General features: G+C 40.1%; 45 protein-coding genes and 4 pseudogenes (1 of these 49 running past the window's edge). 22 read left to right on the top strand and 27 right to left on the bottom strand.

The annotated features are described in order from the left end of the window. Positions 1-182 precede the first annotated feature (182 nt). Positions 183-908 carry a hypothetical protein gene (locus L655_RS0116720; RefSeq protein ID WP_024605638.1) on the top strand — a complete coding sequence of 242 codons (726 nt, stop codon included), beginning with the start codon at positions 183-185 and terminating at the stop codon, positions 906-908. Between the two features lie 69 nt (positions 909-977). Here L655_RS0116720 and L655_RS1000000128085 read toward each other — a convergent pair. From L655_RS1000000128085 to L655_RS0116760, 9 genes and pseudogenes are all read right to left on the bottom strand, one after another. Continuing rightward, a pseudogene (locus L655_RS1000000128085) lies at positions 978-1,226 on the bottom strand (IS110 family transposase); the annotation flags it as partial. A 137-nt stretch (positions 1,227-1,363) separates the two neighbouring features. Then, on the bottom strand, positions 1,364-2,155 hold the full coding sequence (locus L655_RS0116725) for a sterol desaturase family protein (RefSeq protein WP_024605639.1): 792 nt from the start codon (positions 2,153-2,155) through the stop codon (positions 1,364-1,366). Beyond that, the gene (locus L655_RS0116730; RefSeq protein ID WP_024605640.1) at positions 2,148-2,792 is read right to left on the bottom strand and encodes a CDP-alcohol phosphatidyltransferase family protein; all 645 of its coding nucleotides are present in this window, start codon (positions 2,790-2,792) and stop codon (positions 2,148-2,150) included. Before L655_RS0116730 ends, L655_RS0116725 begins: the two co-directional genes overlap by 8 nt. 32 nt (positions 2,793-2,824) lie before the next feature. Beyond that, the gene (locus L655_RS0116735) at positions 2,825-3,463 is read right to left on the bottom strand and encodes an ATP-binding cassette domain-containing protein (RefSeq protein ID WP_024605641.1); all 639 of its coding nucleotides are present in this window, start codon (positions 3,461-3,463) and stop codon (positions 2,825-2,827) included. Positions 3,464-3,518: 55 nt separating this feature from the next. Next, positions 3,519-5,254 (bottom strand): annotated as a pseudogene (locus tag L655_RS01000000125780) (ABC transporter permease subunit). Continuing rightward, complete coding sequence (locus tag L655_RS0116745) at positions 5,251-6,549, bottom strand: ABC transporter substrate-binding protein (RefSeq protein ID WP_024605642.1); 1,299 nt, start codon at positions 6,547-6,549, stop codon at positions 5,251-5,253. The pseudogene L655_RS01000000125780 and the gene L655_RS0116745 overlap by 4 nt, the downstream one beginning before the upstream one ends. Further along, positions 6,536-7,381 (bottom strand): DUF547 domain-containing protein, encoded by an 846-nt coding sequence (locus L655_RS0116750; RefSeq protein WP_024605643.1) that lies wholly within the window; start codon positions 7,379-7,381, stop codon positions 6,536-6,538. The genes L655_RS0116745 and L655_RS0116750 overlap by 14 nt, the downstream gene beginning before the upstream one ends. 1 nt (position 7,382) lies before the next feature. After that, positions 7,383-9,548: a bifunctional TVP38/TMEM64 family protein/FAD-dependent oxidoreductase gene (locus L655_RS0116755; RefSeq protein WP_024605644.1), complete on the bottom strand. Its 2,166-nt coding sequence runs from the start codon at positions 9,546-9,548 to the stop codon at positions 7,383-7,385. Positions 9,549-9,572: 24 nt separating this feature from the next. Next, the gene (locus L655_RS0116760; protein ID WP_024605645.1) at positions 9,573-11,933 is read right to left on the bottom strand and encodes a TonB-dependent receptor; all 2,361 of its coding nucleotides are present in this window, start codon (positions 11,931-11,933) and stop codon (positions 9,573-9,575) included. Positions 11,934-12,351: 418 nt separating this feature from the next. Here L655_RS0116760 and L655_RS0116770 point away from each other — a divergent pair, with 418 nt between their 5' ends. Next, entirely contained in the window at positions 12,352-12,765 is a 414-nt protein-coding gene (locus tag L655_RS0116770) for a hypothetical protein (RefSeq protein WP_002960120.1), read from the top strand. A 94-nt stretch (positions 12,766-12,859) separates the two neighbouring features. Here L655_RS0116770 and L655_RS0116775 read toward each other — a convergent pair whose 3' ends face one another. Further along, entirely contained in the window at positions 12,860-13,285 is a 426-nt protein-coding gene (locus L655_RS0116775; protein ID WP_008134499.1) for a hemerythrin domain-containing protein, read from the bottom strand. 363 nt (positions 13,286-13,648) lie between these two features. On the opposite strand from L655_RS0116775, the gene L655_RS0116780 reads away from it, so the two are divergent. Further along, the gene (locus L655_RS0116780; RefSeq protein ID WP_024597227.1) at positions 13,649-13,867 is read left to right on the top strand and encodes a DUF6500 family protein; all 219 of its coding nucleotides are present in this window, start codon (positions 13,649-13,651) and stop codon (positions 13,865-13,867) included. Between the two features lies 1 nt (position 13,868). Here the strand turns inward: L655_RS0116780 and L655_RS0116785 are convergent, their stop codons facing one another. Further along, positions 13,869-15,524 carry an RluA family pseudouridine synthase gene (locus tag L655_RS0116785; protein ID WP_024605646.1) on the bottom strand — a complete coding sequence of 552 codons (1,656 nt, stop codon included), beginning with the start codon at positions 15,522-15,524 and terminating at the stop codon, positions 13,869-13,871. Positions 15,525-15,840: 316 nt separating this feature from the next. Here L655_RS0116785 and poxB point away from each other — a divergent pair, with 316 nt between their 5' ends. After that, a complete protein-coding gene (gene poxB, locus L655_RS0116790; protein ID WP_024597229.1) occupies positions 15,841-17,565 on the top strand; it encodes a ubiquinone-dependent pyruvate dehydrogenase in 1,725 nt (574 codons plus the stop codon). A gap of 549 nt (positions 17,566-18,114) precedes the next feature. Here poxB and L655_RS0116805 read toward each other — a convergent pair. From L655_RS0116805 to L655_RS0116815, 3 genes are all read right to left on the bottom strand, one after another. After that, positions 18,115-19,341, bottom strand: a complete 1,227-nt coding sequence (locus L655_RS0116805; protein ID WP_002960134.1) for a threonine/serine exporter family protein — start codon at positions 19,339-19,341, stop codon at positions 18,115-18,117. Between the two features lie 116 nt (positions 19,342-19,457). Continuing rightward, positions 19,458-20,687: a glycosyltransferase family 4 protein gene (locus L655_RS0116810; protein WP_024605647.1), complete on the bottom strand. Its 1,230-nt coding sequence runs from the start codon at positions 20,685-20,687 to the stop codon at positions 19,458-19,460. Next, entirely contained in the window at positions 20,596-21,636 is a 1,041-nt protein-coding gene (locus L655_RS0116815; RefSeq protein ID WP_024605648.1) for a LacI family DNA-binding transcriptional regulator, read from the bottom strand. The genes L655_RS0116810 and L655_RS0116815 overlap by 92 nt, the downstream gene beginning before the upstream one ends. 166 nt (positions 21,637-21,802) lie before the next feature. Between L655_RS0116815 and L655_RS0116820 the strand changes: the two genes are divergently transcribed. The 4 genes from L655_RS0116820 (at position 21,803) to L655_RS0116835 (ending at position 25,799) form a co-directional block, all read left to right on the top strand. After that, positions 21,803-24,265: a prolyl oligopeptidase family serine peptidase gene (locus L655_RS0116820; protein ID WP_024605649.1), complete on the top strand. Its 2,463-nt coding sequence runs from the start codon at positions 21,803-21,805 to the stop codon at positions 24,263-24,265. Further along, a complete protein-coding gene (locus tag L655_RS0116825) occupies positions 24,266-24,538 on the top strand; it encodes a hypothetical protein (protein ID WP_125825559.1) in 273 nt (90 codons plus the stop codon). It abuts the gene before it with no gap. A gap of 71 nt (positions 24,539-24,609) precedes the next feature. After that, entirely contained in the window at positions 24,610-25,227 is a 618-nt protein-coding gene (locus L655_RS0116830) for a LysE family translocator (protein WP_024605651.1), read from the top strand. Between the two features lie 80 nt (positions 25,228-25,307). Beyond that, positions 25,308-25,799 (top strand): DUF2798 domain-containing protein, encoded by a 492-nt coding sequence (locus L655_RS0116835; protein WP_024605652.1) that lies wholly within the window; start codon positions 25,308-25,310, stop codon positions 25,797-25,799. Positions 25,800-25,871: 72 nt separating this feature from the next. Here the strand turns inward: L655_RS0116835 and L655_RS0116840 are convergent, their stop codons facing one another. Continuing rightward, the gene (locus L655_RS0116840) at positions 25,872-26,384 is read right to left on the bottom strand and encodes a MarR family transcriptional regulator (RefSeq protein WP_024605653.1); all 513 of its coding nucleotides are present in this window, start codon (positions 26,382-26,384) and stop codon (positions 25,872-25,874) included. Positions 26,385-26,564: 180 nt separating this feature from the next. Here L655_RS0116840 and L655_RS0116845 point away from each other — a divergent pair, with 180 nt between their 5' ends. Beyond that, a complete protein-coding gene (locus L655_RS0116845) occupies positions 26,565-27,452 on the top strand; it encodes a haloalkane dehalogenase (RefSeq protein WP_024605654.1) in 888 nt (295 codons plus the stop codon). A gap of 120 nt (positions 27,453-27,572) precedes the next feature. On the opposite strand, the gene uvrA is transcribed toward L655_RS0116845, so the two are convergent. Next, positions 27,573-30,125, bottom strand: a complete 2,553-nt coding sequence (gene uvrA / locus L655_RS0116850) for an excinuclease ABC subunit UvrA (RefSeq protein WP_024605655.1) — start codon at positions 30,123-30,125, stop codon at positions 27,573-27,575. Positions 30,126-30,393: 268 nt separating this feature from the next. On the opposite strand from uvrA, the gene L655_RS0116855 reads away from it, so the two are divergent. From L655_RS0116855 to L655_RS0116875, 5 genes are all read left to right on the top strand, one after another. After that, positions 30,394-30,798: a hypothetical protein gene (locus L655_RS0116855; RefSeq protein ID WP_007375644.1), complete on the top strand. Its 405-nt coding sequence runs from the start codon at positions 30,394-30,396 to the stop codon at positions 30,796-30,798. Between the two features lie 184 nt (positions 30,799-30,982). Beyond that, positions 30,983-31,399: a hypothetical protein gene (locus tag L655_RS01000000125785; protein ID WP_241764505.1), complete on the top strand. Its 417-nt coding sequence runs from the start codon at positions 30,983-30,985 to the stop codon at positions 31,397-31,399. A 382-nt stretch (positions 31,400-31,781) separates the two neighbouring features. Then, entirely contained in the window at positions 31,782-32,621 is an 840-nt protein-coding gene (locus L655_RS0116865; RefSeq protein ID WP_024605656.1) for an alpha/beta hydrolase-fold protein, read from the top strand. A gap of 218 nt (positions 32,622-32,839) precedes the next feature. After that, on the top strand, positions 32,840-33,244 hold the full coding sequence (locus L655_RS0116870; RefSeq protein ID WP_024605657.1) for a DUF1801 domain-containing protein: 405 nt from the start codon (positions 32,840-32,842) through the stop codon (positions 33,242-33,244). A 107-nt stretch (positions 33,245-33,351) separates the two neighbouring features. Continuing rightward, positions 33,352-34,806, top strand: a complete 1,455-nt coding sequence (locus tag L655_RS0116875) for a hypothetical protein (RefSeq protein WP_024605658.1) — start codon at positions 33,352-33,354, stop codon at positions 34,804-34,806. A 148-nt stretch (positions 34,807-34,954) separates the two neighbouring features. Here the strand turns inward: L655_RS0116875 and L655_RS0116880 are convergent, their stop codons facing one another. Next, the gene (locus L655_RS0116880) at positions 34,955-36,538 is read right to left on the bottom strand and encodes a sulfotransferase (RefSeq protein ID WP_024605659.1); all 1,584 of its coding nucleotides are present in this window, start codon (positions 36,536-36,538) and stop codon (positions 34,955-34,957) included. Positions 36,539-36,641: 103 nt separating this feature from the next. Further along, positions 36,642-39,059 (bottom strand): annotated as a pseudogene (locus L655_RS01000000125790) (TonB-dependent receptor). Positions 39,060-39,537: 478 nt separating this feature from the next. On the opposite strand from L655_RS01000000125790, the gene L655_RS0116895 reads away from it, so the two are divergent. Together L655_RS0116895 and L655_RS0116900 are read left to right on the top strand one after the other, a co-directional pair. Beyond that, positions 39,538-40,632 (top strand): NADH:flavin oxidoreductase/NADH oxidase, encoded by a 1,095-nt coding sequence (locus tag L655_RS0116895; RefSeq protein ID WP_024605661.1) that lies wholly within the window; start codon positions 39,538-39,540, stop codon positions 40,630-40,632. A gap of 73 nt (positions 40,633-40,705) precedes the next feature. After that, on the top strand, positions 40,706-41,902 hold the full coding sequence (locus L655_RS0116900) for an MFS transporter (RefSeq protein ID WP_024605662.1): 1,197 nt from the start codon (positions 40,706-40,708) through the stop codon (positions 41,900-41,902). A gap of 80 nt (positions 41,903-41,982) precedes the next feature. Here L655_RS0116900 and L655_RS01000000125795 read toward each other — a convergent pair. The 3 genes and pseudogenes from L655_RS01000000125795 to L655_RS0116915 all read right to left on the bottom strand — a co-directional run bounded on the left by L655_RS01000000125795 (position 41,983) and on the right by L655_RS0116915 (position 45,261). Continuing rightward, positions 41,983-42,850 (bottom strand): annotated as a pseudogene (locus tag L655_RS01000000125795) (DMT family transporter). 233 nt (positions 42,851-43,083) lie between these two features. Beyond that, the gene (locus L655_RS0116910; RefSeq protein WP_002960591.1) at positions 43,084-43,827 is read right to left on the bottom strand and encodes a FadR/GntR family transcriptional regulator; all 744 of its coding nucleotides are present in this window, start codon (positions 43,825-43,827) and stop codon (positions 43,084-43,086) included. A 447-nt stretch (positions 43,828-44,274) separates the two neighbouring features. Then, entirely contained in the window at positions 44,275-45,261 is a 987-nt protein-coding gene (locus L655_RS0116915; protein ID WP_024605663.1) for a Gfo/Idh/MocA family oxidoreductase, read from the bottom strand. Positions 45,262-45,458: 197 nt separating this feature from the next. On the opposite strand from L655_RS0116915, the gene L655_RS0116920 reads away from it, so the two are divergent. Next, positions 45,459-47,060, top strand: coding sequence for a GMC family oxidoreductase N-terminal domain-containing protein (locus L655_RS0116920; RefSeq protein ID WP_024605664.1), 1,602 nt, complete (start codon positions 45,459-45,461; stop codon positions 47,058-47,060). Positions 47,061-47,087: 27 nt separating this feature from the next. Here the strand turns inward: L655_RS0116920 and L655_RS0116925 are convergent, their stop codons facing one another. From L655_RS0116925 to L655_RS0116935, 3 genes are all read right to left on the bottom strand, one after another. Next, a complete protein-coding gene (locus L655_RS0116925; protein ID WP_024605665.1) occupies positions 47,088-47,903 on the bottom strand; it encodes a class I SAM-dependent methyltransferase in 816 nt (271 codons plus the stop codon). A gap of 3 nt (positions 47,904-47,906) precedes the next feature. Then, positions 47,907-48,308 (bottom strand): hypothetical protein, encoded by a 402-nt coding sequence (locus tag L655_RS0116930; protein ID WP_002960599.1) that lies wholly within the window; start codon positions 48,306-48,308, stop codon positions 47,907-47,909. 67 nt (positions 48,309-48,375) lie between these two features. Next, a complete protein-coding gene (locus tag L655_RS0116935; protein ID WP_024605666.1) occupies positions 48,376-48,795 on the bottom strand; it encodes a DUF3429 domain-containing protein in 420 nt (139 codons plus the stop codon). Positions 48,796-49,077: 282 nt separating this feature from the next. On the opposite strand from L655_RS0116935, the gene ahpC reads away from it, so the two are divergent. Both ahpC and ahpF read left to right on the top strand, forming a co-directional pair. Continuing rightward, entirely contained in the window at positions 49,078-49,647 is a 570-nt protein-coding gene (gene ahpC, locus L655_RS0116940) for an alkyl hydroperoxide reductase subunit C (protein WP_007581822.1), read from the top strand. Positions 49,648-49,801: 154 nt separating this feature from the next. Beyond that, on the top strand, positions 49,802-51,376 hold the full coding sequence (ahpF, locus tag L655_RS0116945) for an alkyl hydroperoxide reductase subunit F (protein WP_024605667.1): 1,575 nt from the start codon (positions 49,802-49,804) through the stop codon (positions 51,374-51,376). Between the two features lie 431 nt (positions 51,377-51,807). Here the strand turns inward: ahpF and L655_RS0116950 are convergent, their stop codons facing one another. The 3 genes from L655_RS0116950 to L655_RS0116960 form a co-directional block, all read right to left on the bottom strand. Beyond that, positions 51,808-53,829, bottom strand: coding sequence for an ATP-binding protein (locus tag L655_RS0116950; RefSeq protein ID WP_024605668.1), 2,022 nt, complete (start codon positions 53,827-53,829; stop codon positions 51,808-51,810). Between the two features lie 484 nt (positions 53,830-54,313). Further along, complete coding sequence (locus tag L655_RS0116955) at positions 54,314-54,535, bottom strand: hypothetical protein (RefSeq protein ID WP_007581825.1); 222 nt, start codon at positions 54,533-54,535, stop codon at positions 54,314-54,316. A 9-nt stretch (positions 54,536-54,544) separates the two neighbouring features. Then, positions 54,545-55,315 carry an undecaprenyl-diphosphate phosphatase gene (locus L655_RS0116960; protein ID WP_024605669.1) on the bottom strand — a complete coding sequence of 257 codons (771 nt, stop codon included), beginning with the start codon at positions 55,313-55,315 and terminating at the stop codon, positions 54,545-54,547. Positions 55,316-55,551: 236 nt separating this feature from the next. Here L655_RS0116960 and L655_RS0116965 point away from each other — a divergent pair, with 236 nt between their 5' ends. The 3 genes in view from L655_RS0116965 to L655_RS0116975 are tightly spaced (each overlapping or abutting the next) and all read left to right on the top strand, a layout consistent with a single transcriptional unit that may run on beyond the window. Then, positions 55,552-55,839 carry a hypothetical protein gene (locus L655_RS0116965; protein WP_024600574.1) on the top strand — a complete coding sequence of 96 codons (288 nt, stop codon included), beginning with the start codon at positions 55,552-55,554 and terminating at the stop codon, positions 55,837-55,839. After that, a complete protein-coding gene (locus tag L655_RS0116970) occupies positions 55,836-57,431 on the top strand; it encodes a PepSY-associated TM helix domain-containing protein (protein WP_024605670.1) in 1,596 nt (531 codons plus the stop codon). The genes L655_RS0116965 and L655_RS0116970 overlap by 4 nt, the downstream gene beginning before the upstream one ends. Then, positions 57,428-57,671 carry the 5' portion of a hypothetical protein gene (locus L655_RS0116975; protein WP_007581829.1) on the top strand. It continues 2 nt past the right edge of the window, so 244 of the gene's 246 nt are visible here — the first part of the coding sequence; its start codon is at positions 57,428-57,430; its stop codon straddles the right edge of the window (only 1 of its three bases is visible, at position 57,671). The genes L655_RS0116970 and L655_RS0116975 overlap by 4 nt, the downstream gene beginning before the upstream one ends.

Here is a 57,671-nt window from a genome sequence, read left to right on the forward strand (position 1 = left end):
TAGGTTCGGTGTAAAGTTTTCTGGCGAATTCAATTATACCTTATCTTCATGCTGTTTGTTTTTCATACCACAAAGATCAACACGCCCTAAAAAGTGTGTTGATAAAATCAATTAAGTTTTAATGTTATAGGCCGATAAAGATCTTATTAATAATATATCTTTCATAGGAAAGGGAATTTAATATGAAAATAACTCATGATATTTTAACAGATACCGCAACAACACAGCTTAAAAATAAATCAGCTCCTGTTGATTCGGGTAAATTAACTGATATCCACTCAAATGAAACAATGAATAAGCAGCAAGCACAAACATTTGCTGATGATATTTATCATAAAGATGAGCATATCCCACAAAACCAAAGCACTTATGATAGACCGCTAAGTATCACAGCACATAAATCTGAATCAGAGCTTTTGGATAAAATGACTAATACAATATCATTTGGTGAATTACCACATAAGTTAAATCAACTTCGACCTAAATATGAAGATTTCATGAATGAGTTAGAAATATCTTCTCCATCGTTAGCTAAAAAAGAATGGGAATTTTCTGTTGATAGTAACGATAAATTAGTTGTTTCAGGTAATATTACTGAAGATGAAAAAAACTACCTTGAAGGTAAATTGAATGCTAACGAAGATATCGCTAATTTAGCTAAAGAATTACCTGACATTCTAATAAAAGGTCAAGAATATGACCGTGGTTATGATGGGAAAGGAAAATATTGGGGGAAATATGATTTTACTCAAGAAAACTTTAAAGGCATTGTTGATATAAAGGGACTTTTAGATAGTTCGTATGGGCCAAATGCCAAAGCATTTGATGATGGTTTTGATGCTTTTTCATATCAAGATAATTTGCGTAGTCAATTAGCGAGTAAGGCTGAAGCTAAATATGCTTATTAACGAACTGTTATTTAGCATTGGAGAACAAAAAATATAACAACACGCCCTGAGGTGGACGACTAGTAAAATTTAGCTATTAATTGCAAATTTTAAAAGTGGTGAGCCTCTGCGTTTTAATGCTGCTAAATACGTCGATTCATCGTAGAGTGTATTCGTTTTCCAACACCTAAATACAATTCTTATCCATTTAAATGCCAGTGATCTAATAATACTGTTGTGCGGCTTACCCTTGGCTATTTGTTGCTCATAATACGCTTTAGCCCAAAATGAATAACGAATAGAAAATCCCGCCCATTCTACAAATGTTTGTCTTAAAAATGTAAAAATTAAACAGACCCCCTTAAAGTTTTCACCTGGCGTATCCGTAGAGTATTTTATTTATACCAATCTACATCAAAGGGCTTTTAAGTAGATTGGTATTGTGTGATGTACAATATAGTTGTTTTTACTTGTTTTTACTTGTTTTTAAACGGCATGATGAGTAACCCCCACAGCGAGGCATTTTGCTTTGCAGTTGGGTATTCAACCAAACCTATATCTATTTCTGCGTCGACTTTTTTGGCCTCACTTTTATAGCTGCCAAAAAGTTTGTCCCACCAAATTACACTAAAGCCATAGTTTGAATTTGTTTCACTCACTACTTTACTGTGGTGAATGCGGTGCAGTATTTGCGTCATTAATATAAGGCGTAGTGGCTTTTCAATGGCGTTTGGTAGGCGTATGTTTGCATGGTTAAACAAGGCGAGTGCATTTAACGCGATTTCAAATATAAGTACGGCAATGGCGGGTACGCCAAGTGCAGTAACTGCAATAAGTTTTATAAGTATACTAAGCACAATTTCGATAGGGTGAAAGCGCAGGCCGGTACTGGTATCTACATGCGCATCGGCATGGTGTACGCGGTGCAAACGCCATAATAGTGGCACTTTATGAAACAATCTGTGCTGCCAATAAATGAGTATATCGAGCAATATAAGGCTTAGCACTATGGCTATTATGCTAGGTATGGCTAGTTGGTTAAATAAGCCAATGCTGTGCTCTTGATTGTAAAGTGCTACTGCGGTTAAACCAAGTGGTACAACTAAGCGCGCAATGATAGATGAGGCAAACACTAAGCCAAAATTTGCAAACCAGCGAGTGCTGCTTTTAATGGGCGATTGCCTTGCGGGTTGTCGCCATTCAAGCAGCATCATTATGACTAAAATGCTAAAAAAGCAACCGAGTCGCCACCAAACTTCGTTAGTCATTATTATTTATAACCTCATTGGCTTCTTGCTGTTTAAGTGTGTGGTAGCCGCCATGTATACGGGTAAATATGGTAATGGCGCAGGCAAAAGCAAATATACCAGCGAGGAGGGCAAAGTGCTGCGGCCAAATACAAAAGGCTATAAATAGCGCTATTGTTTCTGTGCCTTCGGTTAAGCCATTTAGGTAGTAAAAGCTTTTGTATTTAAATTGCGGTTTTTCGAGCTTAAACTTTTCAGCGGCTATGGCAAAGGCTAAAAAGCTTGAACCCGTGCCAATAAATGCAGCGAGTAATATAGCGCCTGCAATGGCGTTTTGTTCGGGGTTTGCCAAAATAAAGCCAAGCGGAATGGCCGCGTAAAACAAAAAGTCGAGTGTAATATCTAAAAAGCCGCCGGCGCTTGAGCTTAAATTAGCATGGCGTGCTAGTGCGCCGTCAAGCCCATCTAAAATGCGATTTAAAGCAATGGCCACTAATGCGCCGTACCACATTTCAAACGCCAGTAATGGCACGGCTAATAAGCCAACTAAAAAGCCTACAACAGTGAGCTGATCGGCGGTTATGCCGCGTTTATGCATAAGCATAACCACAGGTGTTAAAAGCGGCTTAATGACAGGGGTGATAAATTTGTCTAGCATGTTTATTGCCTTATGCGTTTAAAGCTATGTATTTAAAGTGCGCTATTTAAAGTAATGAGTTTGCCATTTGCAGCGTCGGCATCGCTATGGTCATGAGTTACCATAATTGCAGGTAGCTTATGATCGCGTATTTGGCTGAACACGAGTTCGCGTGTATCAACACGCAGTTGGGTGTCGAGTTTGCTAAAGGGTTCGTCAAGTAAAATGGCTTTAGGTTCGCTCAGCAGCATACGTAATAATGCAACACGGGCTTGTTGCCCGCCCGACAAGTTATCGGGATGACGATTGCCCATGTCTTTAAGACCGACTTGCTCAAGTGTGTGTTCTATTTTTTCAAGGCGTTGTTTTTTATTACCTTTTGGCATTGCAAAGGCAATGTTACCAGCAACAGTTAAATGCGAAAACAATAAAGCGTCTTGATAAAGCACTCCAATATGGCGCAAGTGTGGAGGGGTGTTATCGATATTTTGACCATTAAGCCACACCTCTCCATTGGCCTTAAAGCTACTTGGTAAAGTACCCGTAAGCCAATTTAATAAGCTTGATTTACCACTGCCTGATGGGCCCATAATAGTCAGAATTTCACCGCCATTAACTTGCTCGTTTAAGCTAAGTAGCAGCTCATTTTGGCGATAAAGCTGACAATTTTTAATTTGTAACGATGACTGCATTAAAAAACCTTAACCCTGATAGTGTTAAACATGGGTGCTTTAAATAAGTGCACTTTTAAGCACGTGCACTTTTGAAAAAATATTTAGGTAAAACCCATGCCAGTATAAATCCAATAAGTGGCAACGCCATTTGCATAATAGCGTACACGGCACTGGTGCGTCTGCTTGCGCCATTGGCAAGCGTAACGGCTTNCGCCCGCCGCCAGCTAAAAGCGTGGGGAGGTATTGTCCAAAACTAATTGCTAAGCCCAGTGCGGCTGCAATTAAAATAGGGGCAAACAACTGAGGTAGTTTTACTTTAAAAAACACCTTGCATGGCGCTGCGCCTAGGCTTGCTGCAACATTCGCAAAACGAGGATCTAAGCGCCTATAACTGCTCGCGAGTGACAAAAATACGTAAGGCAAAACAAACAGTAAATGTGTAAACACCACATTAAAAAATGCGGCTTGGTTATTTACCAATTGTTGTATCCATACTAGCCCAAACAAAAAGGCAATACTGGGTACTAATAACGGTAAGTAAATAATTAAACTGGTAAAACGAGAAATCGGTTTGTCACTCAATTGCTCTGATTCTAAACACAATAGAGTAAGAATAATGGCAAATAATGTGGTTACTAAACCGATTGCTAGGGTATTAAAAAGCGGGCTGCTCATTTGCATTAGCGCACTTTTAAAATGCAGTAGTGTAAATTGCTCAGGCATTGCATCTGGAAAGCGCCAAAAGCCTGCAACCGACCACATAACTAAACCAATAAGTGACAACATTATAAAGCTAATTACTAATATGGTGAGTACGATCGTTATTTTTTGCCAATAAAATCCGCCGTATTCGCGCACTCCATTAGTGAGGGAGTCGCTAAATAGCACTTTTACGACCTTTTCTGCGCCAAGCCAAAGGGCTAATAACCCACCTGTAACAGCCAGTTGTAATAAAGCGCCCGCTGAGGCTTTAATGCGCAGGTTTAAATCAACATCGTTAAACCAATGCATTATTGCAACGGCTAACGTGGGTGGTGTATTTGGGCCTAAAATGAGTGGCATTTCTACACTGGCACTTGCATAGGCAAGCACGGCTAAAAGGGGCAAACGCAGCAGCGGATAAAGGCTTGGCAGTATTACTTTAAAAAAGGCGGTCATTGGGCAATAACCCAAGTTAAGCGCAACCTTATGTTGCTGGCGTAATTTTTTGCCAAGCTCAGGTTGAGCAAGTACGCCCAGTGCCATTAATAATAAAAAGGGAAGCTCTTTTAGTGTTAAGCCTAAAATAATACTAATACCGAACGAATCATGCGGAAACATGCCGTTTGGCGCAAGTTCCCAGCCGCTTAACCAAGGCGACGCTAAGCGTGAAATCATACCTGAAGGGGCAATTAAAAACCCTACTGCAATAGCCGCGGCGGCATGAGGTATCACTAATATAGGGCTCAATAAACGCTGAATTCGGTTAAGCCACGGGCTATTAAAAAACGCAGCTAAAATCATTAAGGTAATGATAAATGCAAGCAGAGTACTTATTAAGCCCGTTGCAACGCTTAAGGTAACCATTTGAGTAAGGCCGGATGTTTGCCAAAGGGCATTAAAACCTTGCAAGCTAAACGTTGTTTGCTCAAGTACGGGCGCATAACCAAAGGCAGGCAGCAATACGCTAATTAAGCCACCAAGTACGGGTAGTATAAGTAAAGCGAGTAAAAATCGCGGGCTAAATTTTACAATGCGCGTAAACATATCGGTGCTGCACTGCGTTGTTGCTTTGGTATTAATCGGTACACTTTTTGAAATAACACTCATTGGCTTACTCCATAACGAGTTTGCCAACCTTGCATAATGGCGTTTACCCAGCTTGGATGAGGTTCGCTCAATGTGCGTTTAATACTGTTTAAAGGCAGTGCACTTGGATGTGGTTTAGCTGTTTTAAATAAGGCTTGCTGATCAGGCGTTAACGTTGATTGAATAAGTACGCTTTTATCGCCCCATATATGCGCTTTTTGTTTTTGAGCTTGCGCCTCAGGGCTGAGTAAAAAATTAGCCACTAATTGCGCACTTTGCTGGTGGCTTGCATTGTAAGGGATTGCCACAAAATGGGTATTACTTAAACTGCCATCACTCATTGCGTAACTGCGAATGCTGTTTGGTAAATCATAGCGTTTTACAGCTGCGGGTACTTCAGGTGCTGAAAAAGTAAAGGCTAAACTCAGCTCTGTATCGTCTACTAAGCGGCGCATTTGAGCACCACTTTGCATAAAATGAGTGCCACCACGCCAAAGCGTTGGGTGTAGTTTATCTAAAAAGTCCCATAACGGATTTAGCACTTGTGCAGTATTTAAAGCGGTAGCTGGTTGGTTTAACTGCGCTTTAATGTTTTCGCTGCTGTGCTTATGCAGCACAACTAAGGCGTACTTTAAAAAGCTCATACCTAAAAAGTCAGGCGGCTTTGGGTAACTAAAGCGACCAGGGTTTTGTGTGCTCCAGTTTAATAATTCGTTTAATGTAGTAGGGCGTTTATTGTTTGTTTGTTCATTTATTGCAAGGCTGTCGTAATAAAAGGTGAGCGATGCTTGCCCCCACGGTGCTTCCATACCGTTTGTGGGTATGCCAAAGTCAAAATTAACAGCAGGGTTATTAGCGGGATCTGTGTATGCAAAGTGTGGCAGTTTATTTGCCCACTGTTTTAACAACAATGCGTGCTCGCTCATAGTGGCAAAGTTAGCGCCGTTTATCCATACCAGATCAACACTGCCTTGGTCATTATTATGTGCTGATTTTTCGGCCAACACACGGCTTACTGCTTCGCTGGTGTCGCTGAGCTTTACATGGACTAAGTTAATATTATATTGAGTTTTAACTTGCTGGGCAGCCCATTGAATATAGGCATTTATTTGCGCGTCGCCGCCCCAGGCATAAAAGTACACGCTTTGGTTATTACCAAGCGTTTCAATATTTTCCCAGCGAGTGAGTCGTTCTTTACTCATATTATGAGCGCTGTTATTAGCAAAAGTACTTAAGCTTGTTATTAAGCAAACGCAAAACGCGACACAGTAAACACTGTATCGCGTAGTTGTTTGCCAAAACTTACTGGCGTGCATTTAAATCCCAGCTGTAGTCTAAAAATTTTACTTTCATGTCATTATTTTTAAGCGCTTTTTGCTGAGCGGGTACTAGTTTAAGTGCATCGCTATATTGCAGTAAAAACTGCTGTAGCGTGTCTGCACCTCTAAAACCTTTTTCAAAGTCATCGCCGTACCATTTAAATATAGAGGAGATATTTAGCGTATTTTCCTGCGCAAAATTACGTGTTGTATCAGATAAAAAACGCACCGTTTGCTGTTGCAATTGGCTCTCTAGTTCAGTAGCTGTGAATGCCTCCCCGCGCAGCGCAGGGCAACCAATACTTGCACAATTTACAGCAAAATGAATACGTGGGTCGTTATATTTACCGCTGCCACGAATTAAACCGTGCTCTATGTCATCAAGGCTGCGAGTTTTACCAAGTAGTGGCACAAACGCTTTACTCCACGGTGAGCTAAAAAAGCTGCCTAAATCTTTTATTGATTTAAGGTTTTGGGGCTCTTTACTGCCAAGGTTTGAAACGATGAGCTCTACGGTAAATGCATTATACGCATTAATTAAAAACGCCAGTTGCTTAGGCTTTTCCCACGCGTCAAACTCGTTTTGTGTTACAGCACTTAACGAATCTAAATACGTTTTTAGCTGAGTATGATCACCTTGTATTGCAGCGTAATCAACCTCTGTGCTGTGATTATGGTTAATAGCGACAACATGTTTATTTAGCAATGCATTCCAGCTATCGTGCAGGTTATTAGTCGTACTTTGCGCTTGGCTTGAAAGCGACGTTATAAGCGCCGTCGCAAGTAATGTCGCACTTAATAATAAAGGTTTTAATGTTGTGTTAAACATATTAGCCTCGACGCCACGTATGATATTTTTCGAGCAGGTTAAGTACTTTTTCAGGTGCATGGGCGCGTTTCCACTCGCCTGCAGCGTATTTGTTGCCTTCAGCCCAAGTAGGGTAGCTGTGTATAGTGCCCAGTATTTTATTAAGGCCTAAACCGTGTTTCATGGCCAGTACAAATTCAGCAATTAAATCACCCGCGTGTTCAGAGACCACAGTTACACCGAGTATTTTGTCTTTGCCTTTAGGGGTAATTACTTTAATAAAGCCTTTTGTGGCGCTGTCGGTAATTGCGCGGTCTAGCTCTTCAAACTCAAAACGAGTGATTTCAAAATCGATACCTTTATCAATTGCATCTTGCTCGTTTAAACCCACACGTGCCACTTCTGGGTCAATAAAGGTGGTCCATGGAATAACGCGGTAATCTACTTTAAACTTTTTAAGGTTACCAAATAAGCCGTTTACTGCTGCGTACCAACCCTGATGAGCGGCTACGTGCGTAAACTGGTACGGGCCAACAATATCGCCAGCGGCAAAAATATTAGGGTATAGCGTTTCTAGGTATTCGTTAGTGACTATTGTACGGTTTGTTTCTATGCCTAGCTCTTCAAGGCCGTAACCTTTAAGGCGGGCACTGCGGCCAACAGCGCATAGCAGTTCGTCGTATTCAATAGCAATTTCTTCATCATTGCCTTCGTTAAGGCGTTTAACAATAATGTACTTTTTACCGTCGCGCGCTTCACAACGTAATGCCTGATGTGAGGTTAAAATGTTAACGCCGCTTTCGCTCAATGCTTCATGAGCAAAGGTAGACACTTCAAGATCTTCTTTGATCATGATGCGCTCCGCCATTTCAATTTGCGTAACGCTTGAACCTAAACGGGCAAAGCTTTGGGCTAATTCGCTGCCAATAGGGCCGCCGCCAAGTACTACAAGCTTTTTAGGTGCTTCGTCAAGCGCTGCAAATTTATCCCACAAGGTATCGCTTGTTACATAACCAGTTTCTTCTATACCGGGTAGTGGCGGTACAAATGGGCGTGCGCCAGTGGCAATTACAATAGTACGTGCCGTTAATGTTTGTGTGCCGCCATCGTTGAGTTTAATTTCTACCGTCCACGGGTCAATTAATTTACCGTAACCTTTTACTACGTCTACGCCTAAATTAGTGTAGCGCTCTACGCTGTCGTGTGGTGCTATATCGGCAATTACTTTATGAACACGGGCCATTACTTTTTTAAACGAAAACTGCGGTGTCATGTTTTCTAGGCCGTAGTGTTCACCGTGGCGAATTTGCTCTGCAATTTTAGCGCTTTTAATTATCGCTTTACTGGGAACACAGCCGTAGTTTAAACAGTCGCCGCCCATTTCGCCCGCTTCAATAAGGGTTACTTTTGCTTTAACAGCAGCGGCAATATAGCTTGTTACCAAACCACCTGCACCCGCGCCAATAACAATCATGTTACGGTCGAAACTTTTAGGTTTAGTATAGTTTTTGTATACACGACGTTTTTTAAACACGTTTAAGATCCCTTTAGCAATAAATGGGAATACGCCCAATAAAGCGAATGATAAAATTAAGTCCAACGATAAAATGCCCGATAAACTCTCTATTTGAGCAAGCTGCGTACCGGCATTAACAAATACAAATGTACCGGCTAGCATACCCACTTGGCTTACCCAGTAAAAAGTCCATGACTTGATGGCTGTTACGCCCATTAACAAGTTGATTAAAAAGAACGGAAACACCGGCACTAAACGCAACGTAAATAAGTAAAAGCCGCCTTCTTTTTCAACGCCTGCATCAATGGCTGCTAAACGCTCAGGAAAGCGCTTTTTAATGGTATCGCGCAATAAGTAACGTGATACTAAAAAGGCCAGTGTGGCACCTATGGTTGATGCAAACGATGCAACCAATAAGCCTTCAACTAAGCCAAATAAAGCACCCGCTGCCAGTGTTAAAATAGCCGCGCCCGGTAAAGACAATGCAGTAACCACCACATACAATAAAAAGAATCCGCCAATGATTAATAGCGGAGATTGCGCTTTATATTGGCTAAACTGATCCATCGACCCTTTTAAGCCCTCAAGCGTAAGTAGTTGGTGCAAATCAAAATGAAAGAACAGGCCGATGGCGACCGCTGCAATCAATAACAAAAGTATTTTTTTAATCATGTTCTCTCTCTTTCAAACTTGCCTTTAAAAATTATGCGTAAGCGTCAGCTTGGCGTTTATTGGTAATTCAGGAAAAGCCAAGGTTGCACCAAAATAACCGCCTTCAAATACTGGGCGCCAGTTTTTTTGATTCGTTACGTTGTTCACATCTAATCGTAACTTGGTACTAGGCGTAAAAGCATAGCTAGTATTTACGTTTAGTGTGTACTGATCACGAATTTTTACTGTCGCCAAAAAGTCTAATGGGTAACTCTTTGTATATAGACCTGAAAAACCCGTTTGCCATTTCGAATTAATTGAATAATTTCCGTTAAAGCTGAACGATTGCTCAGGGATACCCTGTACACGGGTGTTTGAAGGTGCAAAAGCGGTAAAGCTAGGTGCGCCAACACTGGTACCTTCAATAATATCTGGACGTGAGTTGTCAAATGCATCAGCTACTTGAGCCGAATCTTGACTACTTGCAGAATTATCGTAGCGAGCGTCAATATAGCTGTAGCCAACACTTAGCCAATAAGGGTAGGCGTCATAAAATACTTGGCTTTCAAAGCCGGTAGTACGAATGCCAGTGTTACTACCATCACGATTACGTAAACTACGACGTTGGCTAAATACGGCTCCATCGGCGTACCAATCGCTGTTAGTTGGTGCGTATTTTAAACCAAATTCAACCAAGGTATTTTCGGTTGAAAAGTTTTGTGCGCTAATTGTGTTGTCGCCACCAAGAGACGTGCCGCCAGCCATGCTATTTGATGTGGCTTCGTTGTAACTTGCTGCACCATAAGTGGTGTAATCACCGTTCAATCGGTAGTTAAAGCTTATTTGCCCCGAATGTAGCTTATCGTTAATGCTATCACGAGCTGCAATTTCACCCTCTGGTGCTATTGGGTCGTGCGCGTCTACGTCATAAAAATCAATGCGGTATCCAACACTTGTATGAAACTTATCAGTCCAATCTGAGTCTTGTTGAATCGCAAAACCTGTTTGCCATGAACGCGAATCGGTCGTGTCTGATAGGTTAAAGTCGCCGCTACCATCGTTATTAATATCGTACTGACCACCTGGAGATACAAATACACCTGGGCTAATTTCAATTAAACGCGCTTGTTGTTCACTTGTTAGAGGAATGCGACGATTTGAAAGTGGGCCAGTTAAATCAATAGGTAAATCGGCTTCTGTTGTAAATTGGCTGTAGCCTAATACGCGGTTATAACGTACATCAAATGCAAAAATGGTTTGCTGATCGCTATTCCAAAGGTAGGTAAGCTCGGTACGGTTTTGCGCCGTGTCTGCACCATCTATAATTTCAACAAAGCTATTCTGTACAATTTCTTCGCGTTGTAAGTGCTGAAAATACGTAATGTTTTTTATTGATGCATTGCTAGAAAGTTCACGCTTATAAATACTGTGTAGTAAATAGGTAGTAGCTTCGTTTTGATTATCAGGGTCGGTAAGTACTGTACTGCGATTAATTTTAACTTGTCCAGTAGGTGAGATTATCGCACCTGCTGCTGGTACGGTACTGCCATTTGCTTGCACGCCTTGACCGGTAATATAAAGGCCATTATCTATTAGCGCTTGAGTAGGGCGGTTAATACCTGCGTTATCGGTAAATTCAACTTGGTATAATTCAAAGTTAATATCCCAGCTGCTTTTGTCATCGGGTAATACACGTAATGATGCAAATAAGCTGTCGCTTTTAGTTCCCGAGAAATCGTAGTAACTGCCGTTATCAATATGTTCAGCGCTTACTCTAAAACCTACTTTATCTTTTACAATGGGTGCACTGTAATCAACTAAAACACTGTATTGATCCCATCTACCTGCAGATACAGCTGCTTTGCCTTTGCTTTCATCCGTAGATGCTTTTTTAGAATGTAAGTTTACAAAACCACCGTTGCGTTGGCTTGAACCAAATAATACCGGTGGCGCGCCTTTTACTACATCTATTTGTTCTATAGAGTTGAACGATAACGGCACGCCAAAGCCATTATTACCTGCTTGGCGGCGTGTACCATCTTGGAAAAGCTCACCTAGTTGCCCACGAATAGTAGGTAAACTTGGTGCCCCAAAACCACTGGCTGAATAGGTATTAGGGCTTACTGCAAGTACGTCTTGTAAAGTCGTAATATTGAGTTGTTCTATTAACTCGCTTGAAATTGGTGTTACTGATCGGGCTATATCTCGTAGAGCTAAGTTGTCGCCAAAAGGGCCGTCTACAGTGGCATTTTTAACCGAAAGACCTTGAGATCTAATAACTTGGCCTGCCACCTCAATACGCTCAATTGCGCCTTCTTTTGCTGTTTTTGATTCTTCGGCTGCAAAAGCATTAAGTGGTGTATTTAATATGGTGGCTAGGGAAAGTGCTAAATATGCGTGTTTCAAACGTTTTCTCTCTACGGTTAAAATGTTGTTGGCGATAAAGACCGAAAGGATTAAAAATAACTTTCAGTAAAATTTTGATTCTTTTTGTTTTTTAGAACATAACAAAACAGATGCATTATAAAGATGGTAATTAAGTAGTATTGTTTTATTAGTTGATAAAATATTAATACAGCGATTGTACTAGAGTGAATGTAAATATATGCTTTTAATAGAATTTTTAATTATAGACTACTTTCAACCTGCTAACATTTTAAAAGAGTTAACTTTTATGCAGCATTTTTTAAATTACTTAAATAAGCTTCACTTTTAGTACTGCATGGCTTAACTAATGAATTTAATTAAAAATTTTTGAAATAAAAAACAACTTATACGGTCTAGGTTACTTCTACGTTTATTAATATTCATTTAAGGAAATTTTATGACAGGTTCAATGAATTCTGATGTGCAAAACCGTTTGCAGTGGTCACTTTTATCTTTGCGTTTAGGCGTGTTTATTGTAATGGTTATGTGGACATTCGATAAGTTTGTTAATCCTGGGCATAGCGCACGTATTTTTGAACATTTTTACGGTATTAGTGGCTCTACAGATATAGTGGCTTACATTATTGGTGCGGTGCAGTTAGTGCTTGTTTTAGCATTTTTAGCAGGTATTAAAAAGCGTATAACGTACGGTATCATTTTTGTAATGCATGGCTTATCTACGCTTTCTTCTTACAACCAGTACATAGATGGCTTTAATAACTTATTATTCTTTACTGCATGGCCAATGTGGGCTGCGTGTTTTGCACTTTACTTATTACGCGACCAAGACGTGAAATTTACTGTAAAGTAATAAAGTACATGCAAAAAAATTGGTTATAAGCCATAAGGCTTATAACCAATAAGTACACAGGGAGTGTGTGGAAGTCGGTTTGCATGTTATGCAACTAATGCATTGCGTCGTTGTATTGCTCAGCAAGGCTCTCTTTTTGCCCTTCGGTAAGTGCTTTACCCGCTAATTGAAACACTTCGTGTTCTTCTTCACTTAAATGATGATGTACCAAATGGTGTAGCTTTTTAGCTGCAACTAACCATGCAGACGAGCTCATTTCGGTATCTTCAAGTTGTTCAATTAATTCATCAATTTCGTGATGTTCAGCTACGCTGTGGCGCGCTTTTTCGTGAGTTAAGTCATCAAACATAAGTGGGTTATAAAAGTAACGTTCTTCAAATTTTGCGTGATTTTCTAATTCTGTTTTTAGCTCATCCATTAGCGTGTGGCGCTGCTCTGTGTCGCCGTGTGTTTGAATAAGCGCATCTACCAATTCTCGTTGTTTGTCATGGTCATGACGTAGTGCTTCAAAAATATTCATAACTAGTCCTTTACTTGCTCTTTAATTGCTTACAAATATTGAAGCAAGCTAAATGCCATGCTTTAACTTGTTGAATTAAATTAGTTTATATTTGTTCGTTTGCTCGTGGGAGTATGCGGCCTGTAAGTTTTACAAGCACGCTCATGCAATATTTTCAGGCTTTAGTTTTACTGATGTGTTGGAGGAGTTAAGGTAGTTAATAAAATAGCGCGCAAATAAAAAAGATGAAAAAATGATACTTTCTTTGATACTATCAGTACGTTCTTTTTTAATTTTTTGTAACGGTGGCTAAAAGTAAATATGCCCATAAAGATCTTGAGATAGATTTATAATCCAGAGCATAGTTTGTTTAATAAGGTACATATGAAAGAAGAACTAAGAGCAAAAATAATTACCGTATGCGATAAAAAAATAGCAGTTAAAGGAGAAAATGTAGGGCTTTCTTTTTATGCATTTTTTGCCAATAAAAACGACGATCCAGAGCTACTTATGGATGCTGCTACTTGGTGGATACACACCCATAAATTAGATCATTTTGTAAAAGCAAAGACCATCAAACAAATGATCTTAGATGGGCTTTAGCTTAAAAATCTGCGGCTACTTCAAACTCTAATCGTTTAAGCGTAATAGGGTGAGTAAATGCTAAGTATTCTGCATGTAAATGTAATCGTTCGGCTTTTTGCCCGTAATGTGTGTCGCCTATAATTGGCATGTTTAAACCTAAGCTGTGCGCACAATGCACTCTTAATTGATGAGTTCGCCCTGTTTTAGGGTATAACTGTAATCGGGTAATATTGTTGTTACGCTCTAAAACCTGCCAGGTAGTAAGTGATTGCTTACCGTGTGTGTAACACACCATTTGGCGCGGTTTATCATCAAAGTCTAGCACTAAGGGCAAATCAATTACTCCGCTATCCTCAGCTACGTTACCATTAACTAATGCGACATAACGTTTATCTATGGTGCGTTCAATAAACTGCTTTTGCAGTGCTTTGTGCACGCGTTTATTAAGTGCAATCATCAATAACCCAGAAGTCGACATATCTAATCTGTGTACAATTAGTGGCCCTGATGCCTCTGGAAACTGCGTTTTTATGCGCATATAAACTGAGTCATCAATATTAACGCCAGGCACTGATAAAAACTCAGCGGGCTTATTTACCACAAGTAAGTCGTCATCTTTATAAACAATACTTAAATCTTTACCCTGAGCTGGGTTGATAAGTAGCGGGTTATCTTCAACATCTAAACCCTTTAGCATATGCCCAAGTATTGGTTGGCATTTACTGTAACAAGAAGGGTAGTAATTCTTATGCTGCCTAATTGCTGATTTAGGTGCTGCTCCCCACCAAAACTCTGCCATAGCAAGTGGCTTTAAGTCATGTTTATAGGCGTATTGTAATAATTTAGGCGCTGCACAATCGCCAGCACCCGAAGGAGGAGTGTGCTCAGGTAATGCTGCAAAAATAGCATTTAAATCTGTAGTTTCACCATTTGCATTTAAAAATTGGTACTGTGCAAATAGCTTTTTTTGTAAGCTTTTAGAAAGTGTTTTACGGCGCTTTTTTAAATGAGCAATTTCATTAGAAATATTGATGTGTGTTTGCTGCAGTGACTCGATTATATTTTGCCAATAGGATTTAAGTGCCAGCAGTTGCTTTTTTTCTACGATGCTTTGCCCTGCAAGCTTATTTTTTAACTGCTCAAAATCACTTTCGCTAAGTTCTAATTTGCCTTCGGTACGTTGTATTTTTCGCTGCTGACGACCGGCTTGCATTACTGCCTGTTGAGCTAATAGCGCTTGCTGGTAGCTCTGTGTTGCATCATCAAGTTTGCTATTAACTTCAAGCAGTTGTTCACTATTTTCTAATTGCTCAATTTGAGCATTAATATCGTTAATTATTTTACTTTGAGCCAAATAGCTATCGTCTTGAAGTTGCATGCTAGAAACAGGCGGCACAAAGCTAATATTACCTTTATCACCTTCAATTTGTCCCGAATAAGCACTTAAAAAGCCTAATTGTTGCTTAGCATTTTGCACCACTAAAACCCCAAACATTTTACCTGCATTTTCTGCTTTTAAATGCGCTAACGTTTCAAGCTGTTGCTGTAATTGTTTAGTGGCTGCTACAGCTAATGGTTGCGGCTCGTAATAAAAAGGGAAAGTAAACTTTTCAGGAAGCGCGAGAGCATCAATATTTTGAGAAAATAATGTAAAGCAAGAAGCAGAATTTGACATAGAAGTAAGAGAAAAGCATTCAGTAAAATAATTGAGCGCATAATAACATATTCATAGTTAAGCCACTAAAAATCTCGCACCCGCATATTCATAAACACTTTAAAGCGGACATTCATGTTTTATGTATCAGTATGGGGTCGCAGCAAGCATAGGCGTTTGTTAGTAAAGTCTCAGTAGTAATATATTTATCATTATCAAAATATTTAAGCTTATCGATTCTCAATAATTGAGCGCATTTCGAAACGATGACTTACCTGATAGATCAGAGACGAAAAATCAATTTACAGAATAACTGAATATTTAGGAGTTCTATATTATGAGTCAAAATATCGCAAGTTTTATCACTAAAACCCTCGAACAAGCAGGCGTAAAACGTATTTGGGGAGTAACTGGCGATTCACTTAACGGCATTAGTGAAAGTCTGCGAAAAATGGGAACAATTGAATGGCTAGGTACGCGACATGAAGAAGTTGCCGCATTTGCAGCTGGTGGCGAAGCACATTTATCAGGCGAGCTTGCGGTGTGTGCGGGTTCTTGCGGGCCAGGTAACCTTCATTTAATTAATGGCTTATTTGATTGTCAGCGCAATAATGTACCAGTATTAGCAATTGCCGCACATATTCCTTCATCTGAAATTGGCAGTAGTTATTTTCAAGAAACCCATCCGCAAGAATTATTTAAAGAATGCAGTGTGTATTGTGAAATGGTGTCGAGCCCTGAGCAAATGCCGTACCTGCTAGAAACAGCAATGCGACAAGCAATACTAAACAAAGGCGTGAGTGTACTTGTGCTACCTGGCGATATTGCATTAAAAGATATGCCTAAAGCTATTAAGCCGAAATGGAACGTGCCAAAGCCAGCAACTTATACCCCCGCTTTATCTGATATTGAAGCAATGGCGACTCATCTTAATAAAAGTAAAAAAGTAACCTTATTGTGTGGTGCTGGTTGTAAGGATGCCCACGACGAAATTGTTGCGCTAGCCGAAAAATTACAAGCACCGATAGTGCATGCCATGCGCGGTAAAGAATTTATTGAATACGATAATCCTTACGATGTTGGTATGACCGGATTTATTGGCTTTGCATCGGGCTATCATGCAATGCAAGAAGCCGATACGTTATTAATGATTGGTACTAGTTTTCCTTATCGTGCTTTTTATCCCGAAAATACCACCATATTGCAAATTGATAATCAGGCTGCGTCACTCGGGCGACACGTGCAAATTGACTGTGGCGTGTTAGGGGATACTAAAAACTCAGTGGCCACACTGCTTGATTATATTAAAGGTGAACGGACAAGTTCGCACTTACAAAAATGTGTTAAAAATTACAAAGAGTCTCGACAAGATCTTGATGAACTTGCCAGTGGCAAAACCTCGCAAAACTTAATTCACCCGCAATACCTAACGCGTTTACTCAACGAGCAAGCAGCTGACGATGCTGTTTTTACTTGTGATGTAGGTACGCCAACAGTGTGGGCTGCGCGTTATTTATCAATGAATGGTAAGCGTCGCTTAATTGGCTCGTTTAATCATGGCTCTATGGCAAATGCGATGTCGCAGGCAATGGGGGTTCAATCTGTTGATAGAGACCGCCAAGTCATTGCAATGTGTGGTGATGGTGGCTTTTCGATGTTAATGGGGGATTTAATCTCACTTAAGCAGCTTAATTTACCAATAAAGATTGTTGTTTATAATAATCGCTCACTTAGTTTTGTGGCTATGGAAATGAAAGCCAGTGGGTTTTTATCAAGCGATACCGATTTAGAAAACCCAAGTTTTGCTAACATTGCACAGGCCTGCGGCTTAAAAGGGATTCATGTGGATGACCCTGAAAAATTACCATCGGCAATGAACGAGATGATGAACCACTCAGGACCTGTTGTTTTAGAAGTCGATACTGCAAAACAAGAGCTTTCAATGCCACCGCAAATCAAATTAGAGCAAGCAAAAGGCTTTAGTGTTTACATGATGAAGGCGCTGATAAACGGCAAAGGAAACGAGATTGTAGAGCTTGCCAAAACTAACTGGTCACGCTAGTTACTTCCCTATTGAGTATTTTAGCTCAATAGGGAAGTGCCAAGTAATAATCCTCACTATCATCTTTTATTATTAATAAGCTAAGGCTGCTGTTTGTAAGTGATTGAACCGAAATAGAAAACCATATATGGTTTATCATTAAATTAATAAAAGCACGCATAAAATACCTCTACTCATAGAGGGAACAGAGCAATAATGAAATGGAAATCGGTTTTACTGTCGCTGGCTGTTTTATGGCTTATTCAAGCTCAGCAAAGCAGTTTACGCACCAGTGAATACGCAAATATCTAGCCTATTGCAAGTAAATTCAACGCAGTTAGCGCTGAAAATAGCTGCTTGAGATAGATTTATTATCCAGAGTTTAGGTTATTTAGAAAGCGCTGAACTGTTTTTACGTTGGAATCACTATGAGGTTTTTGAGTTTGACTCAAGTGCAATGTAATGAGCTAAAACATTTAGCATTGGCCTCAATTGCTACTTGGTAGTTGTTTTTAGTTTAATGTTTTACTCGCTTTACTCAATTAAAGTAAAGCGAGCGCTCAGTATCACTTACAAACTCTTTTTAGGCGGTAGGGCTACGTTTGCAAATATTAGTCCTGCAACGAGCGACATAAATATTAAAAACGTTTGCTGGCCTATATGCTCTGCGTATATAAAGTCTTGGCCTTCAATGAGTGAGTTTAAGCCAATATAGGTTTTGCTACCTGGTACTAATACAATCAAGCCTTGCATGGCCACAATAGAGGCCGGCGCATTAGCAACGCGGTTAAACAAGTTACTAAAAATACCCACCGACAAAGCACCCACAAACGTACCTAATGTGTAATCAAGGTACATAGCCGAGCCAATACTGGTGCCGTACGCTATAAAGCCTGATGCTATAGACCACACAGCGTGCTTAAGTTTGGTTCTAAAAATAACGATTAAGCTGCTACAAAGTAAAAATATAGCCAGCCATGCGGTCCACTTTGGTAATGGCTCAGGTTGTACAAAGTCAGCTTGCCCAAAGAGTGCAAAGCCAATGCCTATGCCAATAAAACCGCCAAAATAGAGTTTAAATAACAGCATAAACGAGTCCATGACTCTTGCTGTACCCGACACTAAATGCCGCGCTGCAAGCTCTGCTAAGCCAAGCGCAAGTGCTAAACCGGGTATAAATACAATAATGGCTGAAAGTACCACCAAGCGTATGTTTATTTCAGGTGTTATATACACACTTACTGCACACGCAAGTATTGCCGATATTATGGCTACCAATGGCTCAAGCATATGGGCTACGCGTTTTGAGCGCCCAGACCAAAGCACAAACAAATAAACAACTAAAGTAAGAAGCGATGACCAAATAACATCAGTCCAGCTAGTACCCATTAACATTGCAAACGCACCACCAGAAGTTGCAAAGGCAACGCCCGTAACAAGTTTATTGTATGGGTTTGGCATGTCGTAGATAGCATCTAGCTGGGCGTCAACTTCTTGTAAAGTTAGCTTGTCGTCAAGCATTTGGTTTACAAGGTCGTCGGTGTCGGCAAGTGAGCCTAAATCGTGATCGCCAGGGTCTACACGCGCAACGTGGGTGTACTCGTCTTCGTGGCCATCAGTCCAAATAACAAACGTTACCGAAGTTGGCGACATAACAAACGACGATTTAAGTCCTAAATATGTAGCCACTTCCATTAGGTGGGCTTCTAGGCGGTAAGCAGGCGTACCATACTTGTGAAGCATTTTACCCAATTTAACGATAAATTTGCGTTTTTCTGTAAAGGTTGCAGTTTTCAAATCTTTTTGGACCAAATATTGCGATAACTAAGCTAAAAATATAGACAATACAGCTAAAACTGCCCACGTTTGATGGGCGCGATTTTAAACACTAATTGGTGTGTGTCTAGTCATTTTTAATCTAATTTTTTATTTTTTTCAGCTATCCATTGCGACATGTATTGAGTGCTGCGCATTGTATGATGTTTGAGCATTTGGCCTGTAAAGTTTTTTTCGCGATGAGCCTCTAAATCGCTACTTATTGAATCAATTTTTTTAATTAACACCGTGCTCAATTGTGCTTTATCGTAAAGCGTATTAAGGAGCGTGTTGCCATTTTGCTGCGCTTGTTCAAAGTCACTTTGATTGGTGTACATTTCAACAACAGCATTGGCAAAATCGTCGGCAGTGTTGGCTATTTTACCAGGCCATGGTAAATCGTTATGCATGCCCTCTGCACCAATATTAGTGGTAACGCTGGGTGTTTGCATAATCATGGCTTCAAGCAATTTACCTTTTATGCCTGCACCAAAACGCAGTGGTGCTAAACATACGCGTGCGCTTTGCATTACATCAAACGCATTATCGGCCCAGCCTTTTATTAAAAACCCTGTTTTAGGGTTATTTAGTGCCGTGGCTTTTGGTGGTGGGTAAGAGCCATAAATATGTAGTTCTGCTTTTGGGAGTTGCTTGCGAATAAGTGGCCATATTTTTTGTAAGTAAAGTACAGCATCCCAGTTTGGCGCGTGTCTAAAGTTACCTATGGTCATAAAGTGCTGGCGCTGCTCAAACGTTTTTGTACTTGTAGGTAATGAGCTTAAATCGACCATAAATGGTAAATGGTGTAATAAGCTTGGCTCTATTTTAAATACGCTGTTTAGCAGGCTCATTTCATAACTTGAAATAATTAAGCTTAGGTCGCAGCGTAAAATAGCGGCAATTTCTCGTTTTGCTATGTCTGAGTGTAAATCGCTGGTTGTAAACTCGCGCTCACCTTTAAACGCTTCGTGACGAGCGTTACGCAAACATTGTAAATCTTCGGTATCGAGAATTTTAATCGCATTTGGGCAATGTTTATCGACGCGCCAGCCAAATTGTTCTTCCATCATAAAGCGGTCAAACATGACTATATCTGGGTTATAGGCTTTAACGTATTCGTCAAAGCTGTCGCAGTTTAGTGCAATGCTTTGGCTGGTTATACCAAAGTCGTCAAGGTTTACCATATGATCGGTGCGCTGCGCGGGCGTTGCAAATTCAACGTCCCAGTTTTGCGCTCTAAATGCATTTAATAACGACATCATGTGCGTTCCCGCAGCAGACGAATTTGGCTCTGGCCATACGTAGCCAATTACCAGCACTTTTTTCATTGNCTGGCGGGGCTGTATTTTGTAGTAGCTCTTGCAGTATTAAAAGGCACCGCTTAGCTATATCAGTTGTACTAATAGCTACGGTGGTTAAGTGATTATTTATAACCGCGCTATTAGGAATGTGGTGGCAACTCACTACTTTAATAGAGTGATGAGTTAATGAGTTAATAGCGGCAATAACACCTTGAGCAATAATATCGTTTGCACACACCACTGCGTTTAATGTGGGGTTGTGTTTATATGCTTCTATAAATGCATTTTTAGCGCTAAGGACTGTGTTTACTGCGCAGTCAATGGGTGCTAATGGTGTAATGCTGTGCTGCGCGCATGCGGTATTAAAGCCACTTTGCAGTGCTTGTGAATCACTTAAAGTAAGTTCATTGCCTATAAATGCTATGTTTGTCACGCCTTGTGCGAGTAAATGCATACTGGCTACGTGGCTGGCTTTTTTATAGTCGGGTAATACACACGGAGCTGCGCTAAAGGGCACTTCACTCATTAAGGTAATTACTTTGTGTTGCGCGCTGAGCGCATCAAGCCATTTGGGGCAAGTATTAGCAACGGGGCAAATAATAAATGCAGCTGCGTTGTATTCTTTTAAGTTTTTAACTGCGTTTGCTTGTAGCTCAAGACTATTATTACAGCTTACAATCATGGCTTGTAAGCCATTGTCGTTTAACAAAAGTTGTAAGCTGGTAGCAAGGTGTGCCATAGCTGGGTTAGTTAAATCATTTATTACTATGGCCACTAAGTTAGAGCGTTTTGAGCGCATAGCAGCGGCATCACGATTATAAACGTACCCTAGCTCATCTATCGCTTTGAGTATTTTTTGTTTACTTTTATTGCCCACTTTATCGCTTTGGGTAAGCACCAACGATACGGTTGATTTTGATACACCAGCACGCTCTGCAACATCAAAAATGGTGACTGATTTGGCTTTGTTATGCATTGTATTTTAAGTACCGCAGTGGTGAATAAATAGCGCTGTAGTTTAGCTTAATCAGCACTATTAAGTCATCTTTTAGAGGTGTTTAACTTACCTTAATACTTTATGAACAAAGCAAAACGTGTTTATATACGCCTATAAGAGTAAAAAATAACAAAAGGATAAAAACATGAGCGCTTTTAGGCTGTTAGTTGCCTTTATTTGTTGTGTGGCATTAGTCCCAACAAGTTACGCCGAGCAGGGCTATCAAACCCCATCACCCGAACTTACAGCATTGGTTGACGCTAAGTTAGCACCCACTAGTTACTTATCGAGCGATGGCCAGTGGCTAGCGCTTTTTGAAAGCAAACGTGTAGTTACCCTTGATGAACTTGCAAAAGAAGAGCTTAAGCTTGCTGGTATTAAGCTAAACCCCGCTAATTTTTCGCGCTCTCGTGTGAGTGCCAAATTTAGTGCTGTGGAGCTAAAGCATGTTCAAAGCGGGTCGGTTATTAGTATTAATAACTTACCTAATGGCATTATCCGCTCACCTAAATGGTCATCTAATAGTAAATATTTAGCCTTTGTTGTTGAGCAACCAACCCAAGCCAACTTATGGCTTTACAGCGTTGAAACCAAACAAGCAAAAGAGTTAACTAGTGCTGCGTTAAATTCGGTACTAACTGCATCGCCATATAAATGGCTGCCAGATAGCAGCGCCATTGTTGCAAATCTTGCTGTTAATTTTGGTAAACCAAGGCTTGAAAATAACAGCCAAAATGTAGTGCCTGTTATTCAACAAAGTACTGGCGAAAAAGCGCCAGCACGTACTTACCAAAATTTATTATCCAGCCCGTTTGATGAATCACAGTTTAAGTTTTACGGCCAAGGGCAATTGGCTTACATAACGCTTGATGGCAACACTCAAGCAATAGGTAGCCCTTCTTTATTTAAATCGTTTTCGGTATCACCTGATTCTACCAATATTTTAGTTGCCGGTATTAATGAGCCGTTTTCGTATCAAGTGCCTTACAGCCGCTTTGCAAGCACGTGGCAAATATGGGGCATGCGCGGCTATGCATTAGCAGAGCTGGCAAAACAGCCACTTGCCGATAATATTCCACAAGGTTACGACAGTGTACGCACTGGCCGCCGTGATTTTGAATGGCGAGCTGATCAAGGCGCTGAAGTTATTTGGGCCGAGGCGCAAGATGGCGGCGACATGAAAACCGACGTTGAGCATCATGATTATGTTTACAGCTTACGTGCACCATTTAAACGCGAGCCTAAATTATTTGCCAAAGTAGAACGCCGTTATGCGGGAATGGAGTGGGGCAACGAAAACGTAGCAATGCTTAGTGATTGGCGCTTTAGCGATCGTCAAGTACGTACTTATATAGTACAACCACGAAATGCCGACAGAAATCGCGTTTTATTTTCAGAGCGTAGTTACAACGACGCGTACAAAGACCCTGGTAATGCAATTTACGAGCGCAATGATTTAGGCGCAAACGTAATTAAAATTGTAGGCGGGCGTTATATTTACCTTCGCGGTAATGGAGCTTCAGAGCAAGGTAATATCCCGTTTTTAGATAGGTACGATGTTAAAACAAATAGCAGCAAGCGTTTATGGGAATCAAAAGCGCCATACTACGAGCGTGTACGCGCACTGCTTGACGACGAAGGTGAGCGATTTATTACTATTCGTGAATCTAAAACTGAGCAACCTAACTTTTTTATACGCGATTTAGGCAACGACACGCTAACGCAGTTAACGACATTTGAGCACCCGTATCCTGCCTTTAAAGGGGTAACTAAAGAGCAATTACGTTATAAACGCGACGACGGTGTTGAGCTTTCGGGCACGCTTTATTTACCACCAGGGTACGATAAAACACAAGGCCCGTTACCTGTGCTTATGTGGGCTTACCCACTTGAATACAAAAATAAAGCCGTAGCATCACAAGTACGCGAATCGCCTTATGCATTTACCTACATTGGCTATTGGGGTCCTATGCCTTATCTTGCTAAAGGTATTGCCGTGTTTGACGATCCTAAAATGCCAATAGTGGGTATTGATGGCAGCGAGCCAAACGATAACTTTAGAAAGCAGCTAGTATCAAGCGCGCAAGCAGCTGTTGATGTATTAGTTAAAAAAGGTATTGCCGATAAAGACAAAATTGCCATAGCAGGGCACTCGTATGGTGCATTTATGGTTGCTAACTTATTGGCTCATAGCGATTTATTTAAAACAGGTATTGCCCGCAGTGGCGCGTATAACCGCACATTAACACCGTTTGGTTTTCAAGGAGAAGAGCGTGATTTTTGGCAAGCACAAAGCGTGTACGCTAATATGTCGCCGTTTTTCCATGCTGAAAAAATTAACGAACCAATGCTAATGATCCACGGTCAAGAAGATCCTAATTCTGGCACTTTCCCAATGCAAAGTGAGCGCATGTACGCAGCCCTAAAAGGTTTAGGTAAAGATGCCCGCTTAGTAATGCTCCCTTATGAAGCACATGGTTACCGTGCGCGTAAAAGCTTATTACATGTGTTGTGGGAACAAGAACAGTGGTTAGATAAGTATTTGCTTAGTGATACGGTTGAGCCAGTAGAGGTCATTACTGAGCCCGTGATAAGTACTGGGCAATAGATGTTTACACATACAGTGGAGTGCAAGAAGACCCACCCTCAATCTTGCGGAACATTCCCAATGCAAAGTGAGCGCATGTACGCAGCGCTAAAAGGTTTAGGTAAAGATGCTCGCTTAGTAATGCTCCCTTATGAAGCACATGGTTACCGTGCGCGTAAAAGCTTATTACATGTATTGTGGGAACAAGAACAGTGGTTAGATAAGTATTTGTTAAATGGTACAGCAGAGCCAGTAGAGGTTATTACTGAACCCGTGGTAAGTACTGGGCAATAGTAATAAACATGAGTAAGCAACAGCGCGGCTACTTATAGCCGCGTTTTTGCTTTTAATATGAGAGTAAATTAATGATTGATGTAGCAGCACTTGCGGTTTTTATTCCTACCTTCTTTTTTGTGTCGATAACGCCAGGTATGTGTATGACCCTTGCCATGACACTCGGTATGAGCATTGGCGTGCGCCGCACATTATGGATGATGATAGGTGAGTTGTTAGGTGTCGCAAGTGTTGCCATAGCTGCGGTATTAGGCGTTGCAAGCGTAATGCTAAATTACCCAGATGCATTTGCCATTTTAAAGTGGGTAGGCGGTGCGTACTTAATTTACATTGGCGTTAACATGTGGCGAGCCAAAGGCAAAATGTCGGTTGATACCTCAAAACCAAATGACGTAAGTCGGAAGTCGTTATTTATTCAGGGTTTTGTAACCGCAATTGCTAACCCTAAAGGGTGGGCGTTTATGATCTCACTATTACCGCCCTTTATAAATGTTGAGCATGCAGTAGCCCCTCAGCTTTTAGTATTGCTTGGCGTTATAATGACCACCGAGCTTTTAAGTATGTTAGCTTATGCAACAGGTGGTAAAAGCCTACGTTTATTTTTAGCCCGTGGCGATAATATTAAGTGGATGAACCGTATTGCTGGTAGCTTAATGGGATTAGTTGGAATTTGGCTTATTTTTGGTTAGCTTAAAAAGTAGTTGATATTATCAATTAATTTGCTGTAGTTGATTTTGTCATCTATTTAACGCTTAAGGCATGCCCAATAATGAGTACACCCGTATCAGCAAACCCAGTAATGGTTGAGCCTAAAAAAACGCCTGTAATTTATAAAATACTGGTTATGGTAAGTATTATTACCTTAATTGGCGGTACTCTAACTGGCATTATGACTTATGTGAATGTGGGTGTTACAGAGCATTTTTATGCCGACTGGTTTACCTCATTTATAAGTGCAGTATTGGTTATGGCGCCTGTTGGTTTTGTAATGATGACCTTAATGCATAAGCTAGTTGCCCAGTTATTACCTAATAGCAGTGAGCTAAAACGTAATTTAGTTATTAGTGTTTTTATGGCGCTGATCATGGAGTCGGTGATGGCGTTTGTTACCGCTACTAATAATATTGGCTATGCAGATATGCGTGTATTTGTAACTGGATGGACTGAAGGGTTATTAGCCGCATTACCAATAGGTTTAACTATAATGCTGATAATGTCGGTTACGGTAAAACCTAAAATAGAACGCTTTTTAAAGAGCTAACACTTTGAGCGCTAACGTATTAAAGCAAATAATTTAATACGTTTATAGTGGGCAGATGCATGAAGTAATTAGTTACTTAATTGAGTTTTCTACCGGGCAGCCTTGTTTACGGCATACACCTTCGTTACATAATTTGCATATTTTACGTGCTTCTACCTGCTCGGTTGTTAGGCTGCCAAGTGCTATTTCTATCAAACTTAAAAAGCTTTGTTTTTGTTCATCATTAAAGTTGTTTAGTATTTTAGAGGTGGCTGTTTCTCTGCTGCCTAGTACTAGTTCAACTCTTTGGCTACCTTTATCCGTTACGCATAAAACAACAGAGCGGGCATCTTTTACTGACTTTCGCCTTTCTACAAGTTCTTCTTTTTCAAGTGTATTTATTAATCTAACTGCACCAGAATGCGTTAAGCCTAAAACCTTGCTTAGTACATCAATGGTTTCATTAGGATGATTGTAAATAGTGACCAGTGCCGCTTCGTGGCTTAGGCTTCGCCCGCCTAATTCGGCAATCTGTTTTTCAATGTCATTAGAAACAGAAGTAGCAAACGTGCCGATTAAATTTGATATATATTTTTCATTTTTCATAAATTTAATTATATGTGATTCGATCATATAAATATAGTGACAAATTAAGCGCTTTCATTTGTTGTGTGACTCAGTCATGTATATTAACTCGAAATTAGTTAATCTACTTCGAATATTACACAAATTAGATGAGCGAGGATTTACCGCCAGCTCATCAGTTAAATAAAGCGATATAATTAAATGAAGAATGATTCAGAAACATTACGTTATGCAAAAAAGTTTAAAACTGTATTAGATAAAAAAATGGCTTATATAGATGAAGGCGAAGGTGATCCTATTGTATTTTTACATGGTAACCCTACATCTAGCTTCCTTTGGCGAAACGTTATGCCCTATTTGCAAGGAAAAGGGCGTTTAATTGCTATCGATATGATTGGATTAGGAGATTCACAAAAGTTAGATAACACCCATGAAGGCAGCTACTCACTTGCTGAAAACAGCAAATACACATTTGCACTTTTAGAAGCGTTGGGTGTAAATAATAACGTTACCTTGGTGCTGCACGATTGGGGTTCAGGCGTTGGTTTTAACTGGGCTAATACACATCGTGATGCTGTAAAAGCAATTGCGTTTATGGAAGCAATTGTTACTGACTTTCCAACATGGGACGATTTTCCTAAAGATTTGCACGGCCCTATTGGCACTATGCGCTCAGCTGAGGGTGAAAAAATGGTGCTTGATGACAACTTTTTTATTGAAACAATATTACCAGCGACCATTGCACGCAAATTAACGCAAGCAGAGCATGATGAGTATCGCAGACCCTTTATAAATGCAGGAGAAGATCGCCGTGCAATTTTAGCAGGGCCTCGCCAACTGCCCATTGCTGGAGAGCCTGCCGATACCGTGGCTTTAGTTAAAAGCTATGCGAGCTATTTAGCTAACTCTCACGATATTCCAAAGCTATTTATTAATGCTGAACCGGGTGCTTTTTTAGTTGGTTACGCAAGAGATTTTGTGCGCACATGGCCAAACCTAACTGAGGTAACCGTAAGCGGTATTCACTATATTCAAGAGGATTCACCGCACGAAATAGGTAAAGCTATTTCAGATTGGTTACCAAGATAAAAACAGGATGTATTAGTAAACCTGAACTTTGGATAATTAATCTATCTCAAGCTGTTATTTTCAGCGTTAACTACCATATATAGATGACGCTTTTATACAACTAAAAGCGTCATCTATTAACTATTTAAGTAAAAATGGTGCGGTTTTACTCGCCTTTACGCTTGCCACTTTTTCGGGTGAACCTTGCGCTACAATTAAGCCGCCTTCTTCACCAGCACCAGGGCCTACATCAATTACCCAGTCACTATTACGGGCTACTTGCATATCGTGTTCAACCATAATAACGGTATTGCCAGCATCAACTAATTTATTTAACTGCGACATTAACATTGATACATCCGATGGATGCAGCCCTGTGGTTGGTTCATCAAGAACATAAAGCGTGTTGCCGCGCTGCGCACGTTGCAGCTCGGTGGCTAATTTAATACGTTGCGCTTCACCGCCAGAAAGCTCGGTAGCAGGTTGCCCTAAACGCAAATACCCAAGACCTACTTGCATAAGTGCATCGAGTGCTCGAAGTATTGCAGGCTCATTTTCAAAAAAGGTATGCGCCGATTCAACCGTTAAATTGAGAATATCGCTTATGTTTTTATCACGATATGTAACCTCAAGTGTTTGCTCGTTATAACGTTTGCCATGACACACTTGGCAAGGTGAGTAAACGCTTGGTAAAAACAGCAGTTCTATACTTACAAAGCCAACGCCTTCACAGTTTTTACAACGGCCTTTAGCTACATTAAACGAAAAACGACCGGCATCGTAACGGCGCTCTTTTGCTTTTTGGGTTGAAGCAAATAGTTTACGCACATGATCAAATAAACCCGTATAGGTAGCTAAGTTTGAACGAGGGGTACGGCCAATCGCTTTTTGATTTACGGTAATCAGGCGGCTTATATTATTTATACCTTCAATGATTTTTCCGCTGGTGTGTGTTTGCAGCTCTTGTTCGAGTAAGTCGGCTTCGTCGGTTGGCGCTTGTGTTACTACTTTTTGCCCGATCGCTTCGTAAACAAGCTCTACTAACGCTTGGCTTACTAGGCTTGATTTACCAGATCCCGAAACCCCAGTAACGGTTGTCATAACACCCAGTGGAAATTCTGCATTGAGTTTTTTAAGATTGTTACGCTCAACATCAGCCAATTTTAACCACGCTTTTGGCTGCCTTTGCTCCTTTTTTTGCGCGCTGTTTTGAGTAGACTCTTGACTGGCGTTTTTAGCAAAAAGGTGGCGACCGGTGTGCGAATTTTTTATTTTTCTTAACCCTTCAACAGGGCCGCTGTAAATAATGTCGCCACCATGCACTCCTGCATCAGGGCCTACATCAACAATCCAATCGGCATGTTTAACAACGCTGACATCGTGCTCAACAACAAATACAGAATTGCCAGCCGCTATTAACTCATCAAGCGCTTTTAAAAGTGCTTGTGTGTCGGCAGGGTGTAAACCCGCTGAAGGTTCATCTAGCACGTAAACCACCCCAAATAATTTAGAGCGGATTTGTGTGGCAAGTCGCAACCGTTGTAGCTCTCCGGGTGAGAGCGTTGGCGTTGTACGCTCAAGCGACAAGTACCCTAAACCAAGCATGGTTAGTGCTTCAATACGAGTGAGAATGTCACTGGCAATGCGCTGCGTAACAATGGCTTGCTCTGGATTTTTTGTATTCTTATTTACTTTGGTGCTGGCGGCGTTACTTAGTTTTTTAGCAAGTTCGTTTAATGTAAGTTGAGATAGCTCGCCAATATCGAGCCCTGCAAATTTAACACTTAACGATGCTTGTTTTAATTTTTTACCTTGGCAAGTAGGGCACTGCGATATTTGCATAAACTGCGATACGCGCTTTTTAGTACGCGGGCTTTGGGTAGTAGCAAAAGACTGTAAAACAAAGCGTTTAGCGCTTGAAAAAGTTCCCATGTAGCTTGGATCTTCGCTATTTTTTATCGCATTCTGTGTTTGCTCATAGGTGTAATCTGGGTATACCGGCACAGTAGGTGTTTCGTCGGTAAATAAAATCCAATCGCGTGCTTTTTTAGAAAGTTTGTTCCAAGGTGTGTCTATATCATAACCAAGGGAAGTAAGAATACGGCTTAGGTTTTTACCTTGCCATGCTGGTGGCCACGCTTCAATGGCGCGCTGGCGAATAGTTTTTGTATCATCTGGCACAAGTAGCTTTTCGGTTACTTCAAATACTCGGCCTATTCCTGAACATTCTGGGCACGCACCTTGTGGCGTATTAGGGGAAAACGCATCGGCATATAAAATACTCTGCCCAGCTGGGTAATCGCCAGCACGAGAGTAAAGCATGCGTAGCGCGTTAGAAATAGTTGTTATGCTGCCAACGGATGAGCGAACCGAGGGCGCGCCGCGTTGCTGCTGCAAAGCAACGGCAGGCGGTAGTCCTTCAATAGAATCAACATCGGGCTCATCAACTTGATCTATCAACCTACGGGCGTAAGGCGATACTGAATCAAGATAACGGTGCTGCGACTCAGCAAACAGCGTTCCAAAAGCAAGCGACGATTTTCCAGAGCCCGATATCCCTGTAAAAACAACCAATGCGTTACGAGGTAAATCAACGTCTATATTTTTTAAGTTGTGAACGCGCGCCCCTCTTACTTGAATGCTGTTACTGGGATCAGATAAATCCATTGTTGAGTTTTTATGTGTGCTTGCCATACGTTTATACTCCTGTTTAATCGCGCTTTTTACTTTAAGTTAGCTTTGAATTATTTACTCTTATCACTCGGTATTACCCTAAAGTAGCGCAAGCACACTGAATGAGCGCTTAGTCTGTAGTGGCGCAGCCAAAGCGCTGGATAAAATTGCGATGATTGTTTGTTTACATAATAGGTATGGAATGCGAATATAATTTAAACAGTTATTGTTATGTAATTTGTTACGTAATTTACTAGGTATTTTACTAGGTAATGAAAAGGAACTAACAGTGAATAAAGCCTTAGTGATCATTTTATTGGTGCTTTCGTGGGCAACCCAAGCCGACTCTATTAAAGCGCTAAATGTTGACCGTGCAGTACCAAATAGCATGCACTTATCTTTTGCAAACGATAGCAACATAACCCCTAAAAAAGGGGATTTTAAAATCGTTAATTATGTATTAATGAGCAATGAAGAGGGCGAACGCTGGGCTGTTATAACGCTAACTAACTTATCGTCGGGCAATCGCGAATTAGGCGAGGAGCACTTACTTGCACTTTTTGCTGACGGCAGCCGATTCATGCCAATGGAATTTAAACTCGGTTTTAAAGGCAACGAAACACAATCGGTAACTGTATCGTTTGCCGATTATAAGTTCCCTATTTTAAGTGTGTATTCGAGTAACGATTTGTAACTAATAAAGATGCGATAATATTAAATTAGGGATATTTCTAAAATTAAGGATTTTTATGAAGTTTGAAGATGCGCAACAAAATATGAACCTCGCATACTTCGGTGGTGGAACCGGTGTATTAGTGTCTGGCTTGGTTTGGTGTATAGCTGGCTTTGTCGCATTACTGCATTAAAATCAATCGAGTATGCTTACTTTGTTTTTTGGTGGTATGTTTATACATCCTTTAGCCATGCTACTTTCAAAAGCTCTTAAACGCTCTGGCAATCATGACCCTAAAAACCCATTAGGTAAATTGGCCTTAGAAAGCACTATTATTTTATTTGTTGGTTTGTTTTTAGCGTTTTACGTAGCAAAACTTCAAGCTGAATGGTTTTATTCAATAATGCTGATGATAATTGGTGTTCGCTATTTAGTTTTCAACACATTATATGGCATGAAAGTGTACTGGATTTTAGGTGCTTCGCTTATGTTTTTTGGCATGTTGTGTATTGTATTAAATGCCAATTTTGTAATCGGCGCCTTTATTGGCGGGATAACCGAAATAGTATTTGCGCTAGTAATATTTGCCCAATCGAAAGGTATGGTTTTAAAAACAGAATAACAAGCTCTTATAATCGCAAAAATAGTGTGCAGTTGGAGTTACCCTTCAGCTTGGTATATAGCAAAGGCTTTTTAAAGTATTGAGTATCTGCAAATTGCATGTATCCATTAGTCGGCTTAGAGCGATAAGCGGTCATTGAAAGAGGCTAAATATTGTTGTTAATTGATTGGTTAAACTGCTCTTTGCGCATATATTCATGAAAATGAGCGCTGAGCGCATATTATTCTATTTAATTTTTCTTTAAAGTTTTAGAAAACTTAGTGGTAGTAATGCTTTAGGTTATTTGTTAAAACTATATAAAGTAGATAAATGAGCGTTCAGTCGGAAGAAATATGCGCGATGAGCGCACTATAAAATTATTATACACATCAGGGAAGTTAGTATGAAAAATTTGGTATCGGCGTTCTCAATCTTGTTATTTACCTTGCCAGTATTCGCGGATGACTCAATTTTATTAGGCACATCCACATCGTTAGAATCGAAGATCATGGCTGAGAATAGACCTTATATGGTTTATTTACCCCCATCTTACGAAAAAAGCGAAAATACCTACCCTGTCATTTATCTTCTTGACGGCGATATCCATAGATTTAAAGGGTTTGTCGGTGTACTTGAATCCTTAAGTACAGAAACGCTGGAGAATCAGGTTCAAGAAGCTATCGTAATTGCCATTCCGAATACAAATAGATCTCGTGACTTAACTCCGTCATCGATTATAGAGTGGAAGTTTAAAGACCGCGTTTTGGAAACATTCGAGCAAACAGGAAACGCTAATCAGTTCGCTAAATTTCTTGAAAAAGAGTTGATACCCGCCGTTGACACTGCATATAGGACGTCCAACAAGCGATTGTTAGTTGGTGAGTCGTTTGGCGGTTTGTTCGCAGCAAACACTCTTATAGAGTCACCATCTGTATTTACAGATTATTTAATCATAGATCCCACATCGCTATGGGATAATGATTACTTAAATCGGGCATTGAACGCCGGCAATAGAGATATAAATTTCAATTCTCGAGTTTACTTTGCTTTCGCAAACAATTCTCATTTGGGAGATATCGGGCTGACCAATTATAGATGGGGTGCTACTTTTGCTTCATCTGTAATTGATAATAATGATGCTATTTCGGAGCAACAATATTTTAAAAATGAGACTCATGGTACCGTTGCTTTTTTAGCTTGGTACAATGGGCTTAAGACACTTATGTCAACCACCAAGCAGTGATGTGTATAACAAAAAATTAAGCCGCCTGCTGCGTCCCTTATTTCAAAGTTGAGGCTGTAGAATTACTCTTTTTTAAGAAAAACATCCTGTTTTATGGGTCCCAAATGCATTACCTAATGCTCTAAAAACGCTTAGAACTAATTGCAGGAGCTAGTTTTTTAATTGATTTTGGCTGTTGGAGTTATTCTACAGGCTCGTTATGTGAATAGGAGGTTCCAGTGAACAAGGTAGTCAAAGAACGCTTTGATGAATATCCGGAAAATGCTCGTATTAGGCTAGAGGAGCTAAGAAATCTAGTCTTTCAAATCGCATCTGATTTGGAGCTGGGTGAAGTCGATGAAACTCTAAAATGGGGTGAACCTAGCTATAGTGTAAAAACAGGCAGCCCGCTAAGAATGGACTGGAAGCTGAAATCTCCTAATAATTATTACCTGTTCTTTAATTGCCAAACTAAGTTAGTCGATACATTTAGAGAATTGTATGGTGAAGAACTGGTGTTTCAGGGAAACAGATCAATAGTTCTGTCCTTATCGCAAGTGTTACCAGAAACAGCAATCAAGTCCTGTTTAGAGTTAGCTCTAACCTATCAGCAGCGTAAACATTTACCTCTTTTAGGCGCGTGAAGATCACAAAATACAGTTGGCTATTTTCACTCCGTTCAATATTTTAGCCAACAATATTTTGTCGCTTAAGGTGGAGTTATATTTTTAATTGAGTTCAGAGGTATTTGATGGCAAAAGCTAAGTTGTCTCGAGATCAGAAAAGAAAGAAGAGGCTTGAAAAGAGACGTAAAAAAACTGATGAGGCAGTTAAGTTGCCATCAGGAGTGAGGAGTATTTCTAGACGTCAATTTGATGCTTTTTGTTTTTCACGTCATCCTATGGCGAGAAGTACAGCAGATGAAAAACAGTGGTTTATTGCATACGATAAAAAAATTCTAGCAACTGTTTTTAGAGATGCAATCGATAATGATTATGGCTTTGTCATTATGGGGCGTGATACTAGAAAAATATTTAGGGCGCTAGAAGTAAGCAAAACATTTAAACCTAGTGAACTAGGTGCTCGAAATGAACTAATCAAAGCTATTAAAAAATATAAAAATGATGGTAAATCTTTTTACCCTCGAGGGGATGAAATTAAATTAACCAATGAACTTTTTGAGCCTTTAGTTGAGCGAGGAAAGTTGAATCCCATCTATATAGCTTTAGCTGAAGAACCTAGGATGGAAGCAGCTCGAAATTTGATAAAGGAAATTGTGTATACTTTTGATGACCCTGATGGTCATTATATAAAAGAATTTCAAACACATGGCTTTGACGCTCGTCTTTGGGAGTTGTATCTATATATCTATTTCCACGATAAATTCACTCAAATTAAAGGGAATGCTGCACCTGACTTCCACATTACTAATGGGGTGCATGAGTATTTAGTTGAAGCTGTGACAGTGAATCCGAGTGAAAATCAAGCGCGTCCAGATGAAGAGGCGCCGGAAGATCCCGAAAAGTTACGAGAGCTACTCAACGGCTATATGCCAATTAAGTTTGGTAGCCCTTTATATTCTAAGCTCAAGAAGAAATATTGGGAAAAATCTCATGTTCAAGACAAGCCATTAGTATTCGCAATACATGACTTTCATAGTACAGGCTCTATGACTTGGCCTAGAACTGCCTTAATGGAATACTTATACGGTTTTAGGGCATCGATTGTAGATGGAAAGCCACAAATTACACGCATAGAGACTCATGAATGGAAAGGTAAATCAATTCCTTCTGCCTTTTTCAATCAGCCTAACTCTGAGCATGTTAGTGCTATCTTATTTAGCAATGCAGCAACTATTACAAAGTTTAATCGTATGGGTAAGCTCGCTGGTATGGGGGGGGAAGATATTAAAATCTTGAGGGCTGGCACTCGGTTTAATCCTGATCCAGAGGCTTTTACTGGCATACCTTTCCATGAAGATGTAGATTCGCCTGAGTATACGGAATCATGGTCAGAGAGTTTGGTAATGTACCATAATCCAAATGCTTTGCATCCTGTTGACCCTAATGACTTTCCAGACATTTCACATATATTTTCGTGCGATGAAAATGGGGAACAAGGTTTCTATCAGCCATACGATGTGTTGAATTCAACTTCATTCGTTATTTCTACAAAGGAACAGATTCCTGAGTTAGCAAAAATATAACAAACGCTTTATAGCAGGCTTGCGCTCCTTCGTCGCTAATTTTAGCCTGCTATTTTACGCCGGTTAAGCGAGGCGTTACCAATGTCCGGTTATGGCACAAAGCGGACTATCCCTAAGTCCATCCATTTAACTCCCAGCTATAAAATGCTTACTCAAAACTGATATTTTGCTTTAAAAAGTAATCTTCAATTTCATCAGTATGGGGCCTAAACGCTTTCCAACGGCCAATTGCTTTATTGTTAAGTGGTTGGCGTACTTGCATTTTACTTGCAGTAGAAACCGGTGCGGTGTTTAAGTGAAAATCTATACATTGCTCTTGCCACTCTAGGTTACAAAAGCTGACTAACTCTTTAATTTGTTGCTCGGGCTGTGCGACTAATTCTTCGTATTTTACTAATTTTATATTGCTGTGCAGGGTACTAAAGTGCTGCATTAGTTTGTAAAAACGGCTGTAAAATTTAGCGGTGTCGAGTAGGTCGAGCGAGTACGCATAGTAGGGGTTATTTATAGTAAATAGCTGGCGATAGTTGCCAATACAGGTGTCCATTGGATCGCGCAGCATACAAATGATTTTAGCGTTTGGCAGTGCTTTGGTTATTAAATCGATATAAAAAAAGTTAAACGGGAGCTTATCAATAAAGTGTTTATGGCTGCCTGTTATTACGCGTGTTGCGTTTAAATAGGTTGACCCAAGCTGATTAAAATCAAGCTTGTAGGCTTTACTGAGCGTTTGAGTGTCGAGCACGTGAGGTGTTTGTGTTTGGCTCAGCTTTTTAACACTTAGGCCAAAGTCTTGTAATTCACCGGCTGATTGCACGTCGCTGTGGCTCGATAAAATACGCTCAACCAATGTGGTGCCAGAGCGGGGCATGCCTAATACAAAAATAGGTTCGGCCGTTGGGTTACCTTGTGTCAGCGCTTGTGTGTGCTGCTCACTTAAGTGTTTAATGTGTTCAAATAACTCAGTTGAGCTTTTATGATCAAACGGCTGCACAGCACGTTTTACTACTTTACCTTGCTCTAACGCGTTAAAAGCCTCTGAATATTCACCAATATCTTGATACTCTTTTGCGAGTGCATGGCCAATATGCAGTTTTGCATCGGGGTGTGTTACTTGCTCAAATACATTTTTTAAGCGCTCAATATGATTGTTTTGTGTACTTACTTTAGTTAAATCACTTAATGCAAAATGACTTTGGTGGTGCAGCGGGTTAAGCGCTATGGCATTTTCAAAAGCGAGTTGGGCTTTATCAAATAGCCCTAAAAACTTAGCGCTTACACCGTAGTTATAATAAAACGGTGGTTGAGCTTTGTTAGCCGCTGTAGCCAGTGTAATAGCGCGCTCAAAGTAGTTAAGTGCTTGCTCGTGAATACCTGCTTGAGTAAGTGCAACGCCAAGTGTGTCGGCATCAAGGGCTTTAGTTATTTGCTTTAATGGCACCGATAGTGCGGTGTTTTTTGCTTTTTGTAATTCGCCAGTAAGTGCGTAACATTTAGCAAGTTGCGCGGTGTATTCAATACTTTGGCCAAGGGTAAGGGCTTTTTCGATGAGCTTTATTGCTTTGTGTATTTGCCCAACAGTTAAATTAACCATAGCTAACAAAAAATACCCATCAGCAAAGTCTGGTTTGAGTGTCACTAACTCCACTAGGGCTTTGTGTGCTTGCTCTATTTTACCTTGGTTTAGGGAGTGTATTGCGCTTTGATGAAGTTGCTTTAAATTTGGCTGCATGGTTTTGGTAATTATTATTTTGTAAAAGAAAATAAAAAGGCTCAAATAAATTTGAGCCTTAAAACAGTATTTAAAAAGTGAGACTGTTTAAAAGTCGCTTAAATTATATTTCAAATTTGTAGTTAAATTTAACACCTACCGTAAGCGGGCGATTAATGTAATGGCCGTAGTTACGTTGTATGTCGGCGCCATTAGCTGATGTTATGTCTTCATCTGAACGACGAACGGATGTAACCGCGTATTTGTTGAATAGGTTATCAACATATAGCGTAGTTGACCATGCATCAGCTGTTAATTTAGCTGATATATTACTTAAGCTGTAACCTGGTAGTGTTTCGCCGTTATCACGAAGCCCTACTCTTGAAAGCACGTCGCTTTGCGCGGTTAAACCGTAGTTAATATCAAGCGTTTTGTCGTTAAACACGTTTGTTTGATAGTTTACACCCATCGAAAATTGGTTTTCAGGTGAGCCTGGTAAACGGTCGCCGTCTTCTGCGCCATCGGTACCATCGGCATTAAACAAAAATGGTGCGTCTGATGTTAGCTCTGCTTTTGTGTAAGCATAGGTTGCGTAAACTGAAAACGAGTCAGATAAAATAGCACGGGTTGAAATTTCTACCCCTCTTGCATTAGCGCTGCCTGCGTTTGAAAGGTACGTTAATTGACCTATATCTGTAGCGCCTGTAATTTGTGCATCATCCCAATCTACGTTAAATAACGCGGCGTTAAAGTGTAGCTGGCTTCTAAACCATGTACTTTTAAAGCCTAGCTCGTAGTTTGTTGTGGTGTCGGCTTCATATAATAATTCGTCAGGTTTACCACAACCTGTTTGTTGATCCTCAACAATTGGATCAGGACAAGACACTAAACCGTTTGAACCGCCAATTCTAAAGCCTTCGCTTACTGTTACATAGCCCATTACAGAGTCAGTGAACTGGTATTTAGCATTAAATTTAAATAAGTTACCGTTATCGCCTGCTTCGTCTTTTTCGTATGCAACGGTAATTTTGTCAGGATCTACTCCACCATACAATGTATTGGCTAGAGGAAAGTCAAAAGCCGCTTGCGACTCTATATCGTATTTGTAAAAACGGGCACCAATGGTCACATCTAATTTGTCGGTAACTTGGTAGCCAACTTCACCAAATAGTGCAGACTCAGTGACGGTACTTTTTGTAAGCTCTAAGTATTCTAATGAGTCAGGTCTTAGCTGCTCGCCACCAAAGTTATCGATAGCGAATTGGTCAAACCCAGGGGTAAACTCTCGGCTTGATGCTTCGGTTTCTGTTTTGTTGTAAAAGCCACCCACAATCCAGTTAAAGTCGCTGTCGCCTTGCGACACTAAGCGAATTTCTTGAGTAAAGGTATCTTCTTCGTCAATTTAACGGGTAAACGTTGAAAACGAAGGAAACTCTTCATAACCGTAATCAAGACGAATTAGTAAGTCTGTTTGATCGCGTTGACCGTCGGCATCAAAGCTTGAAATACCGGTTGCCGATACTAGCTCTGCAAAACCTAGGTCGGCTTTTAGTTCGAGGCTTAGTAATTGATCTTTTTTCTCGCGAGGTTCTTCAAAGCGATAAGCCGATTCGTATTTACCTATTACATCGCTTAAACCGTTATTTGCATTAAGGCTGTTGTAATGAACAATCGAGCGGCCTTCGCTGTCTTGGTTTTGGTAAAAGTAGTTAAGCGTACCTTCAAACGATTCATTCGGTTTAAAGCGTACGGAAATACGACCTGTTGTGGTGGTTTCGCCGTTGGCGTCTTTTACATTTTTAAGGTTGTTATTAACTGCTGAGCTATCGCTCCAATCTGGATCTGGCAACGATACGCCAGGTTCACGTACTACATAGCCGTAATCGATAAAACCCGGATCTTCATATACATTTAAGCTGGCGCGTACCGCTAATTTATCTTCGATAATAGGAAGGTTAAATATAAAACCGCCTTCGCCACCTAGAGAGTCACTTTCTTTTGTTTGAAACAGGTCGCCGTAAACTTCAAGCGATGTAAAATCAAGCTCAGGTTGTTTAAGCATGTAACGAATTGCACCGCCTAATGTGCCTGCACCATATAAGGTGCCTTGTGGCCCAATTAATACTTCAACACGCTCAATATCTACTAGGCGCATATCTACCGAAACCGGAATTTCGTTAATGTAAGTAGATACCGTGCCGCCATCTGATGATGGACCAGATGAATTGGTATTTAAACCACGAACAATAATAGGCGAGCCTGAGCGACCACCTTGATCGGTAATTGTTAAACCAGGTACCCAGCGCGCTACATCGGCAAGCTCATTGATATTTTGATTTTTCATAATATCTGCATCAAGGGCTGTAATATTTAGCGGTGCATTTTGCACAGAGCCGCTGCGCCTTGTTGCTGTAACTTCGATTACTTCGAGTGATTTGTTTTTAGCTGCAACTTCTTCTTGAGCAAGTGCGGCATTAGGCAATAAAAATACGCTAGAAACAGCGCTCGAAATAGCCAAGGTTAACAAGCTTGGTTTAAACATAAAAAGTGATCCCCGGTTCAAATGTTTTACATTAGTAAATTAAGTTAAGCAGTTTATCAGGGAGTGAAGTAGCTTGGAATATTTAAATTGAATTTTAATTCACTTTTATAGAATAAATATATTTTGTTTGTGGGGGGGTTATTTAGTTAATAGGCAATATAAGCAATAGCTTAGTCCTATTAGGTACAGCTAGGTTAAAAATCGCACTCTTGTTTAAAGGTAAATAGTCATTCATTTTTTAAAAATGGCTTTATGATGTGCTCGTTAAACAAATTATTACATTAAAATTGATAGTTTATAATGTTATTAATTATGCTTTTATCAGCACTATTAAAGTATATTTTTATCCCCATTAAGAGTGTTAAGTCGGAATTATAAGTAACTGTGTAAGTTATTGAGTGAGCGTGTTTGATTGCCGCTTCGTATTCTTTTTTTTGTTTTGTCAGCACTTTTTTGTGCGTGTTTTTAAGGATTAACAATGAGCCAACTATTTTCGCCTTTATCACTTGGGCAAGTAACGTTAGATAACCGTATTATTATTGCACCCATGTGCCAGTATTCAGCAAACAATGGCGCTGCTAGCGATTGGCATACTATTCATTTGGGCCAATTGAGTTTAAGTGGTGCAGGATTACTTATTTTAGAAGCAACAGCAGTAAACCCAGAAGGGCGTATTAGCTATGGCGATTTAGGGCTTTGGAATAACGAAACCCAGCAAGCCCTAGACAAAAGCCTAAAAGCAGTAAGGCAATACAGCCCTATGCCTATTGGTATTCAGTTAGCGCATGCTGGGCGCAAAGCATCAACTGAAAAACCATGGGACGGTGGCGATGCCATTGCACCTGATGATGTTAATGGCTGGCAAACGCTCGCCCCTTCGGCAATTGCGTATGACGCTAACAGCCCAGTACCAAAAGCAATGAGCCAATCCGATATTGACTCACTAATTAAAGACTTTGTCAGTGCAGCTAAACGCGCTGATGAACTCGGCCTTGATTTAATCGAGCTACATGGTGCGCACGGTTACCTGTTACACCAGTTTTTGTCGCCACTTTCAAACAAGCGCGATGACAACTACGGTGGTAGCCTAGAAAACAGAATGCGCTTATTACTTGATGTGTTTAAAGCGGTAAGAGCGGTATTCCCAAGTGAAAAAGCAGTGGGTGTGCGTATCTCGGCAACCGATTGGGTTGAAGGCGGCTGGGATTTAGAGCAATCGATAGTGCTTAGTAAAGCGCTTGATGAACTCGGCTGTGATTTTATTCATGTAAGTACGGCGGGTTTAAGCCCTGAGCAACAAATACCAGTAAAACCTAATTTTCAGGTGCCATTTGCAACAGCGATAAAAAACGTTGTTAAAATGCCTGTAATAGCCGTTGGTTTAATCACTGAGGCGCAACAAGCCGAAGATATTATTAGTGAGCAGNAAGCCGATGGCGTAGCACTTGCGCGTGGTATTTTATATAACCCGCATTGGCCGTGGCATGTTGCTGCAGAGCTTGGCGCTACAGTAACTGCACCTAAACAGTATTTACGCTCAAGCCCACATGGGCAGCCATCCCCAATTAAGTAAAGTTTAGTTTTTTGTAAAAACCCAATCAGCGTTTGCTGGTTGGGTTTTATTATTTTTGTAAAGTAGGATACACATGACCCAAACAGGCGTTTCACCACAACCACTTAGCAATACACTCGTCACTATTATTGCTTTGTGCTGCGGCCTTATTGTTGCCAATATTTACTACGCTCAACCTATCATTGAGTTACTAGCACCAGAGGTGGGGTTAAGCTCGCATAGTGCCAGCCTTATCGTATCGCTTACACAAATAGGTTATGCCTTAGGTTTGTTTTTTTTAGTGCCTTTAGCCGACTTAATAGAAAACAAACGCTTAATGCTTATAACGCTCGCTGTGTCGTTTTTAAGTTTAGTGGGTACGGCATTGGCTGATTCACCTAATGTAATGCTTATTTTATGTTTGATGATAGGTATAAGCTCGGTGTCTGTTCAGGTTCTTATTCCGCTTGCTGCGCATTTATCGTCGGATGAAAAACGCGGACAGGTGCTTGGTAATATTATGGCAGGTTTGCTGTTAGGTATTTTGCTTGCAAGGCCAATATCGAGCTTAATAGCCGATCACTTTGGTTGGCGTGCTGTATTTTACTTTGCCGCAGGGTGTATGGTGTTTATTGCAGGCGTAATTTATTTTGCTATTCCAAGCAGGCAACCTACCCATAAAACAACGTATTTTAAGTTATTAAAATCGCTTAAACAGTTAATGATTAGCCAACCAGTGCTGCGCCAACGTTCACTTTTTCAAGCATTAATGTTTGCATCGTTCAGTTTATTTTGGACGAGCGTACCGGTTGTGCTTGCCCGTGAGTATGGTTTATCGCAATCAGAAATAGCATTGTTTGCATTAGTGGGTGCGGCAGGTGCTGTAGCTGCCCCCATTGTTGGTCGCTTGGCAGATAAAGGCTATACACATCAGGTATCGTTACTGGCCAAAGTAATTGCAGCAGTGTGCTTTTTACCAAGCTTATTTGAGCTACCTTACGGCATTATAGTATTGGCATTAACCGGTGTGTTTATTGATTTTGCTGTGCAGGCCAATATGGTATTGGGTCAACGTGCAGTGTATGCACTAGAGCCGCAAAGCCGTGCGCGTTTAAACGCTATTTACATGACGAGTATATTTGTAGGCGGCGCAGTAGGCTCGCTTATTGCCAGCCCATTATATGAAGCGTGCGGGTGGACAGGTATTGCTCTGGTCGCGACGGGCATGCCGCTTATTTCGTTGATTGGCTATTTGGTTACAACTAAAAAGCAAAGTAAGGCTGTGAGTTAAAAATTACTGGATACAACACAATAAAGTCACCATGTTGTGTGGTGACTTTATTTAGATTATTTAGGTTATTTGGTAGTTAACTAAGTAGTCTGTTTTTTTGCGTTTGAAAACGAGCTACCAACAGAGGCAATAATTACCAGTAATATTGCCAGCCACTGCCAAATAGACAATAGTTCGCCTAATATGAGTAATCCGGCTAATGCTGCAATTGCGGGCTCTAAACTCATCATAATACTAAAGCCTTGCGACGACATATTACGCAAAGTGATCATTTCTAGGGTATACGGCAGGGCGCTTGAGAGTACTGCAATAGCAATGCCTAACGGAATAATATCCCAACTGAATGAAGAGGCTTGCAAAATTCCGCCATAGGGCACAAGTACAATGGCCGAAATAGTCATACCCATAGCCACAGTTGCACCACCAGAGCCTTGATTACCGGTTTTTTTACCAAAAAGAATATAACCTGCCCAACATGCACCAGCGGCAAGCGCCAATATAACGCCAACCGGATCTAGGCTTTCTTGGCCTTTCATATCAGGCAGTAATAATAAAATGCCCGCAATAGCACAGCCTACCCAAAATAGATCACGCTTACGGCGCGATGAAAATAATGCAACTGCTAATGGGCCGGTAAATTCAAGTGCAACGCCAATACCCAGTGGAATACGCTCTATGGCGTAATAAAACAAAATGTTCATACCGCCGAGGCTCAGGCCGTAAATTAAAATAGGAAATCGTTGGCCTGCGGCAGGNAGGTAAGTGTTTCCACGGTTTAAAAATCAGGCATAAAATAGTGGCAGAAAAACCTAAACGGAGTGCAGTAGTCCCTTCAGGGCCTACAATAGGGAAGAGTTGCTTGGCAAGCGAGGCACCAGATTGGATAGTTACCATAGCGAGCAATATACAAAAAACAGCGAGTAAGAGTTCTTTCGTAGATGAATGCATTATTTTCCTTGAGTTGAGTAACTCTATCAATTAGTTATGTAATGCAGGGAGTATAAAAGCTAAACCCCCCCAGATATTAATGGCGGCATAGTATCTTTTTTTAAATTTATAGGTAAGTGTTTGCGACCAAAAATAGTGCAATAAAAAGTATATTAAATAGGGAAGGTAAATAAAGTAAGAGGTAAAGTTAGCAAACAGGCGTTTGCTAACTTTAATCAGTTGGTTAAAAGGCCTTAGTGGGCACTTTTATTAACTAAGCCATCAAGCGAGTAGAGGCCTCGTTTTTCATCATTTTTGCGTTTAATTTCTTCAAGTGCACGCGATTCTACAGCGTCAAATAAAGCATTAATTAAGCGGTTAAAATGTTTGTGCATTGCACTGCGCGCTGCATTTGCATCATGCGACTTTAGGGCTGTATAAATAGCGGTGTGTTCATCCATAACGCACTCGTTATTGTTTTTACACACACTGCCATAGTCAGCAACAATTTGTGGATTTGTTAAACGTAAATCCCACAAGTTAGACACTGCAAATTCAAGTGCTTTATTACGCGTTGCTCTAGCTATAATTTCGTGGAACTCACGATCGGCTTGCTCAACATACAGGCCTTTTTCCATAGCAATTAATGTTTTATTTAGTTGCTCTAGTTCTTCTTCTGTAATGCTTTGAGCAGCTAGAGCGGCAATTTCGCCTTCAATTAATGCGCGAGCTTGAGTAAGTTCAAATGCACTGATCTCTTTTGATTTTATAGATGCATTTTTTTGTTCTACTACGTAAACACCAGAGCCAGTTTTAACTTCAACTCGGCCACGTACTTCTAATGCGATAATAGCTTCTCTAATGGTAGGGCGACTTACATCAAACATTTCTGCAAGTTCACGTTCAGGTGGTAAACGACTCCCAGCAGAAAATTCGCCTTGATTTATTAAAGACTCAATTTTATCAACTATGCGCCAAAATAAGCGACGATTACCCATACTTTACCTTCATTACCTTAAGGAATAATGGCCTCTGGGGCCTATAAGTCAAAACCAACTGTTAATATCAGAGGTTACCTTAAAATTCACTATTATGTCAAAATTCTAACGCGATGTTAGGGTTAAAAACCACTATACACCAACGGTTGCATTCTTGTATCACCAATTTAGTTTAAAATAATGTAATTGGCCAGCTTGATTGGTAATGTTTTTATGTGTTAGGTTAGATTTAAGGTTATTGAGTAATAAATATTGGTAATAAACCGAGTTGGGTTGTCAGTGTTAAGTTTGTTGTAGAAGTATTTGATTGCCCATGGATGGGGATCGCTATTTTAAAGTGTTTTGTAAAATGTGTCGTTGTACGAGAGCTATTTAAGCTTTCTTCTGGGCGTTAGCTGTCGTTAGCTGTCGTTAGCTGTCGTTGGTTAACGCCCATATTTTATTTAATTAGTCGTTAGGGTACACAACCCCAAGCTGTTTGCGCGCATCATCAAGAACGCTCATTACGTTACTGGCTAAAATGTGCGTATTAACAGGTGACTCAAGGATATTTTGCTTCACTAATGACATGAAATGCTCAACTTCGTATTTCATAAAGTGCTCATCAAACGGCTGGGATATAATCTCTACATCACCATTATTAGCAATAAATTCCACTTTTTTAAGTTGCGATACGGCTTCTATACGTATGCGCCCAAGCTCGCCTTGTATTTCGGTTATGTTGTCGCCTTGCGATATTTTGGAGTAACTAATAACGGCTTGTTTATCTGCATAGTTTAGTAATACATCGCCCGCACCATCTACACCAGTATCGAGCAATACGCCACTGGCACTCACGCTTTTTGGTGCCCCCCAAAGTGCAATTAATAAATACAGCGGGTAAATCCCTAAATCAACTAAAGCACCATTTGCAAACTCGGGTAAAAATGTGTTTGGGCGTTCTCCATTTTTATACTTATCGTAACGCGATGAGTATTGACTGTACTGGCCAATATATTTACGTGGTGTGCCAATTTTTACCATTGCCTGTTGTAGCTGTTCATAGCTAGGCAAGTGAGTGGTCATCATGGCTTCCATGTAAAGGCGCTGATGCTTTTTTGCTGTAGCTATAATGCTTGCAAGCTCTTTAGAATTGGCAGCTGATGGTTTTTCGCCAAGGACATGTTTACCCGCTTCTAGACACATAACGGCATATTGTTTGTGTAAGCTATTAGGGGCGGCTATGTAGACAGCATCGACATTTTGATCTTGGCAAACTTGCTCGATTGAGGTGAAAATTTTTGCTTGTGCATTTTGTGGGTGTTTGGCTAAAAATGCTTCGCCGCTAGATACTGCGCGCGAGCACACCCCATATAAATTAAAATCGTTTAACGTATTTGCAGCGGCTAACAATGTGTCGCTAATAAAATTGGTGCCAACAATAACAAAGTTCATGCTCACTCCTTAGAAAATATAAGAGCGATAATTGTATCATTTTAAATTTTGGCGTGTTTGTTTTAAAGGTTAAGTTTTTAATGTGTTTAGGCTTTAATTAACGTCGTTTTTTAGCTGAGGGTTTATGCAATATAAATAGCGATTAATGAGCTGGTTTTATGTATTGTGGTGTAAATAAAAAGTAAACGGCAAGTTGTATGAGCACAGAGTATGATTACATCATAATTGGTGCAGGCAGTGGCGGCTGTGTTATGGCATCGCGTTTGTCTGAGGATAAAAATGTAAATGTTTGTTTAATTGAAGCTGGCGGCAGCGATAAAAGTGCATTTGTGCAAATGCCAGCTGGCATAGCAGCGAGTGTGCCTTATGGCATAAATAGCTGGCATTACAATACGGTGCCACAAAAAGCGCTTAATAACCGCTGTGGTTTTGTGCCGCGCGGCAAAGTATTGGGTGGGTCAAGCTCTACCAATGCAATGGTTTATATTCGCGGTAACAAATACGATTACAATAATTGGGCACAGCTTGGTAATGAAGGCTGGGATTTTGAGAGTTTACTCCCGTACTTTATTAAAGCTGAGAACAATAAAGCGTTTATAAATAATGAGCTGCACGGGACAAAAGGCCCGCTACATGTACAAGAGCTAAATAACCCAAGCAATATGAACCAATACTTTTTAAATGCCTGTGCTGAGCAGGGCGTTAATTTAAGCGACGATATAAATGCCATAGAGCAAAGTGGTGCACGTTTATCGCAGGTAACTCAGCACAATGGCGAGCGTTGTAGTGCAGCAAAAGCATATTTAACACCGCATTTAAACCGCCCCAATTTAACGGTATTAACCAATAGCCACGTTAATAAAATAAATATAACCAATAACATAGCGCAAGGCGTGCAAATAGAGCGTAATAAAGAGGTTATTAATTTACGTGCTAAAAAAGAGGTAATACTTAGTGCTGGCGCTATTAATTCGCCGCAGGTATTAATGCTTTCAGGTATTGGCCCTAAAGCTCAGTTAAGCGCACATAACATTAAAGTTGAGCACGTACTTGAAGGCGTTGGCGCTAATTTACAAGATCACTTAACGGTGGTGCCACTTTATAAATCAAAAACAAATAAGGGTACCTTTGGTATAAGCCCACTTGGTATTGCGAGCATTATTAAAGGCTGCATTAACTGGTTTAGTAAGCGAGAAGGGCGATTAACCAGTAACTTTGCAGAGTCGCACGCGTTTATTCAATTATTTGAAGGCTCGCCAGCGCCCGATGTGCAACTAGAATTTGTGATTGGGCTGGTGGACGATCATAGTCGTAAATTACACACTGGGCATGGTTACAGTATACACAGCAGTATTATGCGCCCTAAAAGCCGAGGTACTATAACATTAGCCGACAGCAACCCGCGTAGTGCTCCACTTATTGACCCTAATTACTTAAGCCACCCAGACGACTTAGCTGTAATGATTGCTGGCCTTAAAAAAACACTCGCTATTATGCAAACTAAAGCTTTTGATAACATACGCGGTAAAATGATCTACCCGCTTGATATAAATAATGATGATCAGTTAATTGAGTTTATACGCCAAACGGCAGATACCGAGTATCACCCAGTTGGTACATGTAAAATGGGGCAAGACTCAATGGCAGTGGTGGATACTAATTTGCGAGTACACGGGGTAAGTAACTTACGCGTAGTCGATGCGTCGATTATGCCTACTATTATTACCGGCAACACAAATGCACCTGTAATTGCGATTGCTGAAAAAGCAGTTGATTTAATTAAACAGACAAATGTTTAATTGAATCAACTTTAGTAGGGCTATTAATTAGCTATAAAATTCATTTAGCCATTGTTGCCAATCGCTTTCAAGGTGCAGCATTTGCTGATGCTTTTTAGCATTTAGATGCTTGATTTCGTCCTCGCTTGCCATATAGGGTCCAACGCGACAAAGCGGGCAATGGTTTGGTGTTAAATATGCAGGTTTGGTAAGACGTAAGCTTAATTCGCTAGTATGTTTATCGATACTTTTTGGGCTGAAAACGTAAGTTATACCGCTGGTGTCTTTTACGTGTTTGTCGCGGTCAACATTACGAATTTTATAACCTTCAAAATGGCTAATATCAAATGGGATTTGGCCTAAATAATCAGCGTTTAAACCGTTATTTAAACTCCCTTCTATATTCCATTCTCGATAAGGTTTTACATCCTTTGAAGTGATGTAGCACAGCATTGGGCCATTTTTATCAAGCGCGTATTCGTTAGCGTATTTAATAAATTGATGCAGCAAAGCGCGGTTTAATACGTTCATACTGGTTTGGCGCGTGTTGTTTTCAAATGCTTCACGGCCAACAAAGGCAGGTATAAGCGGAAATTGAAAAATAACCACGTCAAAGCTGTGCTGGTTTTCACTTAGAGTTTGCCAACACGCGGGATTTGTTACATCAAAACTATTAAGTATCTCAACATTATGCGCTTTTAAGTTACTAAGTGCATTGTGCTGGTACTTTTGCTCAATAGTCGTTTGGTCATCGTAAGTGGATGCAACCAAAGCTTTTGGCGATAGATGAGTGTAAATAGCGTTCGAAAACGATAAATCGCCATCGCCTACGGTGAGTATTCGCCATTGAGGATTTAAATACATATTTTATTTAGCGTTTATGTTTGTAGCAGTATTATTTATATCGCTATTTGTTTGTGAGTCTTTTGCTAGTAAACGATGAAACGCAAGTCTGGTTTTTAACCCTTCAATTGCGATTTGTTTAATAATAAGATTAAAGGTAATTAAAATGGCAAAGGCAATATGAATAGGGCCGTGAGTAAATCCTGCATCTGTATCGTAGAGTGTTAAACCGAATAGCAAAAATAAGACGACTAAGAAAATTTCGAGTAATTGACTTGAATAAAAGCTTAAACGACCTTCGCTTTTATGATCTTTTTTAATGCGAATAGCACAAAAAAATGGGATCACTTTGATTTTAAATGCAGCGTTTTTTTCTACGTAGTTTTCGCCAAGTTCGTCGAGTTGTTGGCGTAGTTGGTCAATCATGGTGTGTCCTCAAATAGCAGTGCGCGGATATTACCTTATTACCACGCAATATTTAAGTTTACAGCTGCTATTTAGGATAAATACTCATACCAATAGTAAGAATGTGACAAACAAACACAACAGAGGTAAGTACTACACGCATTTTTTGATAATCTTTATGGTAGGTTTGCCATTGTGGAGTGGCCTTTTCAAATATAAGTACTAACCAAAAACTAGCACCTAGCCAAGCCAGTGCCCACTCTACAGGTAAAAATGATAAAAATGGAACTGGGATAACAGGTAATATCGCTTTAATTGCATTGCTATAGCTTTGCTCTCCGGCGCGCCACAAGCTACCTGCCATAAATGCTAAAATGGCGATACTGTAAAAAGTAAAAAACTCTAAGTTAAGGCTATTACTGCCAAACATAAGTGGCCAACCCACACACCCTAAAAACGGGATTAAGCCTAAGTAACCTAGTTGTATGTGGTTAAAAAATTTTTCCATTACGGCGTGCCTTATATTTAATGACTTATTTGAAGCGCGGCTATTGTAGCAGTATTGCGATTAGCGATCTTAATAATTCGCCAGCGTTTACAATCCAAATAATGCTTACGATAACAGGGATTATATAGTTCAACCCAAAAAACCGATTGTTTTAATCTAAACAATCAATTTTATTTAATTGTCCATTAGCCTTATTGTATTAACCAAGCCAACGCAGAAGGTCGTTTTAAACGAGAGCGTTGATTACTTTTTAAATACATTAAATATAGATGAGGAAATACCATGAGCACTTCATTAATCAATACTAAATTACAACCATTCAATGCAACCGCTTACCACAACGGTGACTTTGTAGAATTGTCTGAAAAAGATGTTCTAGGTAAATGGTCAATCTTCTTCTTTTACCCAGCAGACTTTACATTCGTATGTCCTACTGAACTTGGTGATGTTGCAGATTATTACGCACAACTTCAAGAAATGGGCGTAGAAGTTTACTCAGTATCTACTGACACTCACTTCACTCACAAAGCATGGCACGATACGTCAGACACAATTGGTAAAATTACTTACCCAATGATTGGCGACCCAACAGGGCGTATTACACGTAGCTTTGGCGTAATGATTGAAGAAGAAGGCTTAGCACTTCGCGGTACATTTGTAATGAACCCAGAAGGCGAAATTAAAATTATCGAAACTCACGATTTAGGTATTGGCCGTAGCGCTAAAGAGCTTGTTCGTAAAGTACAAGCTGCACAATACATTGCAACTCACGACGGTGAAGTTTGTCCTGCATCTTGGCAGCCAGGTGAAGACACACTTGCACCTTCACTAGATTTAGTTGGTAAAATCTAAGTACAGATTTATTCCTACTATAAGGGCAGGTAACTGCCCTTAAATCAACGAACATCCGTTTGTTGGTGCCTCCTATATCAATATACTTGTTTAAGCACATGCATTATTTGGCATGGGAGGCTTGCTGTTTAAATTTTCCTAAAAGGGTTAAGCCATGTTAGATAACAACATAAAAAATCAATTAAAAAGCCATTTTGAATCGCTTACTCAACCTGTTGAGCTGCTTATTGCCTTGGATGACAGCAAAAAATCAGCAGAAGTAGAAAGCTTAGCGAACGATTTAGCCTCACTGAGCGATAAATTTACGGTAATAAACAATCCTGATACAAGCGCACGTCGCCCGTCAATGGTTGTACATTCACCTATTAAAAATACCCATATTACGTTTGCAGGCGTACCTATGGGCCACGAATTCACAAGTTTAGTGCTAGCACTTTTACATACTGGCGGACACGCAAGTAAAGCTAAAAGCGAAGACATTGAACAAATACAATCGCTTACTCAAGAACTTAACTTTGAAGTATATATAAGTTTAAGTTGCCAAACGTGCCCGCAAGTAGTGCAAGCACTTAATACTATGGCAGCGACAAACAGCAATATTAAAGCGACCATGATTGATGGCGCATTATTTCAAGACGAAGTAGAAGAGCGAAATATTTTAGCTGTACCGGCTGTATATTTAAATGGCGAACCATTTAGCCAAGGTGCACTAAGCCTTACCGACATACTCAATAAAGTAGATAGCAAAGGGGCACAGCGCCAAGCTCAATCGCTAAGTAAAAAAGATAAATTTGATGTACTTGTAATTGGTGGCGGGCCTGCGGGCGCATCGGCTGCGATTTACTCAGCACGAAAAGGGTTAAATACAGGTATTGTTGCCGACAGATTTGGTGGACAAGTTGCAGATACATTAGCAATAGAAAATTTTATTTCGATTAAGGCGACTGAAGGGCCAAAATTGGTTGCCCAGCTTGAAGAGCACGTTAAAGAATACGATGTAGATGTAATGCATAATCAGCGTGCAGCGGCACTTGGTTATAACAATGGCTACGAAATTACACTAGAAAATGGCGCAGTGCTTAAAGCTAAGTCGCTCGTACTTGCCACTGGTGCACGTTGGCGCGAAATGAACGTACCAGGGGAGCAAGAATATCGCGGCCATGGTGTGGCATATTGCCCACATTGTGATGGCCCTTTATTTAAAGGTAAACCTGTTGCCGTAATTGGCGGTGGTAATTCAGGTATAGAAGCGGCAATTGATTTAGCTAATATTGTGCAAAGCGTTACGGTACTTGAATTTGCAGACACACTACGTGCTGATGAAGTGCTTATTCGTAAAGCTAAAAGCATGGCTAATATTACCATTATCAAAAGTGCACAAACTACCGAAGTACTTGGTGATGGTAAAAAAGTAACTGGCTTAATGTACACAGATAGAGTGTCGGGAGAGAGCAAAGAGCTTGAACTTGCCGGTATATTTGTACAAATAGGCTTAATACCAAATACCGAATGGTTAAAAGACAGCGACCTTGAATTAAGCAAATTTGGTGAAATACTGATTGATGCTAAAGGCGCAACTTCACTACCAGGAATTTACGGCGCGGGGGATGCAACCAATACTCCGTTTAAACAAATTATTATTGCAATGGGCAGCGGTGCAACAGCAAGTTTAGGTGCATTTGATTATTTAATTCGTCACTCTGAAGAAGCTGATCAAAGTGCTGCTTAACATTATTTAATAAAAAATTTAGTAAAAACTCTCTTGATATAACAGCAAGGCTACACCCATAGCTGTTTGTTAACCCAAGCCGCCCTCTTCTCCAAAGGCGGCTTTTTTAATGCTTAAGAATTAGCACACGATTTAATCGCACCCACCGCCAGAATCGCCGCCGCTACAATTTGTATGAGAATGCGATGAGTTACTGCTAGAGGAAACTGATGAGTCACTGCCAGTATAAGCTGATGATCCACGTGATGACTTAGCACTGATAAATGTAACTAACAGCAATACGCCTGATACGATAACTATTGTTATTGATGAGCTCCATTGCCCAGTGGAAACGCCTTTAAATACTGCAACAATAAGTACTGTTAGTAATATAGTTCTAATTATGTTTTTAATTTTATATCCTTATTTAACCAATCAGTTAGCTATAAAGGTTAGCTAACTTTAGCTGTATGCTCAAGCGCGTTAATAACCGCTTTTTCAAGTATGGGTAGTTTAAACGGTTTTGATATAAACATATCCATACCGGCTTGTTTGCAGGCAAGTTTGTCTTGTGATGAAGTATTAGCAGTTATAGCCACTATGTAGGTTTCTTCATGCGAGCAGATGTTTTCTGATCTAAGCTGCTTTGTTGCCTCAAATCCATCGAGTATGGGCATTATGCAGTCCATAAAAATAAGGTCATAATGCTTTTGGCGACATTTTAATACAGCATCTTGGCCATCAACTGCAGAGTCGGCTTTTATATTAAGTTTGCCTAAAGAAGCATGAAGTACCAACCTATTAATGTCGTTATCATCGACTACAAGCACTGATAGTTCACTGCCGTTGATATCTAACGTTGATTTAAGGCTTTCTTGTTTTTGTTCTGTCCCTTTCTCAATAGGAATATTTACTAAAAACGTAGTGCCTTTATTAGGTGTACTTTTTACCTTTATTTTTCCGCCCATATATTCAACAAGCTCTTTTACTATTGCAAGGCCAAGGCCTGTTCCACCTTTTGAATTCTTAGCATCTACTTCTTGAGAAAAAGGAGAAAATAGTGATTCTAAAAAGCCTTTACTCATTCCTCGGCCGGTATCAGACACTTCAATATTTAAAATTAGCTTATTTTTTATTTTAGAAAGGTTTGTGTTTAGTGTAACTGAACCATTCTCAGTAAATTTCAGCGCATTGCTTAGTAAGTTAGAGGTTATTTGGCTAAGGCGTGTGTTGTCGCTAAACGCCCAGCAGTTGTCATCAATTGTATTATTTACTTGTAGCGTTACATGCGTGTTTTTAAATAGAGGTGTATACAAAGAAGTTAAATCGGTAAAAATTGTTTTTAGTAAAAAGTCAGTAGGTTCAAGCTTTAGCTCACCATGATTAATTTTAGAAAAATCGAGAACTTCGTTAATTATACTGAGTAAAATATCGGCGCTTCTAAGTGCGATTTTAATTTTTTCGGCACGCACTTCTTCACTATGCTCGTCGACTAATGTTGTAAGCATACCTGTAATACCATTGAGTGGGGTTCTTAATTCGTGGCTGATTTTAGCAAATAGCATGCTTCTGTCTTCAAGTAGGCGCTCTGCTTGAGCTTGCTTTTGTTTAAGCTCTTCTCGTAGCATTACTGATTCGGTTACATCTTGGCAGGTGCCAAATAACCGCACGCATCGGCCTTCATCAAATTCGGCCTCACCAAAGGTAGCCACCCATAAGTGTTTATTTTTAGCGGTTACTACTTCTAGTTCTAAATTCCATTTTTTGCCTTTTTCTATGGCTAATTCTACCGCGCGAGTAATGCCTTCACGACTTGGGCCTTCTTTATAAAACTCGATTGCAGAATTCATTTGCGGTTGAAATTGTTCATCCACCTCATGTATGAGGTAGGTTTGCTCACTCCAGGTAATTTTATCGGAGATTAGATCAACTTCCCACGTGCCTATATTTGCAATGTGCTCTAACTTTAATAAAGTATTACTATTTTTTATGAGTTGTTCTTTAGCTTGGGTGCGAGCAAATTCCGATCCAAGCCATTGTGCAAATAATTCGATGTAGTCATAAGCATCATCGTTAAAAGCGAGGGAGTCTTTTGCGGATGAAAAGTTAACGGTGCCAAATATTTTATCACCAATTTTTATTGGCGCGCCAATATAAGACTCTAACTGAAAGTTTATATAACAGGGGTGGTTTGCAATTGCACTTTGAGATGCTTTATGAAAGGCAAGTGCAGAGCCAGCAGCGAGCGTATGTACGCAATAGGTGCCTTGTAATTCAAACACGGTACCGGGTAAAAGTGAGTTGTCAGGGGTTTTGGCATATAAAACGGTGTAGCTGTTTTTATCTACTTTACTAATAATACCTAGCTCAAGGTCAAATACTTCTAACCCAAACACTAAGAGCTTATTAATTTTATTTTCAAAATCAAGAGATTGATTAGAAACTATATCGTGAAAACATCGTAAAAAATTCAAAAGAAAACACCCCGTAAGCTTTTGTTCAATTTATATAATACATAGGCCAATAAGGGCATTGGTATTAATTTAAAATCCAGTTTAGCAGTTTTAATTACTAATAACTAAAGTTGATACGTATTAAATTATATAACCTTATGTTTTTATGAGCTAAGTTGGTGGTTTATTAATAGTAGTAGGGCCTGTTGACCTTTCAGGATTAAAATTTGTTCAATCTAGGGGCGATTTAATCGCGGCGCGAGGTTTGTAACCTAGTGGGCTCGATAACTGCTCCTGCGTTATTCTACTGGCTTACATCCATGTAAGAATAAGTAAAAACCGAGCAACAAAGAGTAAATTGCCCCTAGGCAGAATAACCACACTACATAGGCTCTGCCTTGCCTAAATACCAAACAGTCTGCTGCAAATTTAACCTCGAAAGATAAACAGGCCCTTGTATATAGCGTAGCATGCCGCCGAGCATATAATACTCAGCGGTATACTTTTAATACGTTGAATTTGGGGTATATTGCGGGTTGATATCGCCGCCTACTTCCTCTGGGTCAACATCGTTAATAAGCAGTGTTTCACGTACAGCTTCAATGTGATCAAGTACGCTTTGGTAGCGCTCGCCATATTCATACTTTGTTACTTCAATCGCTTTAGGCATGTAAGTAAAAGCTATTTTTAGGGCGTGGAGTGCTTCTTCGTTTATTTTTTCGCTCATAATATTCTCTTATGTGTAGGCTATAGCTAATAAAATAACACCAAATACGATTCGGTAAAGACCAAAACTAACAAAAGTGAAATTTTCTAGAAAGCGTATGAATAGTTTAATAGTAAAATAAGCGACTATAAAAGACGTTAAAAAACCCACAGCAAGGGCAGTTAGGTCATCTAAGCTAAACAGTTGGTAATGTTTAAGTAAGTCATATCCTGAGACTGCTGCAAGTACAGGTAAACCAAGTAAAAATGAAAATTCAGCGCTGGCTTTTCGGTTTAAACCACATAACATGGCACCAACAATAGAACTTCCAGCACGACTAGTCCCTGGAATTAACGCAAATACTTGTGCTCCGCCAATCCAAAGAGCTTGTTTATAAGTAACTTGGGTTACATCGGTAGTTGTGCATTGAGCCTCTTTATAATTGCGCTCTAATAGTAAAAAAATCACACCGCCTACAATAAACATAACACCTACTATTGGTACGCTAAACAGTATTTTTATTACATCACTAAATATAAAACCAATAATACCCAAAGGAATAAATGCAATGGCAACTTTCACCCATAAATTGAAATGTTTAGGGCTGAACTTGTCTTTATAGTTGGCTAGTACCGCTAAAATGGCGGCAAGTTGGATAATGACTTCGAAGGCGAGGTTAGCATCTGTTGATTCAATGCCTAACCACTTTGATGCTACAATTAAATGCCCAGTTGATGATATGGGTAAAAATTCTGTTATACCTTCAATAATACCTAAAATAATCGCGTTAATTATATCCACGGTTTACTGCTTCCTGAAAAATTAAAAGCCCGAACTCGGCTTAACTGAAATGACGCATTACTGCGTACCTAAATTGCGAGGCGTAGCATAAAAGCTCTTAAGGCAAACCAACAGTGTTATTAGACTTAATTTGTTTAATAAATTGCATTAAGTGATAAATGCACAATATAATGGCAATAGTTATCATTTGCATATGCTTTTTTTGTATATGTTTGGGCAAACTTATTGAGCGAATAATGAATAATAAAAAAACGTTTACAGCTACACGGAGAAGGCACTTAATTGCGTGTGTATTAGCGCTAGTTACAGCGGTAATAATGATTCCGGGTATGACAACCTATTTACCATTTCAAATGAATGAACAAATATTACTGCCTATTTTACTCTTTCCTGTTATTTGGACTGCGTTGTTTATTTATGCGTATTTGGCGCAAAAAGTATGGCAACCTTTTGTAGTCATGATTGCATTGTGTGTATTACATGGTTTATTGAGTTTTTGGGCGTTAACGCAGGGGCAGGGATGAAGTCGATTACTTTAAAAAAGCTATTTTTATTACATAGCTGGGTAGGAATTATTACTGCGGTACTGCTATTTATTGTTGCATTTAGTGGGGCGTTAGCAGTTCTGTCGCGACCTGAGTTAAAAATATGGGCAAATCCAGAACTGCAATCTAGCCAACACGTTGCTAGCGCGCAAATTAACCGACTAGTAAACGAATATCATAAAAAAGTATCTAGTGAATTTGGCGAAAACATTCATGTGTTTTTACCAAGTGGGCATAACTTTCATTTATTAACGTTGGTATTTGAATCTCACCATGGCGATGAAAATTACGACCAAGAGGTGGCCAGAGTATTTCAATTTCATCCCAATACATTGGCGCTGGAAAATACTTACTATGGGCCTAGTAAAGAGTTTTACGCCAATAAAAAAACGGATGCGCCAACTTATATAGGTGAGTTTCATGCAGATTTGCATTTAGGGCGACCGATTGGGTTAATACTCACTGGGTTTTTAGGTTTAACGCTTTTAGTAAGTGCAGTGACTGGCTTGTTTATTCATCGCAAATTGATAAAAGAACTCTTTACGTTTAGGAGAGCTAAAGGGTTAGATATTGCAATAAGCGATGCTCATAAGGTTATAGGTATTTGGGGCAGCGTATTTAATATTGTGATTGGTTTTACAGGATCATTTTTAGGGCTCGCGACCATTATTTTACTACCAGCAGCTGCCTTTGTGAGCTTTGGTGGCGATCAAGATAAGTTAATAGAAACGTTTACCGCCATTCCTGAGCCTGTAGTTAGCCACATTAAGCAACCTACAAAAATAGACACTATTTTAGAGCATGCTCATAGTCGTTACCCTGAAGCAATAATTAGAGATGTCACAATAATGGCGCATAACGATGCGAATGCGCAGGTATATTTGCGTTTGTTAGGTGGCGAGGCTGTTGCTTCTCAGTTACTGCATTACCAAGGCAATGGTGAGTTTGTACAGTCGATGAGTAGTTTTGGTGATATTTCAGGTGTTTCAATAAAAGTAATTGAGCTGATGTTTCCGCTGCACTTTGGAAACTTTGCAGGGGTGTTTGTCAAACTGCTTTGGGTATTACTTGGTTTAAGTACTGCGCTTTTACCTATTTCGGGCATGATGATGTGGCTAGCAAAGCGTACACGTGGCAGTAGTCCTTCACTGAGTATGCAGGCATATGCACGCTGGAATCGCTTTATTATTGGCAGTTGTGGTGGCTTGGTATTAGCAAGCTTTGTGCTATTTCCTGTGCAAGTTGTACTTAATTATACCGTTATTGGTGTGGCGCAAAATAGCTTTTTTGGACCCGTGTTTTTTTATACGTGGTTGGCATGGGTACTCTTAAGCGTATTGCCCATAGGTTATAAAAACTACTTTAAGCTGACACTTTTACTATGCGGCGCTTCGCTTGCTTTGGTGCTGCCACTTAATATTATATTTGGAGTGAGCAATGTTATTAACCTTAATAGCTCGCTTGTTGCGGTAGTAGATATAAGCTTTATGGTGGTGGGTACCGTGTGTATGTTTGGTGCTTTAAAAATAAAAAGCACACAAAAATTACAAGTTGAGGTACAACTCGCATGAACGAGCTACTAATTACAATTGCGATGGTAAGTTTATTATTAATGATGCTCAACCTACGAAAAAACACACTTACATTAGCGACTAAAACATTTTTAAGTGCACTGCTATTTGGTTTAGCGCTGATATGTTTTATGAGTGTTTACGGTATTTTAGGCGGTGCAATATGCACCGTTGTGGGAGCTATGTTAGCTGGTTTACTAACCGCAGTTATTGCGGGTAAAGCACCGCAATTATTAGGTT

The sequence above is a fragment of the Pseudoalteromonas sp. TAE79 genome (assembly GCF_000498015.1).
GTDB lineage: Bacteria > Pseudomonadota > Gammaproteobacteria > Enterobacterales > Alteromonadaceae > Pseudoalteromonas.

Coding starts and splice junctions, on each gene's coding strand:
- L655_RS0116925 (WP_024605665.1), bottom strand. CDS start 47,903: ATGTATTTAAATCCTCAATGGCGAATACTCACCGTAGGCGATGGCGAT.
- L655_RS0116780 (WP_024597227.1), top strand. CDS start 13,649: ATGAAAGAAGAACTAAGAGCAAAAATAATTACCGTATGCGATAAAAAA.
- L655_RS0116880 (WP_024605659.1), bottom strand. CDS start 36,538: ATGCAGCCAAATTTAAAGCAACTTCATCAAAGCGCAATACACTCCCTA.
- L655_RS0116820 (WP_024605649.1), top strand. CDS start 21,803: ATGAGCGCTTTTAGGCTGTTAGTTGCCTTTATTTGTTGTGTGGCATTA.
- L655_RS0116965 (WP_024600574.1), top strand. CDS start 55,552: ATGAATAATAAAAAAACGTTTACAGCTACACGGAGAAGGCACTTAATT.
- L655_RS0116825 (WP_125825559.1), top strand. CDS start 24,266: ATGTTTACACATACAGTGGAGTGCAAGAAGACCCACCCTCAATCTTGC.
- ahpF (WP_024605667.1), top strand. CDS start 49,802: ATGTTAGATAACAACATAAAAAATCAATTAAAAAGCCATTTTGAATCG.
- L655_RS0116835 (WP_024605652.1), top strand. CDS start 25,308: ATGAGTACACCCGTATCAGCAAACCCAGTAATGGTTGAGCCTAAAAAA.
- L655_RS0116775 (WP_008134499.1), bottom strand. CDS start 13,285: ATGAATATTTTTGAAGCACTACGTCATGACCATGACAAACAACGAGAA.
- L655_RS0116770 (WP_002960120.1), top strand. CDS start 12,352: ATGACAGGTTCAATGAATTCTGATGTGCAAAACCGTTTGCAGTGGTCA.
- L655_RS0116920 (WP_024605664.1), top strand. CDS start 45,459: ATGAGCACAGAGTATGATTACATCATAATTGGTGCAGGCAGTGGCGGC.
- L655_RS0116755 (WP_024605644.1), bottom strand. CDS start 9,548: ATGATTAAAAAAATACTTTTGTTATTGATTGCAGCGGTCGCCATCGGC.
- L655_RS0116930 (WP_002960599.1), bottom strand. CDS start 48,308: ATGATTGACCAACTACGCCAACAACTCGACGAACTTGGCGAAAACTAC.
- L655_RS0116970 (WP_024605670.1), top strand. CDS start 55,836: ATGAAGTCGATTACTTTAAAAAAGCTATTTTTATTACATAGCTGGGTA.
- L655_RS0116830 (WP_024605651.1), top strand. CDS start 24,610: ATGATTGATGTAGCAGCACTTGCGGTTTTTATTCCTACCTTCTTTTTT.
- L655_RS0116845 (WP_024605654.1), top strand. CDS start 26,565: ATGAAGAATGATTCAGAAACATTACGTTATGCAAAAAAGTTTAAAACT.
- L655_RS0116750 (WP_024605643.1), bottom strand. CDS start 7,381: ATGTTTAACACAACATTAAAACCTTTATTATTAAGTGCGACATTACTT.
- L655_RS0116865 (WP_024605656.1), top strand. CDS start 31,782: ATGAAAAATTTGGTATCGGCGTTCTCAATCTTGTTATTTACCTTGCCA.
- L655_RS0116785 (WP_024605646.1), bottom strand. CDS start 15,524: ATGTCAAATTCTGCTTCTTGCTTTACATTATTTTCTCAAAATATTGAT.
- L655_RS0116910 (WP_002960591.1), bottom strand. CDS start 43,827: ATGGGTAATCGTCGCTTATTTTGGCGCATAGTTGATAAAATTGAGTCT.
- L655_RS0116735 (WP_024605641.1), bottom strand. CDS start 3,463: ATGCAGTCATCGTTACAAATTAAAAATTGTCAGCTTTATCGCCAAAAT.
- L655_RS0116840 (WP_024605653.1), bottom strand. CDS start 26,384: ATGAAAAATGAAAAATATATATCAAATTTAATCGGCACGTTTGCTACT.
- L655_RS0116730 (WP_024605640.1), bottom strand. CDS start 2,792: ATGCTAGACAAATTTATCACCCCTGTCATTAAGCCGCTTTTAACACCT.
- L655_RS0116955 (WP_007581825.1), bottom strand. CDS start 54,535: ATGAGCGAAAAAATAAACGAAGAAGCACTCCACGCCCTAAAAATAGCT.
- L655_RS0116875 (WP_024605658.1), top strand. CDS start 33,352: ATGGCAAAAGCTAAGTTGTCTCGAGATCAGAAAAGAAAGAAGAGGCTT.
- poxB (WP_024597229.1), top strand. CDS start 15,841: ATGAGTCAAAATATCGCAAGTTTTATCACTAAAACCCTCGAACAAGCA.
- L655_RS0116900 (WP_024605662.1), top strand. CDS start 40,706: ATGACCCAAACAGGCGTTTCACCACAACCACTTAGCAATACACTCGTC.
- L655_RS0116720 (WP_024605638.1), top strand. CDS start 183: ATGAAAATAACTCATGATATTTTAACAGATACCGCAACAACACAGCTT.
- L655_RS0116935 (WP_024605666.1), bottom strand. CDS start 48,795: ATGGAAAAATTTTTTAACCACATACAACTAGGTTACTTAGGCTTAATC.
- ahpC (WP_007581822.1), top strand. CDS start 49,078: ATGAGCACTTCATTAATCAATACTAAATTACAACCATTCAATGCAACC.
- uvrA (WP_024605655.1), bottom strand. CDS start 30,125: ATGGCAAGCACACATAAAAACTCAACAATGGATTTATCTGATCCCAGT.
- L655_RS0116725 (WP_024605639.1), bottom strand. CDS start 2,155: ATGACTAACGAAGTTTGGTGGCGACTCGGTTGCTTTTTTAGCATTTTA.
- L655_RS0116810 (WP_024605647.1), bottom strand. CDS start 20,687: ATGAAAAAAGTGCTGGTAATTGGCTACGTATGGCCAGAGCCAAATTCG.
- L655_RS0116915 (WP_024605663.1), bottom strand. CDS start 45,261: ATGAACTTTGTTATTGTTGGCACCAATTTTATTAGCGACACATTGTTA.
- L655_RS0116745 (WP_024605642.1), bottom strand. CDS start 6,549: ATGCACGCCAGTAAGTTTTGGCAAACAACTACGCGATACAGTGTTTAC.
- L655_RS01000000125785 (WP_241764505.1), top strand. CDS start 30,983: ATGCTTACTTTGTTTTTTGGTGGTATGTTTATACATCCTTTAGCCATG.